The organism is Microvirga arabica, assembly GCF_016811235.1.
Lineage (GTDB): Bacteria > Pseudomonadota > Alphaproteobacteria > Rhizobiales > Beijerinckiaceae > Microvirga > Microvirga arabica.
The window spans coordinates 1-46,870 of sequence record NZ_JAFBID010000049.1; the positions used below are offsets into that span (position 1 = coordinate 1).

The 46,870-nt window shown below is 65.2% G+C and carries 38 protein-coding genes; 19 read left to right on the forward strand and 19 right to left on the reverse strand.

The annotated features are described in order from the left end of the window. Positions 1-99: 99 nt before the first annotated feature. Positions 100-801: a CPBP family intramembrane glutamic endopeptidase gene (locus tag JQC81_RS20835; protein ID WP_203273681.1), complete on the reverse strand. Its 702-nt coding sequence runs from the start codon at positions 799-801 to the stop codon at positions 100-102. Positions 802-947: 146 nt separating this feature from the next. Between JQC81_RS20835 and JQC81_RS20840 the strand changes: the two genes are divergently transcribed. From JQC81_RS20840 to JQC81_RS20855, 4 genes are all read left to right on the forward strand, one after another. Then, complete coding sequence (locus tag JQC81_RS20840) at positions 948-1,427, forward strand: GNAT family N-acetyltransferase (RefSeq protein ID WP_203273682.1); 480 nt, start codon at positions 948-950, stop codon at positions 1,425-1,427. Between the two features lie 60 nt (positions 1,428-1,487). Continuing rightward, on the forward strand, positions 1,488-2,198 hold the full coding sequence (locus JQC81_RS20845; protein ID WP_203273683.1) for a glutathione S-transferase: 711 nt from the start codon (positions 1,488-1,490) through the stop codon (positions 2,196-2,198). A gap of 159 nt (positions 2,199-2,357) precedes the next feature. Next, the gene (locus tag JQC81_RS20850) at positions 2,358-3,683 is read left to right on the forward strand and encodes an adenylate/guanylate cyclase domain-containing protein (protein WP_203273684.1); all 1,326 of its coding nucleotides are present in this window, start codon (positions 2,358-2,360) and stop codon (positions 3,681-3,683) included. Between the two features lie 193 nt (positions 3,684-3,876). Beyond that, the gene (locus JQC81_RS20855) at positions 3,877-4,161 is read left to right on the forward strand and encodes a hypothetical protein (RefSeq protein ID WP_203273685.1); all 285 of its coding nucleotides are present in this window, start codon (positions 3,877-3,879) and stop codon (positions 4,159-4,161) included. 5 nt (positions 4,162-4,166) lie between these two features. On the opposite strand, the gene JQC81_RS20860 is transcribed toward JQC81_RS20855, so the two are convergent. Further along, positions 4,167-4,955 carry a class II glutamine amidotransferase gene (locus tag JQC81_RS20860; RefSeq protein ID WP_203273686.1) on the reverse strand — a complete coding sequence of 263 codons (789 nt, stop codon included), beginning with the start codon at positions 4,953-4,955 and terminating at the stop codon, positions 4,167-4,169. A gap of 173 nt (positions 4,956-5,128) precedes the next feature. Between JQC81_RS20860 and JQC81_RS20865 the strand changes: the two genes are divergently transcribed. Then, positions 5,129-6,535, forward strand: a complete 1,407-nt coding sequence (locus JQC81_RS20865; protein WP_203273687.1) for a sodium:proton antiporter — start codon at positions 5,129-5,131, stop codon at positions 6,533-6,535. Between the two features lie 162 nt (positions 6,536-6,697). On the opposite strand, the gene JQC81_RS20870 is transcribed toward JQC81_RS20865, so the two are convergent. The 4 genes from JQC81_RS20870 to JQC81_RS20885 form a co-directional block, all read right to left on the reverse strand. Further along, positions 6,698-7,792, reverse strand: a complete 1,095-nt coding sequence (locus JQC81_RS20870; RefSeq protein ID WP_203273714.1) for an NAD(P)/FAD-dependent oxidoreductase — start codon at positions 7,790-7,792, stop codon at positions 6,698-6,700. Positions 7,793-7,895: 103 nt separating this feature from the next. Then, positions 7,896-8,951, reverse strand: a complete 1,056-nt coding sequence (locus tag JQC81_RS20875; RefSeq protein ID WP_203273688.1) for an ABC transporter ATP-binding protein — start codon at positions 8,949-8,951, stop codon at positions 7,896-7,898. A 107-nt stretch (positions 8,952-9,058) separates the two neighbouring features. Beyond that, a complete protein-coding gene (locus tag JQC81_RS20880) occupies positions 9,059-10,510 on the reverse strand; it encodes an FAD-binding oxidoreductase (RefSeq protein ID WP_203273689.1) in 1,452 nt (483 codons plus the stop codon). Positions 10,511-10,580: 70 nt separating this feature from the next. Next, positions 10,581-12,191 carry a phosphoenolpyruvate carboxykinase gene (locus JQC81_RS20885; protein ID WP_203273690.1) on the reverse strand — a complete coding sequence of 537 codons (1,611 nt, stop codon included), beginning with the start codon at positions 12,189-12,191 and terminating at the stop codon, positions 10,581-10,583. A gap of 528 nt (positions 12,192-12,719) precedes the next feature. Here JQC81_RS20885 and JQC81_RS20890 point away from each other — a divergent pair. The 5 genes from JQC81_RS20890 (at position 12,720) to JQC81_RS20910 (ending at position 16,614) form a co-directional block, all read left to right on the forward strand. After that, complete coding sequence (locus JQC81_RS20890; RefSeq protein ID WP_036354150.1) at positions 12,720-13,418, forward strand: response regulator transcription factor; 699 nt, start codon at positions 12,720-12,722, stop codon at positions 13,416-13,418. Between the two features lie 74 nt (positions 13,419-13,492). Continuing rightward, entirely contained in the window at positions 13,493-15,346 is a 1,854-nt protein-coding gene (locus JQC81_RS20895) for a sensor histidine kinase (RefSeq protein ID WP_203273691.1), read from the forward strand. Further along, a complete protein-coding gene (locus JQC81_RS20900; protein ID WP_203273692.1) occupies positions 15,343-15,798 on the forward strand; it encodes an HPr kinase/phosphorylase in 456 nt (151 codons plus the stop codon). Before JQC81_RS20895 ends, JQC81_RS20900 begins: the two co-directional genes overlap by 4 nt. An 88-nt stretch (positions 15,799-15,886) precedes the next feature. After that, positions 15,887-16,288 (forward strand): PTS sugar transporter subunit IIA, encoded by a 402-nt coding sequence (locus JQC81_RS20905; RefSeq protein ID WP_036354159.1) that lies wholly within the window; start codon positions 15,887-15,889, stop codon positions 16,286-16,288. 5 nt (positions 16,289-16,293) lie between these two features. Further along, positions 16,294-16,614 carry an HPr family phosphocarrier protein gene (locus JQC81_RS20910; RefSeq protein ID WP_203273693.1) on the forward strand — a complete coding sequence of 107 codons (321 nt, stop codon included), beginning with the start codon at positions 16,294-16,296 and terminating at the stop codon, positions 16,612-16,614. Positions 16,615-16,641: 27 nt separating this feature from the next. Here the strand turns inward: JQC81_RS20910 and JQC81_RS20915 are convergent, their stop codons facing one another. Further along, the gene (locus tag JQC81_RS20915; RefSeq protein WP_203273694.1) at positions 16,642-17,136 is read right to left on the reverse strand and encodes a hypothetical protein; all 495 of its coding nucleotides are present in this window, start codon (positions 17,134-17,136) and stop codon (positions 16,642-16,644) included. 207 nt (positions 17,137-17,343) lie between these two features. Between JQC81_RS20915 and ahcY the strand changes: the two genes are divergently transcribed. The 7 genes from ahcY to trxA all read left to right on the forward strand — a co-directional run bounded on the left by ahcY (position 17,344) and on the right by trxA (position 31,043). Further along, positions 17,344-18,744, forward strand: a complete 1,401-nt coding sequence (gene ahcY / locus JQC81_RS20920; protein ID WP_203273695.1) for an adenosylhomocysteinase — start codon at positions 17,344-17,346, stop codon at positions 18,742-18,744. Between the two features lie 362 nt (positions 18,745-19,106). After that, a complete protein-coding gene (locus JQC81_RS20925; protein WP_246520559.1) occupies positions 19,107-21,674 on the forward strand; it encodes a sensor histidine kinase in 2,568 nt (855 codons plus the stop codon). A gap of 8 nt (positions 21,675-21,682) precedes the next feature. Next, the gene (gene tsaE / locus JQC81_RS20930) at positions 21,683-23,269 is read left to right on the forward strand and encodes a tRNA (adenosine(37)-N6)-threonylcarbamoyltransferase complex ATPase subunit type 1 TsaE (RefSeq protein WP_203273696.1); all 1,587 of its coding nucleotides are present in this window, start codon (positions 21,683-21,685) and stop codon (positions 23,267-23,269) included. A gap of 9 nt (positions 23,270-23,278) precedes the next feature. Beyond that, a complete protein-coding gene (locus JQC81_RS20935; RefSeq protein WP_203273697.1) occupies positions 23,279-24,013 on the forward strand; it encodes a nucleotidyltransferase family protein in 735 nt (244 codons plus the stop codon). 9 nt (positions 24,014-24,022) lie between these two features. Then, positions 24,023-27,190, forward strand: a complete 3,168-nt coding sequence (gene addB, locus JQC81_RS20940; RefSeq protein ID WP_203273698.1) for a double-strand break repair protein AddB — start codon at positions 24,023-24,025, stop codon at positions 27,188-27,190. Beyond that, complete coding sequence (gene addA / locus JQC81_RS20945; protein WP_203273699.1) at positions 27,187-30,621, forward strand: double-strand break repair helicase AddA; 3,435 nt, start codon at positions 27,187-27,189, stop codon at positions 30,619-30,621. Before addB ends, addA begins: the two co-directional genes overlap by 4 nt. A 101-nt stretch (positions 30,622-30,722) precedes the next feature. Then, complete coding sequence (trxA, locus tag JQC81_RS20950) at positions 30,723-31,043, forward strand: thioredoxin (RefSeq protein ID WP_203273700.1); 321 nt, start codon at positions 30,723-30,725, stop codon at positions 31,041-31,043. 211 nt (positions 31,044-31,254) lie between these two features. Here the strand turns inward: trxA and JQC81_RS20955 are convergent, their stop codons facing one another. From JQC81_RS20955 to trpA, 3 genes are all read right to left on the reverse strand, one after another. Beyond that, on the reverse strand, positions 31,255-32,580 hold the full coding sequence (locus JQC81_RS20955) for a bifunctional folylpolyglutamate synthase/dihydrofolate synthase (RefSeq protein WP_203273701.1): 1,326 nt from the start codon (positions 32,578-32,580) through the stop codon (positions 31,255-31,257). Positions 32,581-32,594: 14 nt separating this feature from the next. Further along, positions 32,595-33,509, reverse strand: coding sequence for an acetyl-CoA carboxylase, carboxyltransferase subunit beta (gene accD / locus JQC81_RS20960; RefSeq protein ID WP_203273702.1), 915 nt, complete (start codon positions 33,507-33,509; stop codon positions 32,595-32,597). Between the two features lie 102 nt (positions 33,510-33,611). After that, on the reverse strand, positions 33,612-34,451 hold the full coding sequence (gene trpA, locus JQC81_RS20965) for a tryptophan synthase subunit alpha (protein WP_203273703.1): 840 nt from the start codon (positions 34,449-34,451) through the stop codon (positions 33,612-33,614). A 159-nt stretch (positions 34,452-34,610) separates the two neighbouring features. Here trpA and JQC81_RS20970 point away from each other — a divergent pair, with 159 nt between their 5' ends. Continuing rightward, on the forward strand, positions 34,611-35,360 hold the full coding sequence (locus JQC81_RS20970) for an AAA family ATPase (RefSeq protein WP_376772428.1): 750 nt from the start codon (positions 34,611-34,613) through the stop codon (positions 35,358-35,360). 41 nt (positions 35,361-35,401) lie between these two features. Here the strand turns inward: JQC81_RS20970 and trpB are convergent, their stop codons facing one another. The 8 genes from trpB to JQC81_RS21010 all read right to left on the reverse strand — a co-directional run bounded on the left by trpB (position 35,402) and on the right by JQC81_RS21010 (position 42,810). Next, positions 35,402-36,622 carry a tryptophan synthase subunit beta gene (gene trpB, locus JQC81_RS20975; protein WP_203273705.1) on the reverse strand — a complete coding sequence of 407 codons (1,221 nt, stop codon included), beginning with the start codon at positions 36,620-36,622 and terminating at the stop codon, positions 35,402-35,404. 57 nt (positions 36,623-36,679) lie between these two features. Continuing rightward, on the reverse strand, positions 36,680-37,339 hold the full coding sequence (locus JQC81_RS20980; RefSeq protein ID WP_203273706.1) for a phosphoribosylanthranilate isomerase: 660 nt from the start codon (positions 37,337-37,339) through the stop codon (positions 36,680-36,682). Positions 37,340-37,349: 10 nt separating this feature from the next. Then, the gene (gene lhpI, locus JQC81_RS20985) at positions 37,350-38,297 is read right to left on the reverse strand and encodes a bifunctional Delta(1)-pyrroline-2-carboxylate/Delta(1)-piperideine-2-carboxylate reductase (RefSeq protein ID WP_203273707.1); all 948 of its coding nucleotides are present in this window, start codon (positions 38,295-38,297) and stop codon (positions 37,350-37,352) included. A 9-nt stretch (positions 38,298-38,306) separates the two neighbouring features. Beyond that, complete coding sequence (locus JQC81_RS20990) at positions 38,307-38,657, reverse strand: LapA family protein (RefSeq protein ID WP_203273708.1); 351 nt, start codon at positions 38,655-38,657, stop codon at positions 38,307-38,309. Between the two features lie 16 nt (positions 38,658-38,673). Beyond that, complete coding sequence (gene ihfB, locus JQC81_RS20995) at positions 38,674-38,988, reverse strand: integration host factor subunit beta (RefSeq protein ID WP_199047782.1); 315 nt, start codon at positions 38,986-38,988, stop codon at positions 38,674-38,676. A 26-nt stretch (positions 38,989-39,014) separates the two neighbouring features. Further along, positions 39,015-39,980 (reverse strand): signal peptide peptidase SppA, encoded by a 966-nt coding sequence (gene sppA, locus JQC81_RS21000; RefSeq protein WP_203273709.1) that lies wholly within the window; start codon positions 39,978-39,980, stop codon positions 39,015-39,017. A gap of 193 nt (positions 39,981-40,173) precedes the next feature. Next, the gene (rpsA, locus tag JQC81_RS21005; protein WP_203273710.1) at positions 40,174-41,871 is read right to left on the reverse strand and encodes a 30S ribosomal protein S1; all 1,698 of its coding nucleotides are present in this window, start codon (positions 41,869-41,871) and stop codon (positions 40,174-40,176) included. Between the two features lie 309 nt (positions 41,872-42,180). Next, the gene (locus JQC81_RS21010; RefSeq protein ID WP_203273711.1) at positions 42,181-42,810 is read right to left on the reverse strand and encodes a 2-hydroxychromene-2-carboxylate isomerase; all 630 of its coding nucleotides are present in this window, start codon (positions 42,808-42,810) and stop codon (positions 42,181-42,183) included. A gap of 217 nt (positions 42,811-43,027) precedes the next feature. Between JQC81_RS21010 and JQC81_RS21015 the strand changes: the two genes are divergently transcribed. Further along, positions 43,028-44,260: an argininosuccinate synthase gene (locus JQC81_RS21015; RefSeq protein WP_203273712.1), complete on the forward strand. Its 1,233-nt coding sequence runs from the start codon at positions 43,028-43,030 to the stop codon at positions 44,258-44,260. Positions 44,261-44,354: 94 nt separating this feature from the next. On the opposite strand, the gene JQC81_RS21020 is transcribed toward JQC81_RS21015, so the two are convergent. Further along, positions 44,355-46,244, reverse strand: coding sequence for a PAS domain-containing HWE histidine kinase family protein (locus JQC81_RS21020; protein WP_203273713.1), 1,890 nt, complete (start codon positions 46,242-46,244; stop codon positions 44,355-44,357). Between the last annotated feature and the right edge of the window lie 626 nt (positions 46,245-46,870).

Here is a 46,870-nt window from a genome sequence, read left to right on the forward strand (position 1 = left end):
CTTGCCTCCTGGGCCATATCCGGGTCAACGCACAACCGACCCAAATGGATTCAAGCCCGGATCAAAAGCGCTTTAGCAGCTGCAGGGCGCCGCGCGTTCCTATGCCTCCAGCAGACCCAGGCTGATGGCGACAAAGCTCGGGCCGTTCGCCAGCCCATGGATCACGAAGCCGATTGTCGTGTTCCGGCGCCTCTGTACGGTCCAACATACGGCGAAGATAATCGGTGCGGTGATGATCATCAGCGGCCACCCGAAGGCGATGTGAAAGAGCAGCCATCCGCAGGCATTCACGAGCCAGCCGAAGCGCCCGGCTGCCAGCTCGTTGCGAGGGAGGAGATAGCCTCGTCCGAAGGCCTCTTCACAGCCGATGTTGAGAACGAACATCGGAAGCCATGCGAGGAGCACCCAGTACTCTGATGGCTGAAGAGGGCGCATCTCGAGGAAGGGCGGATGTGGCGACAAATCCGGGATCAGCGCCTTGAAGACCAAGAAGATCGCGCCGGAACCGAACAGCACGAAGCCAATCCCGATGAAAGCTGCTTTCCAGTCCTCCCTGGACATAGGCTTGATCCGCAGCCGCTGGCGCCAGTCATGACGGATTTCACGCCTCTCGCGGGCCAGCAGCATTAGGGTGGCGAGCCCAAAGGCCGCAAACACCGCTCCAGCCACGATGAACCAGGAGATGTCAGGCCGGACTCCACGGGCCTGCAGCGCCGGCATGCCCCAGACCGTACCGGCGAGGAGCATCAGGCCGAACACGCCATAGATGGAAAGCGTCGCCAACAGACCGAGCGGCCGCATACGGAACCCTCATGCGTGCCTCTTGCTACATGACTCCCTTCGGTGGAAGCAATCATGAAAATCAGGATAAGAGCGCTCGGCGTTACTCACGCACTCGGCCGTCATAAGGTTGGGACGGTGCGTTGAAGTCGGTTTTGAGGTGCATCATGAGTTTGGTCATACGTCCCGCCGTTTCCTCGGACGCCGAAATGATTTTCAGCTTCGTGTCCGGCCTGATCGACGATCATCTGCCTGGCCAGACGCCCTGGACATCGGCGGAGCGGATCGAAGCCGACGGCTTCGGCCCCGATCCTCTTTTCGAGGCGCTCATCGCCGAGCGCGAGGGCAAGCCGGTCGGCTTCGTGTCGTTCTTCCGCGGCTATGCCGGGTGGCGCGGCAAGCCGATGGGCATCGTGCATGCGCTCTATGTTATGCCCGAGGAGCGCCGGACAGGTGCCGCGAAGGCGCTGATGGCCGCAGCGGCGAGGATCGCGCTGGATCGCGGCTGGCTGCGCGTGGAACTCTTCGTGGAGGAGGGGCGGTCTGCCATCCACTTCTACGAGGCCATCGGCATGAGCGATCTTCATCACCGGCACATGCGACTGGAGGGTGAAGCGCTGATCCGCCTGGCCAACAACACCCTTTGACTTCCCGACTGCACGCTCCACCCTTGTGGCGAACACCGCGGACGAGACCCGGAGCACCCCATGGCCTACGAACTCTACTACTGGCCCACGATTCAGGGACGCGGCGAGTTCGTGCGGCTGGCGCTTGAGGAGACGGGGGCCGACTACATCGACGTGGCGCGGGAATCCGAGGGCGTTGCCGTCATGATGCGCATGATGGAGCATGCGGATCATCCACCCTTCGCGCCGCCATTCCTGAAGGACGGCGAGACCGTCATCGGCCAGACGGCGGCGATCCTGCTCTATCTCGGCGCCCGTCACGGGCTTGCGCCCAAGGACCCGGCCGGAGGCCTGTGGACGCATCAGATCCAGCTCACGATCAGTGATCTCGTCGCCGAGGCGCACGACACCCATCACCCGGTGGGCGTCGGCTTGTATTACGAGGATCAGAAGGACGAAGCGCTCCGGCGCGCGCAGGAGTTCCGAGACGACCGCATTCCGAAATTCCTGAACTGGCTGGAAACCGTCCTTGCCCGAAACCCGTCCGGCCCCGCCCACCTCGTCGGCAGGGCAATCACCTACGCCGATCTCTCCCTCTTCCAGACCGTCGAAGGCCTCTCCTACGCGTTCCCCAAGGCCACGGCTCGCGCTCTGAAGAAGGCACCCCATGTCGCGGCCCTGCACGATGCCGTAGCGGAGCGTCCGCGCATCAAGGCCTATCTGGCGAGTCCCCGGCGCATTCCCTTCAGCGAAGAGGGGCTGTTCCGGCACTATCCCGAACTGGACGGCTGAGCCACAAGCTCAGGAAGCAAGAATTCCGCAGAAGCCTCTTCCCTTCCTCTTCGGCAAGCGCTATATTGTAACATGTATAAAACGGGGCCTCATCTTGCCGGGATGCAGGGGACCATCGCAGCTTCGGTCTGAAGCCTTCATGCGCCGCAGAGTCCGCCCATGAAACGGAGGGTGGCCGCCATACTTGCTGCCGACATCGTAGGCTTCTCCCGGCTGATCGCGGAAGATGAGGACGGAACGCTGCGGCAGCTCGCGGCCTACCGCAACGTTCTGGACGATTTCGTAGCCCATCATGGCGGGCGCGTCTTCAACACGGCCGGCGATTCGATCATGTGCGAGTTCGACAGTGCCGTGGAGGCCACCCGCGCAGCCATCGACATTCAAGACTACATGCGGACGCAAAACCTCGCGGCTTCTCAGAACAGGCGAGTGCTCTTCCGCATCGGCATCTCGGTGGGCGAAGTGGTCGAGCGTCAGAACGACCTTCTGGGCATGGCCGTCAACATCGCGGCCCGGCTGGAGACCCTGGCCGCACCGGGAGGCATCTGCCTTTCGCGCGCTGTGCACGAGGCTGTCTCCGGCCACATCGCCGTCCCGTTCGTCGACATCGGCGAGCGGCAGGTGAAGAACATCCCCTTTCCGGTCCATGCCTTCGCGCTGGCCGGCCAGGATGCTGGCATCCCGCCCGAGCCGCGGCTCTCGTTCCTGCGGTCCCGGATCATGTCCGCGCTGTCGGTGACGGGCGCCTGCTTGGTCGTCATCGGTGCGGGAGGATTTGCTTTCCATGCCCAGCCGTCAGACCCGATGGAACCGCCGGCGGCAGAGGCCGGGGTTCTGTCTCCGGTCCGGCAGAGAGGTCCGACGCCTGTGCTCACCGCCGATCCCATCGAGGCGTTCTCGGGGCACGCGCAAAGAGGCGGGCAGATCGACGATCCGCATTCTGCTCCCGGCCTGTATCACAATGCCCTGCTCCTCGAGGCGAAGGGCGAGTCCATCGGGGCGCATCGTGCGTACTACACCCTGGCCCGGATGGGCCTGGACTTCGTCGACCCGCATCTGCGCTATGCGGCGTTGGTGCGGGCCCATGAGGGGCGGTTCATCGCCCGGCAGGTCTATGCCGAGCTGAACGAGGACGTTCCCACCCGCGCCACGGCCCTTGTTCATGCCCTGCAGTTCGACGGCGCGGAGCGGAGGGCGAGGCTCAACGCCGTGGTCGAGACGCATCCCGATTATGCCCCGGCCTATTTCCTGCTGGCCGACGAGCATTCGGAGGATCGGGTCGGCAGTCTGCCGACTGCGCATGACAGGCGCGTCGAGCACGCGGCCCTGGCCGAGTTCCTGAAAGCGCACGAGGAAGGCCGCCTGATGCCGTTTTTTCTCGACCAGTCCATCGCGGCCGAGTGGATCGAGCGGGCCTACAACCGCCATGCGAGACTGGCCCTGTCGAGCGAGAGCGTCCTGGCCCTGCCGGCTTACGATCCATAAAGCATCGGACCCAAAAGTGGACTTGCACTTTTGGGATCCATCCGATGCATACTTCTTGGATGAGAGCATTGTGTGACCGGATCCGGCGGGCCGCACGATGCTCTAGCGCCGACGAGTTGCCAACGATCGGTTAAGACCTCGCCCCTAGGATCGCGCTCCCGCATCGACCCGTCGATTTTGTGAGGAGCCGGCCATGAGTGATGAAGCAGGCAGCGTTGCCGTCCGTCTCTGGCGCGACCGCGCGCAGCTGCGCGAGGAGGAACGCAACGACGCGCTAGCCCGCCTTCGCATCGCCCAGGAGAAGGTGACGATCCTGATGGCAGAGAACGAGCGGCTCGAGGCTGAGAATGCGCGCCTGCGGGCTCTTCACGCACCAGATGACAGCATCACCCAGGCCGAGACGGACTTGCAGATGGAAGCGCTGCGCGGCGCACTCCTGCCCTTGATCGGCCAGCCCATGGGACGGCTGAACGCCTGAGGCGATCAGGCCGCCAGGCGGCCCATGGCCTCGTTCAGGCATTCCACCGCGACGCTGCCGCCCTTGGCCACGAGGCTGCAGCCCTTGGGCACCTCGCGCCAACCCCTCGTCTTATCGTCGATGGGCTCGGAGACGACCAGCAGGTTGCCGCTATCCTCACGGAAATACAGGGTCGGCGGCTTGGCATCGCAGGCCCAGCGATAGGCCCACAGGCTCTCGCCGTCCGTGAACGCGGCGGTAAAGCGCAGGGGCTCGTCGATGCCGGCCTCGGTCATCAGGCCACGCACGATTTTGAGCGTCCTGGCCATGGCCGTCACAGGCTCCTCCGCCAACCCGCTGGCGAGCGCCATGAGGAAGATCGCCTCCGAATCCGTGGTGCCGAGACGCCGGTCGTAGAGTTCGTCCGGGATCAGGGCTTCCAGGCGCCGCTTGATGCGCCCGTAGCCGCCGATCTGGCCGTTATGCATGAAGAGGTAGCGGCCATGGGTGAAGGGATGGCAGTTGGCCCGGGTGGTCGAGGTGCCCGTGGAGGCGCGCACATGGGCGAAGAAGAGCTTCGAGCGCACCTGCTCGCACAGGCTCCTCAGGTTCTCGTCGGACCAGGCGGGGCGAACCTCCCGGTAGACGCCGGGCTCCGGGCGCTCCCCGTACCAGCCGATGCCGAACCCGTCCCCGTTCGTGCCGGTCTTGGCCTCGACCGCATGCAGCGACTGGTGCACCAGCGAATGGGCCGGAGCGCAGACGAGTTCGTCGAGGAAGATCGGTTCTCCCCGATAGGCGAGAAAACGGCACATCGGCTTCGGTACCCCTGGCGCGGCAAGGCTCTGTAACGATGTTGTACTATCTTTGACTTATGGTGAACAGCCGGTTAACGGCCACGCCGTTGCAGCCTCAAACCCGTTCCCCTACAAGCTGTTCTCAACCTTTCAAGAACGAGCCGGCCGCCGGCCGCTGGGGACCCGCACGCATGTTTCGCCCTCTGAGCCTGGCGCTCGCCGCCGCCCTGACCCTCCTGCCCCAGGCTGCCCTCGCGGCGGAGTTCGACGGGGCGAGCCTCGGCTTCGCCTGGGCCGTGCCCTTTGCGGGCATCCTCTTGTCCATCGCCCTGTTCCCGCTGCTGGCGCCGCATTTCTGGGAGCACCACCAGGGCAAGATCGCGGCTTTCTGGGGCCTGCTGGTGCTGGTTCCCATGGCGCTGGCTTTCGGGCCGGTGGCGGCGATCCACGCGCTCGCCCATACCGCGTTCCTGGAATACATCCCGTTCATCTTGCTCCTGCTTGCTCTCTTCACGGTGGCAGGCGGCATCCTGGTGCGCGGCAACATCCATGGCGCGCCGGGCACCAACACGATCCTGCTCACCATCGGCACGGTGCTGGCGAGCTTCATCGGCACGACGGGCGCCTCCATGGTGATGATCCGCCCGGTGATGCGCGCCAACGACGACCGGCGGCACAACGTGCATGTGATCGTGTTCTTCATCTTCCTGGTGTCGAACATCGGTGGCTCGCTCACGCCGCTCGGCGACCCGCCGCTCTTCCTCGGCTTCCTGCGCGGCGTCGACTTCTTCTGGACCACCACGCACCTGTTCATGGAAACCCTGGTGGCCGCAGGCATCCTGCTCGCCCTGTTCTTCGTGGTCGATCTCGCGATCTACCGCCGGGAAGGCCGCGTGCGGCCCGATCCGACACCGGACAATCCGGTGCGCGTCGTGGGCGGGTTCAACTTCCTTTTGATCTTCATCATCATCGCGGCAATCCTCATGAGCGCCACCACGGATCTCGGGCGGGTTACGGTGCTCGGCACGGAAGTCGAACTGGCGAATGCGCTTCGCGACCTCATCATGGTCGCCGTGACCATCATCTCGCTCAAGGTGACCCCGAAGGCGAACCGCGCCGAGAACGGCTTCGCCTGGGGGCCGATCAAGGAAGTGGCCAAGCTCTTCGCGGGCATCTTCATCGCCATCATTCCGGTGCTTGCCATGCTCAAGGCCGGTGCCAACGGAGCCTTCGCGCCCCTGGTGGCGCTGGTGTCGAACCCGGACGGCAGCCCCAGCAACGCGGCCTATTTCTGGCTCACCGGCGGATTGTCGTCGTTCCTCGACAACGCCCCGACCTATCTCGTGTTCTTCGAGCTCGCCGGCGGCAACCCGCAGCAGCTCATGACCACGGGCGCGCTGACGCTGGCGGCGATCTCGGCCGGCGCCGTGTTCATGGGGGCCAACTCCTATATCGGCAATGCGCCCAACTTCATGGTCTATGCCATCGCCCGCGAGGGCGGCGTGAAGATGCCGAGCTTCTTCGGCTACCTGCTCTGGTCCGGCGCCATCCTGGTCCCGGTGTTCCTGCTGCTGACGCTGCTGTTCTTCAGGGCTTGATCCACACCACTGTCATTCCGGGGCCGCGCCGTACGCGTGGAAATCCATGAACACGGCGTTTCAAGAAGGGGCGAGCAGCGTCACACCATATTCTGCGTCGTCAGCGGTTATGGATTCCGGGCTCGGCTCTGACGAGCCGCCCCGGAATGACAGCGAGGAAAACTAGACGCTCAATCTCCCCGCCACATCCTCAGCGATGGACAGACACGACGTCAGCCCCGGGCTCTCGATGCCGAAGAGGTGGACGAGGCCGGGCAGTCCATGCTCCGCCGGCCCGTCGATCATGAAGTCGGCGGCCTTCTCGCCCGGTCCGGTGAGCTTCGGGCGGATGCCGGAATAGTCCGGCACCAGCGCGCCGTCGGGCAGGCCGGGCCAGTAGCGGCGGATGGAGGCGTAGAAGCTCTCGGCTCGGCTAGGATCGACCTCGTATTCCTCACGCTCGACCCACTCCACATCCGGCCCGAAACGCATGCGCCCGGCGAGATCCAGCGTCACGTGGGTGCCGAGGCCGCCATCGACGGGAGCGGGATAGATCAGGCGCGAGAAGGCGGGCTTGCCGAGGCAGCCGAAATAATTGCCTTTGGCGAGCACAAGCGGCGGCACGCGCTCAGCCGGATAGCTCTCCGTTGCGCGGGCGAGCGCCTGTGCGCCGAGACCCGCCGCGTTGACCACGGCATCGACCGTGATTTCCGTCGCTTCCATGCCGCCGACATGCACATCCCACCCTGTGCCGTTGCGCGCGATGCGCTCGACCGGCGCATGGAAGGCGATGACGCCGCCCGCATCCTCCAGGTCGCCCTGGAGCGCAAGCATCAGCGCATGGCTGTCGATAATGCCGGTCTCGGGAGACAGCACCGCTCCCGTGCAGGAGAGGTTCGGCTCAAGCTGCCTCGCCTCCCCGCCCGTCAGGTATGAAAGACCCTCAACGCCGTTCGCCAGCCCCTGCTCGTAGATGCCCTCGATCTTCGCCTGTTCGAGATCGTTGGTGGCGACGATGAGCTTGCCGCATTTCGCATGGGGCACGCCGTGGCTCTCGCAGAAGGCGTAGAGCCGGCGCCGCCCCCCGACGCAGTGGCGGGCGCGCAGCGAACCGGCAGGGTAGTACATCCCGGCATGGATCACCTCGCTGTTGCGCGAAGAGACCCCGTTACCGATGCCGCCGGTGGATTCCGCCACGATCACGCCGTGCCCGCGCAGGGCAAGGGCGCGAGCGACGGCGAGACCCACCACCCCGGCTCCAATGACCAGAACGTCTATGGCGGCCTCCCATTGCTGCCGGACACATCACACTGCGGCATACAGGGGAGAGCGACGTTCAGCCAGAGACGCCGCCTCAGTCCAGGGTTGCTCGTGTTGCGGATCAGAGGCGCTGGCCCGTCCGCTCGTCGAAGAGATGCACGAGCGTCGGATCCGGCGTGATGCGGATCTGCTGGCCGGGCTTGGCGTCGACACGCTCGCGGAACACGCCCACGATATCCGTGCCGGCGAGCCTGGCGAACACTTGAGTTTCCGATCCGGTCGGCTCGATGACAGCCACTTCAGCCGGCAGGCCGTTGGTGTCATCGAGCATGAAATGCTCCGGCCGGATGCCGTAGACCACAGGCTGCCCATCGGAGGCCGCAGGCGCATGGGCAACCGGGAAAGCCGTGCCGTCCTCAGCAACGAAGCGGCCGCCTTGCAGGTGGCCCTTCAGAAAGTTCATGGCGGGCGAGCCGATGAAGCCTGCAACGAAAAGGTTCGCCGGACGGTCGTAGAGTTCGAGCGGCGCGCCGATCTGCTCGACGATGCCGTCGTGCATCACCACGATCTTGTCGGCCATGGTCATGGCCTCGATCTGGTCATGGGTCACATAGATCGTAGTGGTCTTGAGCCGCTGGTGCAGGGCCTTGATCTCCGTGCGCATGGCCACCCGCAGCTTGGCGTCCAGGTTGGAGAGCGGCTCGTCGAACAGAAACACTTGAGGATCGCGCACGATGGCGCGGCCCATGGCAACGCGCTGGCGCTGGCCGCCGGAGAGCTGGCGCGGATAACGGTCGAGGAGCTTCGTCAGCCCGAGGATATCAGCCGCGCGATCAACCCGCTGCTTGATCTCGGCCTTCGACGCCCTTTTCAGCTTGAGGGAGAAGCCCATGTTGTCCGCAACCGTCATGTGCGGATAGAGCGCGTAGTTCTGGAACACCATGGCGATGTCGCGCTCTTTCGGCGGCACGTCGTTGACCACCCGCGGGCCGATGCGCAGCTCGCCGCCGGAGATATTCTCCAGACCGGCGATCATGCGCAGCAACGTGGACTTGCCGCAGCCGGACGGCCCGACGAGGGTCACGAACTCCCCGTCCTTGATGTCGAAGGACACGCCTTGGATGACCGATACGGCTCCGAAGTTCTTCTGGATGTTGTGAATCTCGACCGAGGCCACGGGGCTTCCTTCCCTATCGTCATTGGCCGGCACCCTGAAGCCCGGCTATGTCATCGTAGGCATGAGCATCAGCAGGTCAAGGCTGACAAGCCGCCCTTCCCGGAGAGCTATGAGCCGGCAGGCAGAGCGGACGGCAGATCAGCTTCCAGGGCCAGCACCTTGCCGGGATTCAGGATGTTCTGGGGATCGAGGGCTCCTTTCAGCGTCCGCATCAGGTCGAGGGCAACCGGATCCTTGTAGAGCACAAGCTCGTCGCGCTTGATGAGCCCCACTCCATGTTCGGCGGAGATCGAGCCGTTCAGGCCATGCACGATGTCGTGGACGATGCGGTTGAACCGCTCCCACTGGTCCAGGAACGCCGCCTTCTCCATGGCGACGGGCTGGCTCAGGTTGAAGTGGATGTTGCCGTCGCCGAAATGCCCGAAGGCGCAGACGCGCACGCCGGGCAGCGCCTCCTCGCAGGCCCGGGTGGCCGTGACGATGAAATCGGCAACGCGGGATACGGGCACGGCGACATCGTGCTTGATCGATCCGCCCTCGAGCCTCTGGACATGGGACAAGCTTTCGCGAAGATGCCAGAGCGCGTCGCCCTGAGCCTCGCTCGCGGCTATGACCGCATCCTCGATCGTGCCGGCCTCCAGGGCCTCGCTCAGGGCGCTTTCAAGACGCTCGCGCAGGTCGATCTCGGGATCGGGCGACGACAGCTCGATCAGGGCGTAGGCTTCGTGCTCGCCTGACAGCGGAGTAACGGCGCTGGGCGCGTGCTTGAGAACGATCTCCAACGCAAAGCGCGGCATGAACTCGAAAGCCGTCAACTGGTCGCCCGTGCGCCGGCGAAAGGCGTCGAAGAGGTCGAGCGCCGCATGAGGCGAGGCGCAGCCGACGAAGGCGACCGTGCGGCTCTTCGGACGCGGGAACAGCCTCAAGACCGCCGCCGTGATGACCCCAAGCGTTCCCTCCGATCCGATGAAGAGGTTCTTCAGGTCATAGCCCATGTTGTCCTTGCGCAGGCCTTTGAGCCCGTTCCAGATCCGCCCGTCGGCCAGCACGACCTCGAGCCCGAGCACGAGGTCGCGGGTATTGCCGTAGCGCAGCACGTTCACGCCACCCGCATTGGTGGCGATGTTGCCGCCGATCCGGCATGAGCCCTCGGAGGCGAGCGACAGGGGAAACAGGCAATCCGCCTTCTCGGCCTCGTCCTGCACCGTCTTGAGAAAGCAGCCGGCCTCGACCGTAATGGTGGCGTTGAAGGGATCGACCTCGCGGATACGGTCGAGGCGTGCGAGCGACAGGACGATGCCCTTGTGCGGCACGCCGCCGCCAACCAGACCCGTATTGCCGCCCTGCGGCACGATGGCGATTCCGGCCTTTGCACATTCGCGAATGATGAAGGCCACTTCGTCCGTGCTGCCGGGACGCACGACCGCCAGGGCCGTCCCGCGATAGAGCTTCCGCTCCTCGACAAGGTAGCTTTCCATGGTGGTCGGGTCGCGGATAACCTGCTGGGCTCCAAGGCGCGCGGACAGGATGTCGAGAAGATCGGATCGGGTATCGGTCATAGAGGGCACCAATGGAAAAAGGCGGCCAGTGGCCGCCTTCTACACGATTTCAGGGGAGAGATAACTTCTCTCAGGCCGCGATCGAGGTCTGCGGCCCTGCGGAGCGCACGTCGGAGTCCACGTGCCCCTCGAAGCGCTTGAAGTTCTCGTTGAACATGTCGATCAGGCGCTTGGCGGTCTCAGCGAACTCCGCCTTGTTCTGCCAGGTTTTCACCGGATAGAGGATGTGCGGCTCGACGCCCGGCACCGAGGTCGGCACCGCGAAGCCGAAATACGGATCGCGGCGGAAGTCCGCGCGGGAGAGCGAGCCGTCGAGGGCTGCGGTGAGCAGGCGGCGGGTGACGCGGATCGGCATGCGCCGGCCGACGCCGTACTTGCCGCCGGTCCAGCCCGTGTTGACGAGCCAGCAATCCACATGGTGCTTGGCGATGAGGTCGCGCAGCAGGTTGCCGTAGACGGACGGGTGGCGCGGCATGAACGGCGCGCCGAAGCAGGTGGAGAAGGTGGCCTCCGGGTCCTTCACGCCCTTCTCCGTGCCGGCCACCTTCGCGGTGTAGCCGGACAGGAAGTGATACATGGCCTCGGCCGGCGTCAGCTTCGCGATGGGGGGCAGCACGCCGAAGGCGTCGCAGGTGAGCATCACGATGTTCTTCGGGATGCCCGCGCGGCCCGTGGCGCTCGCGTTGGGGATGAAGTCGAGCGGATAGGCGCAGCGCGTGTTCTCCGTGCGCGACGCATCGTCGAAATCGGGGATCCGGGTGGTCGGATCGACGATCACGTTCTCCAGCACCGTGCCGAAGCGCTCGGTGGTGGCGAAGATCTCAGGCTCCGCCTCGCGGGAGAGGCGGATGGTCTTGGCGTAGCAGCCGCCCTCGAAGTTGAAGACGCCGTTCGGCGCCCAGCCATGCTCGTCGTCGCCGAGCAGGATGCGGTTCGGATCGTTGGAGAGCGTGGTCTTGCCGGTGCCGGAGAGGCCGAAGAATACGGCGACGTCACCCTCCTTGCCCACGTTGGCCGAGCAGTGCATGGGCATGACGTTCTGCGAGGGCAGCACGTAGTTCAGATAGGTGAAGACCGACTTCTTCATCTCGCCCGCATAGGACGTGCCGCCGATGAGCACGATCTTGCGCTTGAAGTCGCAGGCGATCACCGTCTCCGTGCGGCAGCCGTGGCGGGCCGGATCGGCCTTGAAGGACGGCAGGTCGATGATGGTGAGGCCGGGCACGTAATCGGCGAGCTCGCCCTGCTCGGGACGGATCAGGAGATTGCGGATGAAGAGCGAATGCCAGGCGAATTCCGTGAAGACACGCGCCTTGACCCGATAGCTTGGGTCGGCGCCGCCGTAGAGGTCCTGGGCGAACAGCTCCTTGCCCTCGGCATGGGCGAGGAAGTCGGCCAGCAGGGTGTCGAAATGGCCCGGGGTGATGGAGCCGTTGTTGTCCCACCAGACCGTGCTTTCCGTGGTCTCGTCGCGCACCACGAACTTGTCCTTGGGCGAGCGGCCCGTATGGATGCCGGTCTCGGCCAGGAGCGCGCCGCCCTTCACGAGCTTGGTCTCAGCCCGGGTCAGGGACTGCTCGTAGAGTGCAGGCGCCTCGAGATTCCAATAGACCCGTTTGAGGTTGCGGAGGCCTGAGGCCTCAGCGCCCTGCGCGCTGTTGAAGACGCCGATATTTTCCACGGAAGATGTCTCCTGATTGCCAGTCACCGCGCAGCCGGATGTGCCGCCGTCCGATGCCCGTCACATGGGGTGGGTCAAACAATGCGGCTAAAAATTTGCCGTCTCGCTTGAACATAGAACCTTCTTTAGGTCAGCTGACGGGGCCGTCAACTCAAGCCGTTTCATTGCATTCTATTTTCGTCAAAAACAGACGTCCAACAGCCCTAATTTCAAGGATTTTCCGGCTTGAGGGGAGTTCTTTCGTATGATTGACATGGTTCCTCTACGAAAAACTAGGCACTCTTGTGCCTGAAGCACCGGCCCGCGACCTGTGGCAAAAGGAATGCTGTCCGTTCCGTAATGCTCCGTTCATCCCCGGTTGAAGCACCTCCCCTTAGACCCCACTATCAGGACCTCCCTGGTCATCGCCCGGGGGAAAACCATATTTATGCCACGAGAAAGGCGCAGTTGGGGACGTTTTAGGGCCTTCTGCGTTGTCACACGGGGCAAAAAGCCGACATTCGTCCGTGCCAAGCTAAGGAAGAGTTCATGCCAACGATCGCCCTTGTCGATGACGATCGCAACATCCTGACCTCTGTTTCCATCGCCCTCGAGGCGGAGGGCTATCGCATTCAGACCTATACGGACGGCGCGTCCGCCCTGGACGGGCTCAAGCACGCCCCGCCGGATCTGGCCATTTTCGACATCAAGATGCCGCGCATGGACGGCATGGAGCTGCTGCGCCGCCTGCGGCAGAAATCGGACCTTCCGGTGATCTTCCTGACCTCCAAGGATGAGGAGATCGACGAATTGTTCGGCCTCAAGATGGGCGCCGACGATTTCATCCGCAAACCCTTTTCCCAGCGCCTGCTGGTCGAGCGGGTGAAGGCGGTGCTGCGCCGCTTCGCTCCGAAGGATCAGAGCGCCCCCAAGGAGGCCGATCCGAAGGCCCTGGAGCGCGGCCAGCTCAAGATGGACCCGGAGCGCCATGCCTGCACCTGGAAGGGCGAGCCGGTGACGCTCACCGTGACCGAGTTCCTCATCCTGCAGGCGCTCGCCACGCGCCCCGGGGTGGTGAAAAGCCGCAATGCGCTCATGGATGCGGCCTATGACGATCAGGTCTATGTGGACGACCGGACGATCGACAGCCACATCAAGCGCCTGCGCAAGAAGTTCAAGTCGGTTGACCAGAGTTTCGAAATGATCGAGACCCTCTACGGCGTGGGCTACCGCTTCAAGGAAGCCTGACGCTGAAAGCGCGAGCAACCTGGAAAGACGGCGTGATCCGGTTCATCCCATCGGGTCGTGCCTAAGCGAGTGGCATGAAGGCTGACCCCATCCACGCCGAAGCGGGTATCGACGATCCGCCCGCACCTCATGGTGTTCTGAGCCGCCTGAGGCATGCCGGACGCATGCTCGTGCAGCGCGCCTCGTCCAGCCTGACGCGCCGGATCGTGGTGCTCAACCTGGCTGGGCTCGTGGCCCTGCTCGTGGGCTTCCTCTATCTCAACCAGTTCCGCGAAGGCCTCATCGAGGCGCGGGTGCAGAGCCTGCTCACCCAGGGCGAGATCATCGCCGGCGCGATCGCCGGCTCCGCCACGGTGGAGACCAACACCATCACCATCGATCCGGACCAGCTGCTGCAGATGCAGGCCGGAGAGACGGAGCGGTTCAACGACGAGGCCTTCTCCTCCCTCGAATTCTCGATCAACCCCGAGCGTGTCGCGCCGCTCCTGAGGCGGCTGGTGACGCCGACCAAGACCCGCGCCCGCATCTTCGACCGCGAGGGCATGCTGCTCCTCGATTCCCGGTCGTTCTATTCCCGCGGCGACATCCTGCGCATGGATCTGCCTCCGGTGGCCACGGTGGAAGATACGATGACCGCCATGGAGCGCACCTGGAACAGCATCCGCAAGATGTTCCGGCGCACCAAGCGGCCGGTGCAGGAGGAAGCCGGGCCGGTGAACGGCAAGTCCCTGCCGGAGGTGCAGGAGGCTTATGCGGGTCGGCAGGCGAGCGAGGTGCGCGTCAACGCCCGCGGCGAGACCATCGTGTCGGTGGCCGTGCCGATCCAGCGCTTCCGCACGGTGCAGGGCGCCCTCCTGCTCTCGACCCAGGAAGGCGACATCGACGCCATCATCGCCTCCGAGCGTTTCGCCCTGCTTCAGGTGTTCCTGGTGGCCGCCGTGGTGATGATCGTGCTGTCGCTGTTCCTCGCCGGCGCCATCGCCGGCCCGGTCCGGCGCTTGGCGGAGGCCGCCGAGCGGGTGCGGTGGGGCACGAAATCGCGCCAGGAGATCCCCGACTTCACCGGCCGCGCCGACGAGATCGGCCACCTGTCGGGTGCCCTGCGCGACATGACCAAGGCGCTCTACAACCGCATCGATGCCATCGAGAGCTTCGCGGCCGATGTGGCGCACGAATTGAAGAACCCGCTGACCTCGCTCCGCAGTGCGGTGGAGACCCTGCCGCTTGCCCGCAGCGACGAGTCCCGCGGGCGGCTCCTCTCGATCATCCAGCACGACGTGAAGCGTCTCGACCGGCTGATCAGCGACATTTCGGACGCCTCTCGCCTCGACGCGGAGCTCGCCCGCGCCGATGCGGAGCCCGTGGACATGGTGCGCCTGCTCGAGGCGGTGGTGTCGGTGGCCAACGAGCGCCGCCAGGAACACGCTGCGCTCATCACGTTGAATATCGAGAACGCGGCCAAGGGCCGGGATGCCTTCCTGGTGCTCGGCCATGACAGCCGCTTAGGTCAAGTGTTCAACAACCTGCTCGACAACGCCCGCTCCTTCTCGCCGCCTGACGAGACGGTGAAGGTGTCCCTGCGCCGGCGCCGGAACGACGTGGAGATCCTGGTGGAGGACAGCGGGCCCGGCATCGAGCCCGATGCGCTCGACCGGATCTTCGAGCGCTTCTACACCGACCGGCCCGAGCAGGGTTTCGGCCAGAACTCAGGGTTAGGCCTGTCCATCTCCCGCCAGATCATCGAGGCGCACCGGGGCACGATCCGGGCCGAGAACCGGCTCGGCGCCCCCGATGAGAGCGGCGAGCCCCGGCGTCTCGGCGCCCGCTTCGTCATCCGGCTTCCTGTCGAGGGCGCCAGGACCGGGAAATCGCAGGCGAGGCGAAACAAGGATCGCGACCAGCGCGAGGCGGAGAAGGCCGGGCCGTGAGCGACGCCCAGACCATCCATGCGGGCTGCGTGCTCATCGGGGAAGCCGGCCTCCTGATCCGGGGCGCGTCGGGCTCCGGCAAGTCGACGCTGGCCCGCGAGGTGGTGTCCCGCGCCGCCCAGGCGGGCCGCTTCGGGCGCCTCGTCAGCGATGACCGGACCAGGATCGAAGCGCGAAACGGCCGCCTCGTCGCCCAGCCGGTCGAGCCGCTCGGCGGGTGCATCGAGGTGTTTGGCCTCGGGATCGTCCGGCAGCCCCATGAACCGGCAGCCGTCATCCGCCTTGTGATCGATCTCTGCGAGGACCTGGCCCGCTATCCGGGCGAGCAGGACGGGCACGTCGCCCTCTGCGGCGTCATGGTCCCTCGCATTCGCATGCAAGCCGGAGCAGTCTCTGCGGACATCGCCGTAGCCTGCCTGAGTGGTGTTTGCGACACGGTCGTGACACTGTGATGAACTTTTGCTCTGATTGCTCTTGCGCTTGGCTTCGCGGTGCACAAAATAGCGGCTCCGCTCTCGGAGCGTTCGGACCTGTAACATTATGATTGGAATGGTGCTCGTCACCCACGGGCAGCTCGCGACGGAATTCAAAGCAGCGCTCGAGCATGTGGTGGGACCTCAAGAGCAGCTTGAAACGATCACGATCGGCCCCGATGACGATATGGAAACACGGCGCAAGGACATCATGGATGCCGTGTGCCGGGTCAATTCGGGCCAGGGCGTTGTGGTTCTGACGGACATGTTCGGGGGCACCCCTTCGAACCTGGCCCTGTCCTGCATGAATGGCGGCTCCGTCGAGGTGGTGGCCGGCATCAACCTGCCCATGCTCATCAAGCTTGCCAGCGTACGCGACGAGGAGCCTCTGATCGACGCGGTGTCCCATGCCCAGGAGGCGGGGCGCAAATACATCAACATCGCCTCGCGCGTTCTCTCGGGAAAGTAGCCATTATGGACAGCACCCTCGATCAGGACTGCCCGCCGGTTGTCGTGCCCGAAGGTGCCATGGCTCGGGAACTACCCATCATCAACCGTCGCGGCCTGCACGCCCGCGCCTCGGCCAAGTTCGTCCAGACCGTCGAGCGCTTCGACGCCGACGTGACCGTCACCCGCTGCGGCGAGACCGTGGGCGGACGCTCCATCATGGGCCTTCTCACGCTGGCGGCCGCCCAGGGCACCACGATCACCGTCACGGCCAAGGGCGCGGATGCGCCGGCCTGCCTTCAGGCCATCGACGACCTTCTCGCCAACAGGTTCGGCGAGGACGAGTGAGATTGCTTGATCGGTCGTAGCCCTTGTTCAGGTCGACCAATAGTAGAGATACCAATTGGGCTTGAAGGGCATGAAGCCCAAGTACTTCCACGGCTTTCCCCCCTCTGGCGGAAGAGGATGGTCAAGGCGCTCGACTAACGGCTCCGGTGCAGTTCTGGACCAGAGATAACCCTTTTCCGAGCCGCTGATTAAGATCCCTGCAGTACTCGCCGTCATCATGACGCTGTTGGCGATCCATTGGCTATCAGGGCCGTGAATAGAGATCCCAGCATCGAGGCCTAACTTCTTGAAGAGCCGCCGATACACATCCCAGCGTTCCAGTGAGAAGCCTTGTGGGATGCTAGGATACGTGTGAGTATTACCTGTAGGGTCTCGACAGAAGTCGCTCGCTATCTGTTCGACGGCTGTCTCCTCTAAGGCCATTTCCTGCAGACGGATAAAATCACCCTCACTCTGAAGAAACCAGGCAATGAATTCGGCATCACTGTCATGAGGCGAGCCGCAACTTGGAAGGCTTAGCAAAGCGCACCCTCCAACGGCTTGGAGAAAAACTCGTCTGATCATCTGATATGTTGTTTCGACATCAACTCTACTCCGGTTAAAGTTGACGTCCAGCTCTAACTTCGAGAACCATATAAAGACATCTTTATATGTTGATTGCCTCTGCCGCGGCTCTCTGATAGAGACGGCGCCAATTCACTCAGGATTTGGTGCAAAAGAGAGGCCATCATGGCACAGGAATACATCGTCAAAGACATCGGCTTGGCTGAGTTCGGCCGCAAGGAGATCTCGATCGCCGAGACCGAGATGCCGGGCCTCATGGCCGTTCGCGAGGAATACGGCCCGAAGCAGCCCCTCAAGGGCGCCCGCATTGCCGGCTCGCTCCACATGACCATCCAGACCGCGGTGCTGATCGAGACCCTGAAGGCTCTTGGCGCCGACATCCGCTGGGTGTCCTGCAACATCTATTCCACTCAGGATCATGCCGCCGCCGCCATTGCGGCCGCCGGCATTCCGGTCTTCGCCTATAAGGGCGAGACCCTGAAGGAGTACTGGGACTACACCGCCAAGCTGTTCGACTGGCACGACGGTGGCATGCCCAACATGATCCTCGACGACGGCGGCGACGCCACCATGCTGGTCCATCTCGGCCTGCGCGCCGAGCAGGGCGATACTTCCTTCCTCGACAAGCCGGGCTCCGAGGAAGAGGAAGTGTTCTTCGCGCTGATCAAGCGCCTGCTCTCCGAAAAGCCGAAGGGCTGGTTCGCCGGGCTCGCCGAGTCGATCAAGGGCGTGTCGGAAGAGACCACCACGGGCGTGCACCGCCTCTACATCATGGAGAAGGAGGGCAAGCTCCTCTTCCCGGCGATCAACGTCAACGACTCGGTCACCAAGTCCAAGTTCGACAACCTCTATGGCTGCCGTGAATCCCTCGTCGACGGCATCCGCCGCGGCACGGACGTGATGATGGCCGGCAAGGTCGCCATGGTGGCGGGCTTCGGCGACGTGGGCAAGGGCTCGGCCGCCTCATTGCGCCAGGCAGGCTGCCGCGTGCTGGTGTCCGAGGTCGATCCGATCTGCGCGCTTCAGGCCGCCATGGAAGGCTACGAGGTCACGACCATGGAGGACGCGGCTCCCCGCGCCGACATCTTCGTCACTGCCACGGGCAACAAGGACGTCATCACCCTCGACCACATGCGCGCCATGAAGGACCGGGCGATCGTCTGCAACATCGGCCACTTCGACAACGAGATTCAGGTCGCGGGCCTCAAGAACCTCAAGTGGAACAACATCAAGCCGCAGGTGGACGAGATCGAGTTTCCCGACGGGCACCGCATCATCCTGCTGTCGGAAGGCCGTCTCGTGAACCTCGGCAACGCCATGGGCCACCCGTCCTTCGTGATGTCGGCTTCGTTCACGAACCAGACGCTGGCCCAGATCGAGCTCTTCGCCAACCAGGGCAAGTACGAGCGCAAGGTCTACACTCTGCCCAAGCACCTGGACGAGAAGGTCGCGGCCCTGCATCTTGAAAAGATCGGCGTGAAGCTCACTAAGCTGCGCCCCGATCAGGCCTCCTATATCGGCGTGTCCGAGCAGGGCCCGTTCAAGCCGGATCACTACCGCTACTGATCCGCTCCACGTTTACGAACCGCCCGAAAGCCCGGCTCTCCGCCGGGCTTTTTCTTTGCCTGCGGCAACGAATCGACAAAGTGCCGCACCGGCACGTGTGTGACCCGATTGCAATATGGTTCGACGAATTGCGCACAGGTTCTCCAAAGGAAGTTTAAGCGGGTATTAACCCTCTTCCTGGCGGAGTCAGGGGTAGTCTAAGGTGAACACGAATCGACCGGCTGTGCTTCGGCATCGAACCTGCGCCGGCAGTTCCGTTCATGCGTAGACGGTTGACCTCTGCGGCGTTGGAAGGCGCAGCCGGGGATTGATCCAACTTGGCCTGGTCGTCAGGCCGCCAACACGGGAAGGGCAGCAACGGCATGGCCGGGCTTGGGGAGCGTCACGACCGCAACGGAGAGGGAAAGAGCCTTCTCGTCGGGTCCGCGCGTGCGTCCCTGTCCTTGATGCTGCTCGCCGGCACCTCCCACGCCGCCCTGGCCGACGACCTGCTGGCGCCCATCACCGAGAAGGCCACCGACCTCCTCGGCTTTCTGCACAGTTTCGACCTGCACAACGCCGTCTATTTCGGCCTCTTCATGGGCCTTGTGGCCTTCTCCACCACCACCTCCCTGCTGCTGATGCGCGAGCAGAAGCGCGTGGCGCGAATCGAGCGCTCCTTGAGGAACGAGATTGCGGCCCTGCGCGGCGCCGATGATCTCGCGGCCCTCCTCATGGGCTCTGAGCGCCAATTGCTCGTCAGCTGGCATGGCCGTGACGGGGAACCGCGCTTCCAGGGCGATCCGTCCATCATCGGCGAGAATGCGCCGGCCCAGCGGGCCCTGGCCTTCGGCACTTGGCTGAGCCCCGCCGATGCGGCGGCCGTGGAAAGCGCTCTCGAGCAGCTCAAGCTGCGGGGTCAGGCCTTCCGCCTCACGGCGCGCTGCACCGGCACCCGGTATATCGACGTGGAAGGCCGCACCATCGGCGGCCGGGCGATCCTGCGTCTGCGCGACGTGACCGGCGACCGAGCCGAACTCCTGAAGGTTCAAGGCCAGCTGGCGACTGCCCGCAGCGATCTGCGCTCCATGACGATGCTGCTCGACGACGTCGCCTATCCTCTCTGGATCCGCGACACGGACGACCGTCTGCTCTGGGCGAACCAGGCCTATCTGCGCTCGGTCGAAGCCCGCGATCTCGACGATGCCATCGGCCGCTCCCTCGAACTCCTCGGCGCGCCGACCCGCGAGGAGGCGCGGCGCAAGCGGCAATCCGGCGCCACCTATTCCGGCCGCGTGACGGCGGTGGTCGCCGGCCACCGTGCCGTGCTCGACGTCATTGAGCGCCCGACGGCCGGCGGCAGCGCGGGCATCGCCGTCGACGTGTCGGAGCTGGAGGCGGTGCGCACCGATCTGCAGCGCCAGATGGACGCCCATGTGCGCACCCTCGATCAGCTGCCCACGGCGGTTGCGATCTTCGACGGAGCGCAGAATCTCATCTTCAGCAATTCCGCCTATCAGCGCCTCTGGGGCCTCGATGCCGCGTTTCTCGCGTCACGCCCGTCCGACGGCGAGGTTCTCGACCGCCTGCGCGCGGCGCGCAAGCTGCCCGAGCAGGCGGATTTCCGCGCCTGGAAGAACGATTTCCTGCAAGGCTACCGCTCCGTCGAGCAGCAGGAGACCTGGTGGCACCTGCCCAACCGGCGGACCCTGCGCGTGGTCGTCAACCCCAATCCGCAAGGCGGCGTGACCTATCTCTTCGACGACGTGAGCGAACGCTTCGAGCTGGCCTCGCAGGTGCATTCGCTCACCCGCGTGCAGAGCGAGACCCTCGACACCTTGAAGGAAGGCGTTGCGGTGTTCGGCTCGGACGGGCGCCTCAAGCTGCACAACCGCGCTTTTGCCGACATGTGGAGCCTCGCGGCCGAGATGACGGCCGCGAATCCGCATATCGACACGGTGATCAAGGCCTGCCGTCCGCTGGCGCCCCGCGACGAACCGTGGATCGATATTCGCGGCGCGGTGGCGGGACTTGCCGACATGCGCATGGGTCTTTCCTGCCGCATCGAGCGGCACGACGGCTCGGCGCTCGACTGCACGGCGCAGCCCCTGCCTGACGGTGCAACGCTTCTGAGCTTCACCGACGTGACCGCGAGCGTGAACGTGGAGCGTGCGCTCACCGAGCGCAACGATGCGCTGCAGCGCGCGTCGCGCCTGCGCGACGAGTTCGTGCATCACGTGTCGTACGAGCTGCGCTCGCCGCTCACCAACATCATCGGCTTCACGCAGCTTCTCGGCGACGAGACGGTGGGCGCGCTCAATCCGCGCCAGCGCGATTATGCCGATCACATTATGCGCTCCTCGGCGGCGCTGCTGGCGATCCTCAACGACATTCTCGATCTCGCGTCGATCGATACGGGCTCGCTCGAACTGTCTCCTGAGATCGTCGACATCCGCTCCACCATCGAGGCCGCCATGCGCGGGCTGGAGGACCGGCTTGCCGAGTCCTCGCTCAACCTCGTCATCGACACGCCGGACGACATCGGCACGTTTGTCGCCGACGGCAAGCGCGTGCGCCAGATCCTGTTCAACCTGCTCTCCAATGCGGTCGGCTTCTCCTCCCCCGGCCAGACCATCCGCGTCTCGGCTCGCAAGCGCGGCGGCGAGGTGATCTTCGAGGTGAAGGACCAGGGCCGCGGCATCCCGCCGGAGGTCAAGGCCCGGGTCTTCGAGCGGTTCGAGAGCCACACGCTCGGCACCCGCCACCGCGGCGTGGGCCTCGGCCTGTCCATCGTGCGCTCCTTCGTGGAGCTTCACGGCGGGCGCATCGACATCTCGTCCGCGCCGGGCATGGGCACCACCGTCACCTGCATCTTCCCGAACGAGCGGCACGAGACCCCGTCCGATGGCCGATCCGCGCATTCTGCGCTAACTCCCATTGCAGCCGAGTAGGAACAGCGATGGTGAATGGACCGGCCCTCATGCCCGAGCAGGATCTTTTACAGGCCGCATGGATCGTCACGCTTCCCGACCACGAGGCGACGGAGCGCTTCGCCCGCATTCTGGCCGAGGAGCTCAAGCCCGGCGATCTCGTCACCCTCTCGGGTGGTCTCGGGGCTGGCAAGACGACGCTCGCCCGCGCTCTCGTGCGCCTTCTCGCGGGCGATCCGGAGCTCGAGGTGCCGAGCCCCACCTTCACCCTGATGCAGGTCTATGACGGCCCGCGCAGCCCCATTGTCCACGCGGATTTCTACCGCCTGTCCGGCGGCTACGAGCTGGTGGAGCTGGGCTGGGACGAGGTGACCGAGAATGCGATCTCGCTTGTCGAGTGGCCGGAGCGGGCCGAAGATGCATTGAAGCCCGAGCATCTCGACATCCGCCTTGATTTCGCCCCCGGCGGTCAGGGCGAGGGCCGGCTCGTCATGCTCACCGGCACCGGCGCCTTCGCGTCCAGGCTGCAGCGCATGAAGGCCTACCGCAACCTCGTGGAGCGCTGCGGCTGGGGCGATGCCAGCCGCCAGCCCATGACGGCCGATGCCTCGGTAATCCGCTCCTACGAGCGCCTCGTGAAGCCCGACGGCTCGACCGCGCTGCTGATGATCTCGCCGCCGCGCCCGGTCGGGCCCGCCGTGCGGCGCGGCAAGCCCTACACCACCATCGCGAAGCTCGCCGAGACGGTGAATGCCTTCGTGGCCATGGACAAGGGCCTGCGGGCGCTGGGCTTCAGCGCTCCTTACATCTACGGCGAGGATCTGGAGGCGGGTCTCCTCCTCATCGAGGATCTCGGCGCCGAGCCCGTGACCGACGAGAACGGGCCGATTCCGGATCGCTACGCGGAAGCCACCCGGCTTCTGGCGCAGCTCCATGGCCAGACCCTGCCGCAGGTGCTGCCGGTGGCCGAGGGCATCGATCATCCGATCCCGGCCTACGATCTCGAAGCGCTTCTCATCGAGGTGGAGCTGCTGCTCGACTGGTATGTGCCGCATATCATCGGCACGCAGCTCTCGGGCTCGGTGCGGGCGGAATTCGTCAATCTCTGGACCGAAACCCTGGGCGAGGTCCTCTCCGCGCCGGTGACGTGGACCCTGCGCGACTACCACTCGCCCAATCTCATTTGGCTACCGAAGCGCGAAGGCCTGCAGCGGGTCGGGATGATCGACTTCCAGGACGCGGTGCTGGGCTCGCCGGCCTACGACGTCGCCTCGCTGCTGCAGGATGCGCGCGTGACCGTGCCGCCGGAGCTCGAGCTCAAGCTCATCGGCCTCTATGCCCGCGACCGGAAGGCCGCCGACCCAAGCTTCGACGTCTCTGCCTTCGCCCGTGCCTACGCCATCATGGCAGGCCAGCGCGCCACCAAGATCCTCGGCATCTTCGCCCGCCTCGACCGGCGGGACGGCAAGCCGCACTACCTCAAGCACCTGCCGCGGATCGAATCCTACCTCATTCGCAACCTCGCCCATCCGGCTCTGGGGAAGCTCAAAGGCTGGTACGAGACCCACCTGCCGCGGCTCATCCCGCCCGTGGATGAACCCCCTCCTGAATCCTGAGTCAGCCCCTTGTCCCAGACCTCGCCGCGCGCACCCCGTAAAGCCATCGTCCTCGCTGCAGGTCTGGGCAAGCGCATGCTGCCGATCACGGCCACCATGCCGAAACCGCTGGTGAAGGTGGCGGGCCGCAGCCTGATCGACTTCGCCCTCGACAAGCTGCACGAGGCGGGCGTGGAGACGGTGGTAGTGAACGTCCACCATTTCGCCGACATGCTCGAAGCACACCTGAGCACCCGCGAAACACCACGCATCGTCGTCTCCGACGAGCGCAGCGAGCTTCTGGAAACCGGCGGCGGCGTGAAAAAGGCCCTGCCGCTGTTAGGCGATGAACCCTTCATCACCTTCAATTCCGACTCGCTCTGGATCGAAGGCAATGAGCCGAATCTGCTACGCTTGGTGCAGGCCTGGGACCCGGACAGGATGGACATCCTGATGCTCGTGGCACCGTTATCCACAAGCATCGGATTCGAAGGCCGCGGCGATTTTCACCAGGATTCCGACGGCCGTCTGCGCCGCCGCGGCACCGACGACAGCGCCCCTTTTGCCTATGCGGGCGTGGCCATCGTGAAGCCGGAACTCGTCCACGGCACGCCCGACGGAGCCTTCTCGGCCAACGCCTTCTACGATCGCGCCATCGCGAAGGAGCGCCTCTACGGCTTGTGCCTGGAGGGGCAGTGGCTGCATGTTGGAGAGCCGCAGGCCATTGCCGAGGCTGAGCAGTGCCTTGCCGCCAGCAAGCAGTGAGAGTGTGAGGTGCCGAGCGATCCGCGCGTCTTTTCGATCCCTCCAGGGTGCGCCTTCCTGCCGACCCTGGTGGACGCGCTGTTCGACGGTCGTCTTGTCGGCCCCTTAACCGACGATCCAGCGGCTCTTGCCGACATCACGATCTATGTTCCCAACCGCCGCGCCACCCGGGCGCTGATCGCGCTGCTGGCCGAACGGGGCGACGGCCGGGCGCAGCTCCTGCCGCGCATCGTGCCGCTCGGCGAAACCGACGAAGCCGAATTTGAGCTGACAGGACTTGAGGGCACGCCGCTGCACGAGGCCGCGAGCCTGAAACCGCCGATCCCGCCCCTGGAGCGCCGCCTCATCCTTACGCGCCTCGTGCAGCGCTGGTCGGCGGAAGTGGACCGGGCGCTCTTGCAGATCGGCCCCGAGGTGCCCTTCATGGTGCCGGCCTCTCCGGCCGATGCGGTGAACCTCGCGGGCGATCTCGAGACCCTGATGGATGCCTTCACCACGGAAGGCATCGACTGGCACGCGCTCGAACTCGCGGTGGATGCCGACTACTCGAAATATTTCGAGATCACCCGCCACTTTGTGCAGATCGCGAGCGAATACTGGCCCAAAATCCTGGCCGACCGGCAGGCGAGCGACCCGGCCCAGCGGCGCAATGCGCTGCTGGACGCGGAAGCCAAGCGCCTCACCCGCGAGCGTCCGGAGCATCCGATTATCGTCGCGGGCTCGACTGGCTCGGTGCCGGCGACCGCGAACCTGATGGGCGTGATCGCGCGTCTGCCCAAGGGCGCCATCGTGCTGCCCGGCCTCGACACGGATCTCGACGAGGAGAGCTGGTCCACCATCGGCGGACACGGCGATGACGAGAGCGATCCGGTGCACAGCCATCCGCAGGCCTCGCTCCGCCGTCTGCTCGACAAGCACCTGCGCATTCCACGCTCCACCGTCACCGTTCTCGGCGACGCGCCAGAGGCCGCGAGAGCCCGCAATCATCTGCTCTCGGAGGCGCTCCGCCCAGCCGACACCACGGATCGTTGGGCATTGATCTCATCGGAGGACCGTGTCGCCTTGAGCCGCAGCGGCTGCCAGGGCCTCGCCATCATCGAGGCGGCGGACGAGCGCGAGGAGGCGCTGTCCATCGCCATCGCCTTGCGCGAGACCATTGCTCATCCGGGAAAAACCGCAGCCCTCGTCACGCCCGATCGCGCTCTTGCCGCGCGCGTGACGGCGGAACTCGCCCGCTGGGGCCTGAGCGTGGAGGATTCCGCCGGCATTCCCCTCTCCGACACCCCAGCCGGTCGCCTCGCGCGGCTCGCGGCGGAAGCGGCCGCTGATGATTTGCGGCCCGTGCGGCTGCTCGCCCTGCTGGCGCATCCGATGGTGCGTCTGGGTCTGTCGCGTGAAACCGTCGAGCATGCAGCCAGCGTGCTCGAAATCGGCGTGCTGCGCGGGCCTGCACCCGCGCTCGGCGTTGAGGGCATTCGCGCGGCGCTCGCTAGCCGCCGCGCCGAGAGTGACCGTCGCGCCCCGCGTCCGGTAAAGCGTCTGACGGAGGCCGATTGGGACCTCGCCGACGAGCTGCTGCAGCGCCTCGGTTTCGCCTTCGAAACCTTCACGCCTGCCGCTCACGGCGAGGGCAAGCTCGATCTTATGGCCTTGGTGGAGCATCATCGCCGGGCTGTCGAGCTGCTCTGGACCGGTCCTGACGATGCGCAGGAAGAGCCCGATGCGGATGCTTCCAGGGAAGCGCTCGCGGCGCTCTTCGACGACTTGGAGCATTCCGACATCCGCGCGGAGGAAGGCCATCCGCTCGCAGGGCGCTTTGTCGATTATCCCACCTTCTTCAATGCGCTCGCCAAGCAGCGTTCTTTAAGCCCGTCGCCGCGCTCCACCCATCGCCGCCTGAAGATTCTCGGCCTCCTCGAAGCGCGCCTCCTCTCCGTCGACCGTGTGGTGCTCGGCGGATTGGACGAAGGCACCTGGCCTCCGCGCACGGTGACGGACGCGTTCCTCAACCGGCCGATGCGCTCGCGCGTCGGCCTGATGCCGCCGGAGCGCCGCATCGGCCAGACCGCGCATGACTTCGTGCAGGCGCTCGGCACGCACGACGTGGTGATCACCCGCGCCCACAAGCGCGATGGCTCGCCCATGGTGCCCTCGCGCTTCCTGCAGCGCCTCAAGGCCTTCACCGGCAAGGACACGTGGGAGCAGATGACGAAGGCGGGCGAAATATATCGCCGCTTGGCCCGTACTCTCGACACGCCCGAGCCCGCGCCGCCCCTGCCGCGCCCGCGGCCGAAGCCCGATCCCGCGCTCTTCCCGCGTTCCTTGAGCGTCACGGAAATCGAGACGCTGGTGCGCGATCCCTACTCGATCTTCGCGCGCCACATCCTCAAGCTCGATGCGCTCGACGCGATTGCGGTAACACCGAGTGCGGCGGATCGCGGCACGATCATTCACGATGTGCTCGGAACCTTCGCGCAGCAATACCCGAAGGCCGTGCCGGCACATGCGCAGGAAATCCTGCTCGCGCTCGGCGCCGACGCTTTCGCGGAGATTGCCGAGGCCTATCCCGAACTCTATGCCGAATGGTGGCCGCGCTTCACGCGGTTGGCCACCGAATTCGTCGTGTGGGAGCAGGCGCGCCGTCCCACGCTTGTCGACGTCTATGCGGAGCGCTCAGGCTCCCTGTCGATCCCGCTGCCGGACGGCTCGATCTTCAATCTGCGCGCCCGCGCCGATCGCATCGAGCACCGCCGCGACGGCGGGTTCGCCATCATCGATTTCAAGACGGGCCAACCGCCCGGCGTCAAGGAAGTCTATGCCGGCTTTTCGCCGCAGCTGACGCTGGAAGCCATGATGCTGATGAAGGGCGCCTTCAAGGGACTGCCCAAGGCGAAGGACACGCCGGACCTCATCTACGTGCATACGACCGGCGGGCGCGAGCCGATCAAGCCGCGCGAGATCGGACCGTCGGGCAAGGAAACCCGTCCTGTCGCGGAGATCGTGGAAGAGCATCGCCGCCGCTTCGAAGGGATGATCGTGCGCTACGCCAAGGGCGAGGCTGCCTATCTCTCGCGGCCCTTTCCGAAATATGCCCGGCGCTTCTCGGAATACGATCATCTGGCGCGGGTGAAGGAATGGTCGCTTGCCAGCGCCGGCGGCGGTGAGGGCTTCGAATGAGCACCGATCTCGTCATCCCGCAATATACCAAGGACGCGCAGCGCCGCGCCGCCAACCCGCGCGCCTCCGCCTGGGTTTCGGCCAACGCGGGCGCGGGCAAGACCAAGGTGCTGACCGATCGTGTGGTGCGCCTGCTGCTGGCCGGTTCGCTGCCGGGCCGCATCCTGTGCCTCACCTTCACCAAGGCGGCCGCCGCCAACATGGCAATCCGCGTCTTCGAGCGATTGGGCCGTTGGGTGACGCTGGACGATGAAAGCCTGGTCCAGGAATTGACCGAGCTTGAGGGCGAAAAGCCCACCCGCAAACAGATGAAGCTCGCGCGCACGCTCTTCGCCCGCGCGGTGGAAACACCGGGCGGTCTCAAGATCGACACGATCCACGCCTTCTGCGAGCGCCTCCTGCATCTCGTGCCCTTCGAGGCCAACGTGCCGGCGCGCTTTGCCGTGCTCGACGAGAGCCAGACGGACGAGATGCTGGCGCAGGCCACCGCCAACGTGATGGCCGATGCGGCGAGCGGCAACTACCCGGAACTCGCCGAGGCGCTCGACGTCATCAGCGTCGATGCGGTGGGCGATGCGCTTTCCTCCGCGATCAATGCGGCGTTGAAATGCAAGCCGTTCCTGCACGATCCAACAGGACCCGCGCGACTGCGCAAGGAACTCGGGCTGCAGCCTGACGAGACGCTTGAGATCATCGAGCGCACCATGCTGGAAGGCGGCCTCAAGCCGGAGAGCTGGCCTGCCATCGCCCAGGAACTGCTCGGCGGAAAGGCAACGGATCAGAAGCGGGCTGCCTCTCTTATTGCGGCAGCAGAAGCGTCTGAGCTTTCCGAGAAACTTGAAAACTATCTCTCTGTTTTTCTCACGGATGGTGGCACCCCGCGCAAAGGATCGGCCTTCCTCACCAAGGATGTGAGCGAGAGCCTGAAGGACGAGCTGCTGCGCGAGCAGGAGCGCGTATGCTCGCTCATCGACAAGCGCAAGGCAGCCCGCGCCGCCGAGCGCACGGCGGCGCTGTTCACGTTGGCCGCCGAGATCCACGCCCGCGTCGAACAGGCCAAGATGCGGCTCGGCGCCCTCGATTTTCAGGACCTCATCGACAAGACGCTGGCGTTGCTTTCGCGCGGCGACACGGCCTGGGTGCTCTACAAGCTCGATCGCGGCATCGATCACGTGCTGATCGATGAGGCGCAGGATACGAACCCGGAGCAATGGGAGATCCTGCGCCGGATCACGGAGGATTTCACCGCAGGCGCCGGTGCGGCGGGCGGGCGCGTGCGCACGTTGTTTGCGGTGGGCGATCCCAAGCAATCGATCTACGGCTTTCAAGGAGCGGCGCCGCAGGAATTCGAAACCACCCGCCGCAGCTGGTCGCAGAAGGTCCGCGAAGCCGAACTTGCCTTCGAGGACGTGTCGCTCACCATGTCGTTCCGCTCAGGCAAAGCCGTGCTCTCGGCGGTGGACGCGACGTTTGCGGTCGACCGGCACTTCAAGGGCTTGTCCTTCGAGGACAAGGCGGTCGGCACCGTGCACGAGAGCGCGCGCCCCCATGCGCCCGGCCTCGTGGAATTGTGGCCCGTCGAGACGCCGGCCGAGGAGGAAGAGCCCGAGGCCTGGGTGCTGCCCGTCGACGAGCCCGAGCAGCAATCGCCGCCTGTCGTGGTCGCGCGGCGCATCGCGCAGGCCGTGAAATGCTGGACCACCAAGGGCGACGAGACGGGTCGTGTCTGGAAGGCTGGCGACATTCTCGTGCTGGTGCGCAAGCGCGGCGCGGCCTTCGAGGCGGTGATCCGCGCGCTGAAAGAAGCGGGTGTGCCGGTGGCGGGCGCCGACCGTCTCAATATCGGCGAGCACATTGCCGTGCTCGATCTCGTAGCCGCGGGCCGCGCGGCGCTCTTGCCGGATGACGACCTCACCCTCGCAACCGCATTGAAATCGCCCCTCGTGGGACTGAACGACGACGATCTCATCCGCATCGCGGCCAGCCGCTCGGAAGAGGAATCGCTGCACGCGGCGCTGGCGCGTCATGCGGAAGCCGGCGACGCCAAGGCGAAGCGGGGATGCGAGGCGCTGAACGCGTGGCGTGAGCTCGCGAAAGTTCATGGTCCCTTCGGCTTCTTCGCCACCCTGCTTGGGCCCGGCGGCGGGCGCTCCCTGCTCGTAGCGCGTCTCGGCAGCGAAGCGGGCGATGCCATCGACGCTTTCCTGTGCTTCGCGCATCAGTTCGAGATGACGGAAACGCCGTCACTCACCTATTTCCTGAGCCGGTTCGAATCCGCCGATCACACCATCAAGCGCGACCTCGATTCCGTGAACGACGAAGTGCGCGTGATGACCGTGCACGGTGCCAAGGGCCTGGAAGCGTCCGTCGTGGTGCTCATCGACGGCTGCGAGGTGCTCGGCCGCGATCCGCCGCTGCTGCAGTTGCAAAGCATAGGGGCTGAGAAGATCCCCGTCTGGGCGCCGGGCAAGACATCCGATTCCAGCGTGATGGCGCAGGCCCGCGAGATCCTGCACGCGAAGGGCCACGAGGAGCATAACCGGCTGCTCTATGTAGCCATGACCCGTGCCAAGGACCGGCTGGTGATCGCGCCGTACCGGACGAATGGCAACGAAACCAAGCAGGAAGCCTGGTGCGAGATGATCCGCCAGGGTCTGGTCGCCAAAGCCGGCGGACTGGAGCTCGACGAAGCCCCTTATGGCCCGATCTCCGTCTGGCGCGACGGCTCGCCCCTCGCCCGCACCCTTGTGGCCGAGTCGGATGTTACGCCGCTCGATCCCATCGCCGTGCCGGACTGGCTGACCACGGCCGTGGCATCCGAGCCCGAGCCCCTGCCGCCGATCCGCCCCTCCAGCGCGCTCGGCGCCGCCGACCGCATGACCCGGCCGGGCGACGGCCCCTACGCCCCCGAGGCACGCCTGCGCGGCACCCTGGTCCATGCCCTGCTGGAGCGCCTGCCGGCCCTGCCGCCGGAGCACCGGGAGAGCATGGCCCGATCTTACGTGAAGGCCCGCGCCCCGCGGCTCGCAGGCGACCTGCGGGAATCGATCCTGGTCAACGCCCTCGACGTTCTCGACCATCCGGACCTCAAGCCCCTGTTCGGTCAGGGCTCGCGGGCCGAGGCGCCCATCGCCGGGCGCGTGCTCACAGTTGAGGGCGAGCTCATGGTCTCAGGCCAGATCGACCGCTTGGCCGTGCTCGACACAGAGGTGCTGGTCGCCGATTTCAAAACCACGGCGCGCCCGCCCCGTCCCGACCAGCCGCCCCCGCAATCTTACGTAGCCCAGCTCGCCCTCTACCGGAGGCTCTTGGCCGAGATCTATCCGGGCCGGCGGATCCGCACCTTCCTGATCTGGACCTCAGGGCCGGTGATCCACGAGCTCCTGGAACCAGAGCTGGAATCGGCACTTACCCTCATCAAAGCAGCGTGAGGGCCGGCGCCCTTGCTTGATTCCCTCAAGCGCGGTTCTTACCTTGGCCCTATAGCCGAGCGGCTCATCATTGAGTCGCGTTCAACGTCAAAGGTGATGGTATGGCGACCGTTAAGGTGACCGATTCGAGCTTCCAGCAGGATGTCCTGCAATCCTCCGAGCCCGTCGTGGTCGATTTCTGGGCCGAGTGGTGCGGTCCCTGCCGCATGATCGGCCCCGCTCTCGAAGAGATTTCCGACGAGATGGCCGGCAAGGTGAAGATCGCCAAGCTCAACGTGGACGAGAACCCGCAGATCTCTTCGCAGCTCGGCATCCGGTCGATCCCGGCGCTGATGATGTTCAAGGACGGGAAGGTCGTCGCCCAGAAGGTCGGCGCCGCTCCCAAGGGCGAACTCTCCCGCTGGATCCAGGCTTCGGCTTGATCAAGTTGCGATTTTGAGTTGATGAGAGGGGGCCGAAAGGCCCCTTTTCTTTTATCTACCGTCATCCCGGACGCAGCGTCAGCGGAGATCCGGGATCGTGCGCAGGACATGGCGCCGGAACCACGACGCTGTCAGCCTCGGAATGACAGTGCTGGACTGGTTGAAGCGATCCCGGATCGGCTCCGCCGTCCGGGATGACGTGGTTTGAAGGCTATTCCGGCAGCGTCCCGTTCGCCGCCAGCACCTCGCCGGCGAGATACAGCGAGCCGCAGATCAGCACGCGAGGCGGGCGGTCCCAGACGTAGTTGTGGAGCGACGCGAGGGCGGATTCGACGCTTGCAGCAATCGAGGTGGTGAGCCCCACGCTGCCAGCGATGGATGCGACTTCCTCAGCCGGGCGGGCGGCGATCTGGCCGGCAATCGGCACGGCGATCACCTCCCGGGCGAGCCCCGAGAAGTTCTTGAAGAAGGCTTGAGAATCCTTCGTGCCGAGCATGCCGGCGATCAGCACGAGGGGCGCGTCCGAGCGCTCGCTCTGGTCGGCCATGGCGGCGGCGAGCACCCGGCCGCCGTCGGGGTTGTGGCCGCCGTCGAGCCAGATCTCGCAGCCGGACGGCGCGATCTCCGGCAGGCGGCCCCGGTTGAGGCGCTGCAGGCGGCCCGGCCATTCGGCGCGGGTGAGGCCCGCCTCGAACGCGGAGGTCTCGAAGCCCTCGAAACCGGCGGCGCGAAGCGCTGCAATCGCCGTACCGGCATTGATGAACTGATGGCGCCCGATGAGCTTCGGGCGCGGCAGGTCCAGAAGGCCCTTCTCGTCCTGGTAGACGAGGCGCCCGCCCTCCTCGTGCACGGAGAAATCCTGCTGACCGACAAGAATGGGCGTGGCGCCGATGCGCTCGGCCGCGTCGCGCAGGGTCTGGTCGGCCTCCAGATAATCTTGCGGGGCAATGACCGCCGGGCAGCCGCGCTTGAAGATGCCGGCCTTCTCGCCGGCAATCGCCGTCAGCGTCGTGCCGAGATATTCCGCGTGGTCGTGGCCGATGGACGTGACCACGGCCGCAGCCGGCCGGTCGATCACGTTGGTGGCGTCGAAGCGGCCGCCGAGGCCCACTTCCAGCAGCAGCACGTCGGCGGGTTCCTCGGAGAAGACCAGCAGGGCCGCGGCGGTGGTGATCTCGAACACAGTGATGGGCGCGCCGGCATTCACCGCCTCGCAGCGGCGGAAGGCCTCGACGAGCCTATCCTCGGTCACATACTGGCCGCCACCGAACTTGCCGAGGCGAATGCGCTCGTGGAAGCGCACTAGATGGGGCGAGGTATAGACGTGGACGGCAAGCCCCGCGCTCTCCAGGATCGCCCGCATGAACGCGATGGTCGAGCCCTTACCGTTGGTGCCCGCCACATGAATGACCGGCGGCAGTCGGCGCTCCGGATGGCCGAGCTGGGCGAGCAGCCGCTGGATGCGCTCAAGCGAGAGGTCGATGGTTTTCGGGTGCAGGGCAAGGAAGCGCGCGATCAGCGCATCGGAGGAATTCATTGCCCTGGTCTCGCTTACTCGGCAGCCGCAGCCGTGATCTCAGGCGCAGCCGGAACGGGAGCCGCAGCAACGCTCGCAGCCGGCGCCTTGGTGAAGAGACGCGACAGGCGCGCAACCGTCGCCTTCAGCTCGTGGCGATGCACGACCGCATCGACCATGCCGTGCTCCTTCAGGTATTCGGCGCGCTGGAAGCCGTCGGGCAGCTTCTCGCGGATGGTCTGCTCGATCACGCGCGGGCCGGCAAAGCCGATGAGCGCGCCCGGCTCGGCCAGATGCACGTCGCCGAGCATCGCATAGGACGCCGTCACGCCGCCCGTGGTCGGGTTGGTGAGCACGACGATGTAGGGCAGCTTCGCATCGCGCAGGCGGCGGATCGCCACCGTGGTGCGGGGCATCTGCATGAGCGAGAGAATGCCCTCCTGCATGCGCGCGCCGCCCGATCCTGCGAAGAGCACGTAAGGGGTCTTCTTCTCGAGGGCCGTCTCGGCGCCCTTGATGAAGGCCTCGCCGGCCGCCATGCCAAGCGAGCCGCCCATGAAGCCGAAATCCTGCACCGCGATGGTCATGGGCAGGTCCTCGACCCGGCCGAAGCCCACCTTGAACGCATCCTGCTGGCCAGTCTTGGCCTTAGCATCCTTCAGGCGGTCGATGTAGCGCTTCTCGTCACGGAATTTCAGGGGATCGACGGCCACTTCGGGCAGCGCAACATCGAGCCAAGTGGCGCCGTCGAACATGAGCTGCAGGCGCTGGGTGGCGGAGATGCGCATGTGGTGGTTGGAGCCGGGGATCACCCACTGGTTCGCCTCCACGTCCTTGTGGAACACCACCTGGCCCGTCTCCGGGCACTTGATCCAGAGATTGTCCGGCGTCTCGCGCTTGTTGAAGAGCGTCTTGATCTTCGGACGGACGACTTCGGAAATCCAGTTCATCGCTTCAATCCTCTCGTCATGGCCGGGAGTCAGCCGGCCATTTACGCGGACCACGCCGGAGGCGTGGATGCCTGCACAGCGGCAGGACGTGCTCTGTATGTATTAGGCCGCCGCGCGTTTTGCCACCGAGCGCACGCCTTCGCTCAATTCCTTCACCAGCTTCGTCACCGCCTCGACGGAGCCTGCCGTTGCGCGATCCTCGGCATCGAGGGTGCCTTTCAGGGCGTCGATCAGGGCCGAGCCCACCACGACGCCGTCGGCGCCCTGGGCCACCGCGGCCGCATGCGCCCCGCTCTTGACGCCGAAGCCCACCACCACCGGCAGGGGCGTGTGGCGCTTGATCCGCTCCACGGCCGTGGCGACCTTGCCGAAATCCGGCGTGGCCGCACCCGTGATGCCGGTGATCGACACGTAATAGACGAAACCCGCCGTATTGCTGAGAACCGCCGGCAGGCGCTTGTCGTCGGTGGTCGGGGTGGCGAGGCGGATGAACGCGAGGCCAGCCTTGAGGGCCGGCAGACAGAGCTCGTCGTCCTCCTCCGGCGGCAGGTCGACGACGATGAGGCCATCGACGCCGGCTTGCTTAGCATCCACCAGGAAGCGGTCGACGCCGTAGACGTAGATTGGGTTGAAATAGCCCATGAGGATCACGGGCGTGTCCTGGTCCTCTGCCCGGAAGCGGCGGATGAGGTCGAGGGTCTTGACCGTATCCTGGCCGACTTTGAGCGCCCTTAAGCCCGCCGCCTGGATCGCCGGGCCGTCGGCCATGGGATCGGTAAACGGCAGCCCGAACTCGACAATATCGGCTCCGGCCTTCGGCAGGCTCTTCAGGATCTCAAGCGAGGTCTCGGGATCCGGGTCGCCGGCCATCACATAGGTGACGAGAGCGGCGCGGCCTTCCGCACGGCATTGTTCAAAACGGGCTTCGATGCGTTTGGTCATGGGCGGGGTCTTTAGCACGGGATTCAAGAGATGTGGACAGGGATCTCGCATATCCGTGGGGCCGCACGTGATAGTGTTTTTCGCTGCAGAACGGTTAGGCTTGGCCCTCTTCGCGATGCGAGACCTCCTGGAGCCAGGCCCTTGGCAAGAACCACCCAGATGACAAGGATGCGAGCGCCTTATCTCAGGCGAGTATGGTTCGATGAGGGCCGTGTGCCCGATAAGGATACCTATCCCTTTTGCCTACCGATCTTCAGCCGTGATGAGTTCTCAATGGAGTTCGATCGTCCAATCACCATCGTGGTGGGCGAGAACGGTGTCGGAAAATCGACCATCCTGGAGGGGATTGCGGCTCTGGCCGGATATGACGAGGCAGGGGGCGGGAAGGGATACAGGCCCGTCGATCACTCCGGCGCCGTGGAAGCGATGGGCAGGGACCTGAGCAAAGCCCTGCGCGCAAGCTGGCTCCCGAGAGTCACGCAAGGCTGGTTCTTCAGGGCCGAGAGCTTCTTTTCCGTGTCCCGCTACCTCGATCAGGCCGCGGTGGATGGAGGAGCGGCTCCGCCGGATTTCCTTTCCCATTCCCACGGGGAGGGCTTCCTGCGCTTCTTCGAGGAGCGATGCCAGAAACAGGGCCTCTACATCTTCGATGAGCCCGAATCGGCCCTATCGCCGTCGCGGCAGGTGGAGTTTCTCAAGCTGCTGCGCCGCATGGAGGCGTCCGGCTTCTGCCAGGTCATCATGGCAACGCATTCGCCCATCCTGATGGCTTATCCGGGTGCGCGACTGCTGGGCCTCACGAAACACGGGCTGGAACCGACCACTCTCCAGCAGACGCAGCATTTCCGGCTCCTGCGCGAGTTCTGCCTCGATCCGGAACTCTTCATGGCGATGATGATGGATGAATGAAAAAGGGGCTCATCAAAGCCCCTTTTTCCATGATTGCCGGTTCAAACGATCCGGTTGCCCAGGTGCTCGGCGATCTGGAACAGGTCCTTGTCGCCGCGGCCTGAGATGTTGACCACCATCAGGTGATCCTTTGGCTTCTGCGGCGCGAGCTCGACGACCTTGGCGAGCGCATGGGCGGGCTCGAGCGCCGGCAGGATGCCCTCCAACCGCGAGCAGAGCTGGAACGCGTCGAGCGCCTCGTCGTCGGTGGCGGAGATGTACTGCACCCGGCCCATCTCGTGCAGCCAGGCATGCTCCGGGCCGATGCCCGGATAGTCGAGGCCGGCCGAGATGGAGTGGGCGTCGGCGATCTGCCCATCCTGGTTCATGAGCAGGTAGGTGCGGTTGCCGTGGAGCACGCCAGGCCGTCCGCCGGAGAGCGAGGCCGCGTGGAGGTTCGACAGGCCGTGGCCGGCTGCCTCGACGCCGTAGATCTCCACGTCCTTGTCGTCGAGGAACGGGTGGAACAGCCCGATGGCGTTGGAGCCGCCGCCGATGCAGGCAACCAGCGAGTCCGGCAGGCGGCCTTCCGCCTGCATCATCTGCTCGCGGGTCTCGGTGCCGATCACGCACTGGAAATCGCGCACCATGGCCGGGTACGGGTGCGGGCCCGCCACCGTGCCGATGCAGTAGAAGGTGTCGGCCACGTTGGTGACCCAGTCGCGTAGGGCCTCGTTCATGGCGTCCTTCAGGGTGCGGGTGCCGGACTGCACGGGCACCACCTTGGCGCCGAGCATGTTCATGCGGAACACGTTGGGCTTCTGCCGCTCCACGTCGACCGCGCCCATATAGACGATGCATTCGAGTCCGAAGCGCGCGCAGAGCGTCGCCGTCGCGACACCATGCTGGCCCGCGCCGGTTTCGGCGATGATGCGCTTCTTGCCCATGCGGCGGGCGAGAAGGATCTGGCCCAGCACGTTGTTCACCTTGTGCGCGCCAGTATGGTTCAGCTCTTCGCGCTTGAAGTAGATTTTTGCCCCACCGAGATGCTCGGTCATGCGCTCGGCGAAATAGAGCGGGCTCGGGCGGCCGATGTAATGGGTCGAGTAGGACGCCATGTCGGCATGGAAGGACGGGTCGTTCCGCGCCTCCTCATAGGCCTTTTCCAGCTCGAGGATGTTCGGCATCAGGGTTTCGGCGACGAAGCGTCCGCCGAACTGGCCGAAATGTCCGCGCTCGTCGGGGCCGGTGCGGTAGGAATTGGGTTGAGCTTGAGCTGACACGGCCTGTCCTGCCTTCAGGATTGAAAGACACGCCCAGACGAGGACGCGCCACTGATATTAGTGATGGGCAGCAGCGAATGCTGTCCGGGCGGCCCTGATGAAGGCCTCGATCCTGGCCGGATCCTTGAGACCCGGTCCGCTCTCCACCCCGGACGACACGTCGACGGCTCGTGGCTTCGTGAGCCGGATCGCCTCCGCCACATTGTCGGGGTTGAGGCCTCCTGACAGCATGAAGGAAACCTTGCGGTCAAGCCCGTTCAGGAGCCCCCAGTCGAAGGAGACGCCATTACCGCCGGGCAGAGCCTCGGCGGTGCGGGGCGGCTTGGCATCGAGCAGGATGTGGTCGGCGCCGGCATAAGGGCTGAGAGCCTGGAGATCGGACGGCTCCGCGACGCCAAGGGCTTTCATGACCGGCCGTTTCACCATCGAGCGAATCTCGGCCACCCGCTGAGGCGTCTCGCTGCCATGCAGCTGGATCAGATCGGGATTGATGGCCTCGACCGCCTGGGCAATGTCCTCGTCGCCCGGGTTGACCAGAAGCACGACGCGCTGCGCCCGGCCCTTGGCCTGCAGGGCCAGACGGTGGCCGAGGTTGAGGCTGACATGGCGGGGGCTCTTCGGGTACCGCACGAAGCCGACCATGTCCGCACCTGCGCTCAGGGCGGCATCGAGGGTCTCGGGCGTGGAGAGCCCGCAGATTTTCACCAGCTTATCCATAGGAGGTAGTTTACAACGATTTCGCCAGCGAGCGCCACACCACCATCGCCGCAGCCAGATCCTCCAGAGCAGTGCCCACGGATTTGAACGCGGTGATCACGGCGGGTCCGCGATGGGGGGCGCTGCGGCACAGGTCCGTGAGGGTGCCGCGGATGTGATCCTCGGTGATGGCGCCCCGGTGTAGGGCCACGGCCACGTCGCCGCCCTCGGACTTCGCCGCCGGGGTGTCGATGTAGACCTGCGCCCGGCGCAGCGCCTCATCGTCCGCCTCGCGCATCTTGAGATTGAAGGCGCCTACGAGGTCGAGATGCGCCCCCTCCTTGAGCCAGGCGCCCTTGACCACGGGTGCGGTGGAGAGCGTGGCGCAGGAGACGAGGTCGGCTCCGCGTACGGCCGCCTCCAGATCGGTGACGGCGGTGACGGGCAGGCCCTCGGCGCGAAGCTCGGCCGCCAGGCTTTCAGCCTTCTCCGGCCGATGGTTCCAGAGCGCTACCTCGCGGATCGGCCGCTGGCTCATATGGGCGCGAATGAGGAAGGGCGCCAGGGCGCCTGCCCCGACCATCACCATGCGGCTTGCATCCTCTTGGGCAAGGTATCGGGCCGCAAGCGCCGAGGCCGCTGCGGTGCGCCAGACGGTGAGGCGCGCGCCGTCAAGGACGGAGACCGGCTCGCCCGTGCTGCCGTCCATCAGCAGGTAGGAGCCCATCACGCTGGGCAGGCTCCTGGCGCCGTTCTCGGGAAAGACCGTGACGACCTTCACGCCGAGGAAGCCGTCCTGCATCGCGGGTCCGGTCCAGGACGGCATGAGCAGGAGCGTGCCATGGGCGCCCGGACGCTCGACCTCGTGATGGTGCCGGACCGGTGTGACCATGCTGCCGCGAAACGCCTCGGCCAGGGCATCGATCAGGACAGGAAAGGTGAGAGCCCGATCGATCTCGGCCGAGGTGATGACGCGCATGGGATTGTCTTAGATGCTTCGGGCCGGGGCAGGAACGGTGGCCGGCAGGTTCGTGTTCGAGGGCGTCTGCGCCTTCAGTCGCTCGGTCTCGTAGCGCAGCTGCCTGGTCTCGCGCCGGAGCTTCCGGCGGGTCTTGCGGTTCTTGCCCTGCGCGAGCCAGCTCGCGGTGCCGCCGATCAGGACGCCCAGCATCACCGCCGCGAAGATGACGGCAAACAGGGGCAGCTGGAACGCGAATTCCGGCGCTTCCTGCGAGAACGGATCGAGGGACAAGGTCACCGGTGCCCGGTTCGCCACGGCGAGCAGGACGATCAGGATGGCGACCGGCAGGAGAATGAGCGCCTTCAGAAAGCGAATCACGAACACCTCGCGAGAATTATTGGGCAGCAGCCGCCTTCATCATCTTCGGAGCCGGAGCATTGAGACGCTGACGCATTTCCTTGCCCGTCTTGAAGACCGGGACGACCTTTTCGGAGATGGAAACGGATTCGCCCGTGCGCGGGTTGCGGCCCGTGCGGGCATCCCGCTTTTTCACCGAAAAGGCCCCGAAGCCGCGCAGCTCGACCCGGTCGCCCCGGGCCAGCGCATCCGCGATGGTGTCGAGGATCGCGTTCACGATCTTCTCCACGTCACGCTGGTAAAGATGCGGGTTCTGCTCAGCGATCTTGAGCACGAGTTCGGATTTTATCATGGATGAGCTATATCTTTGACGTTGCTTTATTTTTCCAAAGGTTGCCAGACAGCCAGGAGCCCGTCAAGCCGCGCGATCTCCGCCTGCGCGGACGTCCGGCGCAATGCCTCGGCCACCCGCTCGAAGCCGAAGATGTCGGCCATCGTGGCGCTCATGGCGAAAATCGAGATGTCCCGATCCGACCGCGGTTCCCAATCGCGAATCGGCAGGTCCTTGGCCACGCCCTTCTCCTGTTCCAGCCAGGCCACCGCGTCGCGCTCGCTGCCGATTTTGTCGATGAGCTTGAGGGGCACGGCCTGGCGGCCGCTGAATACCTGGCCGGTGGACGCGGTGGAGAGCTCGCCCTCGTTCAGGCGGCGGCGCTCGCGCACCAGGTTCTTGAACCAGTCATAGGTGTCGTTGACCACCGCCTGCATGGCGGCCCGCGCCTCCGGCGAGGTGGGCGTGAAGGGGTTCGGCTCGGCTTTCAGCGGCGCGGACTTCACCGCCTCCACCTTCACGCCGATCTGGCCCATGAGGCCGGTGAGGTCGGGATACTGGAAGAGCACGCCGATGGAGCCGACGATCGCGGTCTCGCGCGCCACGATGTAGTCGGTGGCCAGGGCCGTGATGTAGCCGCCGGAGGCCGCCGTGCCGTCCACGAAGGTGACGACCGGCTTCTTCTCGGCGAGACGGCGGATGTTGCGGAAGAGCTCTTCCGATCCCGTCGTGGTGCCGCCGGGGCTGTTGATGGAGATCACCACGCCGGAGACGGTGCTCGATTCGCCCACTCGCCGCATCAGATCCGCCAGACGCTGGTTGCCGGTGATGACCCCGTCGATGGAGATGCGGGCGATCTGGTTCTGAATGGCCCCATAACCGGCCCGGTCGGCGGCGGCATAGCCGATGGCCGCGACGGCGGCGATCAGCCCGGAGAAACCCGCCACCCGCCAGAAGGAGAGCTTGCGGCGCAGGCGGCGGCGGTCGGCAATGGCTTCGGCATCGATGGACATCGTCTGGTCTCTCGAAATCGGATCGTGCTGGGTTCGCACCGGGTGCGAGGGGGAGCACCCTATTGCGAAGCCAGATAGGGCGGCAAGACAGGGGGCCAACAAAAAACCCGCACGATCGCTCGCGCGGGTCTGCTCAAAGAAAATCCCCGGGCTTTCGGCCCGGGGATCCCATCCAAGCTCTTGTCGAGCCTGATTACTTCTTGCCGGCCTTGTTCAGGGCGGCGCCGAGGATGTCGCCGAGCGACGCACCCGAATCGGCCGAGCCGTACTGAGCCATGGCTTCCTTCTCCTCAGCGACCTCGAGGGCCTTAATGGAGACGGTCACGCGGCGGGCCTTGCGGTCGAACTGCGTGACGCGGGCATCGAGCTTCTCGCCGGCGGCGAAGCGCTCGGGGCGCTGGTCGGCACGGTCACGAGCGAGCTCGTTGCGCTTGATGAAGGTGGTGAGGTCGGTGTCGACGATCTTCACCTCCAGGCCGCCGTCCTTCACCTCGAGAACCTCGCAGGTGACGATCTGGCCCTTCTTCAGCTCGCCGGCCTCGGCGAAGGGATCGCCGGCCAGCTGCTTGATGCCGAGCGAGATGCGCTCCTTCTCGACGTCCACGTCGAGAACCTGAGCGCGCACGACGTCGCCCTTCTTGAAGTCGTCGATGACCTGCTCGCCCGGACGGTTCCAGTCGAGGTCCGAGAGGTGGACCATGCCGTCGACGTCGTTCTCGAGACCGATGAACAGACCGAACTCGGTCTTGTTCTTGACCTCGCCCTCGACCTCGGTGCCGACAGGGTGCTTCTCGGCGAAGGCCTCCCACGGGTTCTGGAGCGTCTGCTTCAGGCCCAGCGAGATGCGGCGCTTCACCTGATCGACCTCGAGGATCACGACCTCAACCTCCTGCGAGGTGGAGATGATCTTGCCCGGGTGGACGTTCTTCTTCGTCCAAGACATCTCGGAGACGTGGATCAGGCCTTCGATGCCGGGCTCGAGCTCAACGAATGCACCGTAATCGGTGATGTTCGTGACGCGGCCCTTCAGCTTTGCCTGGACCGGGTAGCGGGCGGCGATGCCCTCCCACGGATCGGCCAGAAGCTGCTTGATGCCCAGCGAGATGCGGTGCGTCTCGTGGTTGATCTTGATGATCTTCACCTTCACCGTCTGGCCGATGGTTACGACCTCGGACGGATGGTTGACGCGGCGCCATGCCATGTCGGTGACGTGCAGCAGGCCGTCGATGCCGCCGAGATCAACGAACGCACCGTACTCGGTGATGTTCTTGACCACGCCGTCGATGACCTGACCCTCTTCGAGGTTCGCCACGAGCTCGGAACGCTGCTCGGCGCGGCTCTCTTCGAGGACCGTGCGGCGCGACACGACGATGTTGCCGCGGCGGCGATCCATCTTGAGGATCTGGAACGGCTGAGCCACGCCCATGAGCGGGGTGACGTCGCGCACCGGGCGGATGTCGACCTGGGAGCGCGGCAGGAACGCCACTGCGCCGTCGAGGTCGACGGTGTAGCCGCCCTTCACCTGGTTGAAGATGGTGCCGTTGACGCGCTCCTGGGCCTCGAAGGCCTTCTCGAGCTTCACCCACGACTCTTCGCGGCGGGCCTTGTCACGGGAGATGACGGCCTCGCCCAGGGCATTCTCGATGCGCTCGACATAGACCTCGACCTCGTCGCCGACGACCACGGTCTGGTCGCGGTTCGGGCCGGCAAATTCTTTCAGGGCGACGCGACCTTCGGTCTTGGCGCCGATATCGATGACCGCGACGTCTTTCTCGATCGCGACCACCTTGCCCTTCACGACCGAGCCTTCGCTGATCTCGTTCGTGCGGAAGGATTCTTCGAGCAGGGCCGCGAAATCTTCACGGCTCGGCTGTTGCAAAGCTGCAGACATAGGTTCTCCTGAATGGCCCTCGTTCAAGGGGCAACGCCGGCGGCTCGTGTTAACGGGCCGTTCCCCTCCGCCGCTGCCTGAGACGCCCCTTCAGGGCCATGTCCCGGGCATGCCGCTCTGTCGAGCGGGCCGGCGCATCATCAGCGGATGGAAACGCTTTATCCGACAGGGTTTTTCCGGAACGCCGCGAGGGCGCGGAACACGCACCCTGACAATCGAAACCGTCACTGTCCTGTCGGATGGGGGTTGTCTTAACCCAATTGGCCCCGGATCACAAGGCTTTCAAGGCTCTCGCCTCCTTGGCCCGCCTCAGGCCGGCGCCTGCCCGCGCCGCGCCTGGGCGACGGCCCAATCCAGCGCCTGTTCGAGCCGGTCGTTGCCCCAGAACATCTCCCCGTCCTCGGCAAAGAACGTGGGCGCGCCGAAGAGGCCGCGCGACTGCACCTCCTCGTTCATCCGGCGCAGGCGCATCTTGTTCGTCTCGGCCCCCGCCTCTGTTAGGACAGATTCCGCATCGAGGCCCAGGGCGGTCAGGATATCCGTGACGGTCTGCGGGCTGGCGATGTCGCGCCCTTGCGCGAACTGCGCGGTATAGACGGCCCGGGTGAAGGCGGGCGTCCAGCCCCGGTCGGAGCCGAGCAGGGCCACCCGCGCGGCTATGAGCCCGTTCTGCGGGAAGGCTTCGGGCCGGTAGAAGGGGAGCCCGAGGCGCGCCGCCTCCCGCTCCATGTCGCGCCACATGTAACGCCCCTTGGCCGGGTAGAGGCTGAAAGGCGTGGTCTCCCACCCCTGCGCCTTGAAGATCGGCCCCAGCAGAAACGGCCGCCAGACGAGCTCGACCCCGGCCGCTTCCGCCGCCGCCTCGATGCGCATGGCCGTGAGATAGGAATAGGTCGAGGCGAACTCGTACCAGAATTCGAGAACCGGCTGACGGTGCATGGGCGTCCTTTGCAACCAAAAACCCGGAGGAACCAGGCCAACTCCCAAAGTTGGCCTTCCGCTCCACCAGAGACCTAGTCCATTCCGCTGGGTTACGGCAGGCTTCGGCCTTCCGGGCAGGATTGCAGGGCAAGCATGCCGGTTCGCGAATTGCCCGTTGCGCGACAAGGCCTTCCCCGCTAAGCCGCTGCCAGTCTTTCTCTCTGGAACCTTTGCCATGGCCGACAAGCGCGTGAACAAGGTCGTGCTCGCCTATTCGGGCGGCCTCGACACCTCCATCATCCTCAAGTGGCTGCAGACCACCTATGGCTGCGAGGTGGTGACGTTCACCGCCGATCTCGGCCAGGGCGAGGAGCTGGAGCCCGCCCGCAAGAAGGCCGAGCTTCTGGGCATCAAGCCCGAAAACATCTTCATCGAGGACCTGCGCGACGAGTTCGTGCGCGATTACGTGTTCCCGATGTTCCGCGCCAACGCCCAGTACGAGGGCCTCTACCTGCTCGGCACCTCCATCGCCCGGCCGCTCATCGCCAAGAAGCAGATCGAGATCGCCGAGAAGGTGGGGGCCGACGCGGTCTCCCACGGGGCCACCGGCAAGGGCAACGACCAGGTGCGTTTCGAGCTCGGCTACTATGCCCTCAAGCCCGACGTGACCGTGATCGCCCCCTGGCGCGAATGGGACCTGCGCTCCCGCGAGCAGCTCATCGCTTTTGCCGAGCAGCATCAGATCCCGATCGCCAAGGACAAGCGCGGCGAAGCGCCCTTCTCCGTCGACGCCAACCTCCTGCACGCCTCCTCCGAGGGCAAGGTGCTGGAGGATCCGGCCATGGAAGTGCCGGACTACGTCTATTCGCGCACCGACGGGCCTGAATCCGCACCCGACAAGCCGACGGTCATCCGCATCGAATTCCAGAAAGGCGATCCGGTCGCCATCGACGGCAAAAAGATGAGCCCGGCCGACCTGCTGGCGAAGCTCAACGAGCTGGGCCGGATCAACGGCATCGGCCGCCTCGATCTCGTGGAGAACCGTTTTGTGGGCATGAAGAGCCGCGGCATGTACGAGACCCCCGGCGGCACGATCCTGCATCTCGCCCATCGCGGCATCGAGTCGATCACCCTCGACCGCGGCGCGGCCCACCTGAAGGACGAGCTCATGCCGAAATACGCCGAGCTCATCTACAACGGCTTCTGGTTCTCGCCGGAGCGCGAGATGCTGCAGGCGATGATCGACAAGTCTCAAGAATTCGTCACCGGCGAGGTGACGCTCAAGCTCTACAAGGGCGGCGTCCACCTCATTGGCCGCCAGAGCCCCTACACCCTCTACGACCAGGACCTCGTCACCTTCGAGGAAGGCGCCGTCGCCTACGACCACCGCGACGCCGCCGGCTTCATCAAACTCAACGCGCTCCGGCTGCGCACGCTCGCCCAGCGGAAGAAGAAGCTGGGACTGTAAGAGAAAGCAGCGAATGCATCATGGCCGGGCTCGTCCCGGCCATTTTCATGTGCATTGCAATTTTCCCCTGGGGAGGCTCACCGGGGCCTTCCGCTTAGCGGTGCGTATGATGCTCCAGCATCCCGCCCTCATCGCTCAGTGGAATATCCATCACACACACCACCCCGGCAGGCTCGTAGGTCAGCCGGACGTTGCCGCCCACGTCGGTGGCCAGGCTCCGCTCAATCAGCCGCGTGCCGAAGCCCCGGCGGGTCGGGGGTGAAACCGGCGGACCATCCCGCTCCTGCCAGCGCAGCTCCAGGTGCGGAGCGTTGTGCGACGTGACCGTCCAGGTGATGAAGACGCATCCGGACGGGACGGAGAGCGCGCCGTATTTCGCGGCGTTCGTGGCCAGTTCGTGGATCGCCATGGCGATGGCCAGAGCGATCCTCGGGATGAGGCGAAGGCGCGGCCCTTCGATCTCGATGTGCTTCGTCTTCTGCCGGAGATAGGGCTCGACCACCTCGTTGATGATCTCGCGCAGCTCCGCTCCTTCCCAGTTCTCCCGGGTGAGAACGTCGTGCGCCCGCGCCAGGGCGAAGAGGCGGTCTTCGAAGGCCTGGACCTTGGGACGGTTCTCCTCGCTCATCTGCTTCAGGCTCTGCGACGCCATGGACTGAACGATGGTGAGCGTGTTCTTCACCCGGTGGTTCAGCTCGTTGATGAGAAGCTCGCGGTGCTCCTCGATCTGCTTGCGGTCGGTGATGTCGAGCACCGAGCCCACATGGCCCAGGTAAGTGCCGTCTTCGCCGAAGCGGGGTGCCGCGGCATCGATGGCCCAGCGATAGGTGCCGTCGGCCCGGCGCAGCCGGTATTCCACGCGGATCGGCTCTTGCTTGGCATAGCCGGTCCGGAACATCTCGCCCGACCAGCTCCTGTCGTCCGGGTGGACGGCATCGAGCCAGCCAAAGCCGAGGCCGGTTTCGGGCGTTTGGCCGGTGAACTCGTACCAGGAGCGGGACAGGTAGGTGCAGGTGCCGTCCGGCTCCGTCACCCAGACCATGACGGGAGCGTGATCGGCAAGATTGCGGAACCGCGCCTCGCTCTCGCGCAGGCTTTCCTCGGCCTGCACGCGCTCGGTGACGTCGTAGCCTTCCGCGAAGATGCCGGTGGTCCTCCCCTCTCGGTCGGTGATCGGCTGATAGATCACATCGACGAAACGTTCTTCGACCGGGCTCTCCGGTTTTCGCTGCAACCCGACTCGCACGCTTCGTCCGACGAACGGCTGACCTGTGGCATAAACGTTGTCGAGCAGCTCAAAGAAGCCCTGACCTTCGATCTCGGGCAAGGCCTCGCGCGCGGACTTCCCAATGATGTCGCGACGATGCCCCACGAGCTGAAGATAGGCATCGTTCGCCAGCTCGAAGACATGCTCCCGGCCGCGCAGCATCGCCATGAAGCCTGGAGCCTGCTGGAAGAGCTCGCGGAGCCGATCCTGCTCTTCCCTCAAGGCCGCGCGGGATTTGACCTCATGCGTGGTCTCCGTGCAGGCGCAGAACATGCCGGCGATCCCGCCCGTCTCATCGCGGACGGGTGAGTAGGAGAAGGTGTACCAGGTATCTTCCGGGTAGCCGTTGCGCTCCATCACGAGGTGCAGGTCCTCATGATAGGTCGCCTCTCCGGCCAGCGCTTTGGTCACCAGCGGCTCGATGTCATGCCAGATCTCGGACCAGACCTCGTGGAACGGCAGGCCAAGGGCATGCGGGTGCTTGGCACCGAAGATCGGCCGATAGCCGTCGTTGTACAAAAACGCGAGTTGCGGCCCCCAGGCGATGAACATGGGGAACTTCGACGTGAGCATCAGGCTCACCACGGCTCGGAGGCTCTGCGGCCAGTGTTCCGGCAGGCCGAGAGGCGAGGAGGACCAGTCATGGGCGCGCATGAGCGCACCCATTTCACCGCCTCCGGTGAGGAAATCCAGGCTGGGAACGAGCCTATCGTGCATGAAGCCTGCGCCTCCCGTCGGGAGGCTGGTGCGGGGGGCGCCCGATTTCACCGGCACTGCGACAGGTATCAGCTTCCCTCGAGGCTGCCGCGAGAGCTTCAGGCCCGGGCATGCAAGGAGCGTTCAAGGTTTTCCTGGTGACCATGCAGAGCTTCGGAGTGGCGAGGGATGTCCACCATCTAGGCTCTCGTCCCATGACTTCAATCGTTGTGTAGATCATATCGCAGCAAGCGATGGCCTTCTGTCGCGGAGGAAAGCGCAAGGGGCGCGCGTTCATCATCGTCATCCCGGACGGCGCAAGCCGATCCGGGATCGCGTGCAGAATGTAGCACTAAGCTCCCTCTCCCCGAGGGATTGGGCTGGGGTGAGGGGTTACAGGTCTCCCCGGAGAGGACGCTACTCCCTCACCTGTGCCTGAAGGCACAACCTCACCCATCGGGAGTTAAAGAGGAGCCATTCTCGTCCGACGATCCCGGATCTGCGCTGCGCTTCGTGGTTGACGCTGGTCGGCAGGGCGCGTGTTCTCACTTTGTTCTTGACTGTTGCGTTAAGCTCGGCTATATCGTTGTGTAGACCTGCCTCTGTTGAGGGGCGCGCTCGCGAGGCGTCGCAGTGTGGAGGCAGGC

Bases quoted from the DNA above. Each gene is read 5' to 3' on its own strand.
- JQC81_RS20835 (WP_203273681.1), bottom strand. From the start codon at position 801: ATGCGGCCGCTCGGTCTGTTGGCGACGCTTTCCATCTATGGCGTGTTC.
- JQC81_RS20840 (WP_203273682.1), top strand. From the start codon at position 948: ATGAGTTTGGTCATACGTCCCGCCGTTTCCTCGGACGCCGAAATGATT.
- JQC81_RS20845 (WP_203273683.1), top strand. From the start codon at position 1,488: ATGGCCTACGAACTCTACTACTGGCCCACGATTCAGGGACGCGGCGAG.
- JQC81_RS20850 (WP_203273684.1), top strand. From the start codon at position 2,358: ATGAAACGGAGGGTGGCCGCCATACTTGCTGCCGACATCGTAGGCTTC.
- JQC81_RS20855 (WP_203273685.1), top strand. From the start codon at position 3,877: ATGAGTGATGAAGCAGGCAGCGTTGCCGTCCGTCTCTGGCGCGACCGC.
- JQC81_RS20860 (WP_203273686.1), bottom strand. From the start codon at position 4,955: ATGTGCCGTTTTCTCGCCTATCGGGGAGAACCGATCTTCCTCGACGAA.
- JQC81_RS20865 (WP_203273687.1), top strand. From the start codon at position 5,129: ATGTTTCGCCCTCTGAGCCTGGCGCTCGCCGCCGCCCTGACCCTCCTG.
- JQC81_RS20880 (WP_203273689.1), bottom strand. From the start codon at position 10,510: ATGACCGATACCCGATCCGATCTTCTCGACATCCTGTCCGCGCGCCTT.
- JQC81_RS20890 (WP_036354150.1), top strand. From the start codon at position 12,720: ATGCCAACGATCGCCCTTGTCGATGACGATCGCAACATCCTGACCTCT.
- JQC81_RS20895 (WP_203273691.1), top strand. From the start codon at position 13,493: ATGAAGGCTGACCCCATCCACGCCGAAGCGGGTATCGACGATCCGCCC.
- JQC81_RS20905 (WP_036354159.1), top strand. From the start codon at position 15,887: ATGATTGGAATGGTGCTCGTCACCCACGGGCAGCTCGCGACGGAATTC.
- JQC81_RS20910 (WP_203273693.1), top strand. From the start codon at position 16,294: ATGGACAGCACCCTCGATCAGGACTGCCCGCCGGTTGTCGTGCCCGAA.
- ahcY (WP_203273695.1), top strand. From the start codon at position 17,344: ATGGCACAGGAATACATCGTCAAAGACATCGGCTTGGCTGAGTTCGGC.
- JQC81_RS20925 (WP_246520559.1), top strand. From the start codon at position 19,107: ATGGCCGGGCTTGGGGAGCGTCACGACCGCAACGGAGAGGGAAAGAGC.
- tsaE (WP_203273696.1), top strand. From the start codon at position 21,683: ATGGTGAATGGACCGGCCCTCATGCCCGAGCAGGATCTTTTACAGGCC.
- addA (WP_203273699.1), top strand. From the start codon at position 27,187: ATGAGCACCGATCTCGTCATCCCGCAATATACCAAGGACGCGCAGCGC.
- trxA (WP_203273700.1), top strand. From the start codon at position 30,723: ATGGCGACCGTTAAGGTGACCGATTCGAGCTTCCAGCAGGATGTCCTG.
- JQC81_RS20955 (WP_203273701.1), bottom strand. From the start codon at position 32,580: ATGAATTCCTCCGATGCGCTGATCGCGCGCTTCCTTGCCCTGCACCCG.
- accD (WP_203273702.1), bottom strand. From the start codon at position 33,509: ATGAACTGGATTTCCGAAGTCGTCCGTCCGAAGATCAAGACGCTCTTC.
- trpA (WP_203273703.1), bottom strand. From the start codon at position 34,451: ATGACCAAACGCATCGAAGCCCGTTTTGAACAATGCCGTGCGGAAGGC.
- JQC81_RS20970 (WP_376772428.1), top strand. From the start codon at position 34,611: ATGACAAGGATGCGAGCGCCTTATCTCAGGCGAGTATGGTTCGATGAG.
- JQC81_RS20980 (WP_203273706.1), bottom strand. From the start codon at position 37,339: ATGGATAAGCTGGTGAAAATCTGCGGGCTCTCCACGCCCGAGACCCTC.
- lhpI (WP_203273707.1), bottom strand. From the start codon at position 38,297: ATGCGCGTCATCACCTCGGCCGAGATCGATCGGGCTCTCACCTTTCCT.
- ihfB (WP_199047782.1), bottom strand. From the start codon at position 38,988: ATGATAAAATCCGAACTCGTGCTCAAGATCGCTGAGCAGAACCCGCAT.
- sppA (WP_203273709.1), bottom strand. From the start codon at position 39,980: ATGTCCATCGATGCCGAAGCCATTGCCGACCGCCGCCGCCTGCGCCGC.
- rpsA (WP_203273710.1), bottom strand. From the start codon at position 41,871: ATGTCTGCAGCTTTGCAACAGCCGAGCCGTGAAGATTTCGCGGCCCTG.
- JQC81_RS21010 (WP_203273711.1), bottom strand. From the start codon at position 42,810: ATGCACCGTCAGCCGGTTCTCGAATTCTGGTACGAGTTCGCCTCGACC.
- JQC81_RS21015 (WP_203273712.1), top strand. From the start codon at position 43,028: ATGGCCGACAAGCGCGTGAACAAGGTCGTGCTCGCCTATTCGGGCGGC.
- JQC81_RS21020 (WP_203273713.1), bottom strand. From the start codon at position 46,244: ATGCACGATAGGCTCGTTCCCAGCCTGGATTTCCTCACCGGAGGCGGT.